This window comes from Bradyrhizobium viridifuturi, from assembly GCF_001238275.1.
Lineage (GTDB): Bacteria > Pseudomonadota > Alphaproteobacteria > Rhizobiales > Xanthobacteraceae > Bradyrhizobium > Bradyrhizobium viridifuturi.
In genome coordinates this window covers 1-57,671 of record NZ_LGTB01000001.1, presented here as the reverse complement: position 1 = coordinate 57,671, position 57,671 = coordinate 1, and the positions used below count along the sequence as shown (strand labels likewise).

The following is a 57,671-nucleotide window of genomic DNA, read 5'->3' as shown; positions in this document are numbered from 1 at the left end:
CTCGGTGGTGGCCTTGATCGACGACAGGAAGCCGAACAGCGCAAGCAGCGCGCCGAACAGCCACATGGTGAGATTGAACGTGCCGGCCACGAGCAGCAGCGCGCCGCGGCCGAGCAGTTTCATGATCGCGCGGGTCTGGCCGCCCTTCACCTCGGCGATGCGGGCCGCGCGTGCGATCTCCTGCGGGTTCTCCGCGACCTTCAGCGTGTCCCGCGCGGCGCGAACGCCGGCCGCTTCACCGATCCGCCCGACATCCTTGGCGACACGCACCAGCGCGCCGGCCTTCTCGGCGCGGAACGCCGCGCGAATGGCGGTTGCGGTTTCCGCCGGCCGCAGCACCGAGCCCGATGCGACCGCCTCGCGCAGCGCCGGCTGGTCGACCATCTCGCGGGTCGAGCGCCCGGCCCATTCGATCATCCCCTCGCTCAGCCGTCCCGCCTTGCGCGTGTCCTTGACCAGCGTCAGCCCCGCGCGCAGCGGACCGGCGCCGCCGACCGACACGTAGGTCGCCGCGGTCACGGCGAGACCGGCGGCCGCAAGGCCGAGCACCAGCTGATCGGTGTCCTCGCCCATCACGAGGTGCTTGCCCTCGCGCACGACATCCCTGACATCGCCGAACACGAACAGGTCGCCCGCAACCGTGCCGGACAGGCTCGCGACATCGTCGGCGTTGCCGGTCACGAGGCCGGTGGCGAAGCCCTTGGCGAAATGCGCGGTGGACGACTGCTCGGCGCGCGCGTCGTCGACGCGCTTTGTGAGTTCCGCACTCAGCGCGATGTTCTTCTCGCCTGCGAGCGCGACAAAGCTGGCCGCAAGATCAGCGTCCCCGGAGGCGAGCGCCGCCTCGATATTATCCTCTATCAACGCCGGGTTGTTGCGCAGCACGGAATTGATCCTGAGGTCGGCGAGATCAGCGGCATCATCCCGTGCCGACAGCACGGTACCAGCGTCGCGGGCATGCGGCCAAATAGCTGCGCCCATGGCAGCACTTACCGCCAGGCCAGCCACCGCAACGCCGAGCCGCAACCCGTTCATTCCGCTTGAAACCTCAAGTTTAATTCGCCTTGGACATAGTGTGCCGTTTTGCGACACAACGGCTCCGACCAAAGAAGGGCTTCTCTGGGACGACAAGATTGTGTCGAATTTGCATGAGCAAATGAGCCATCGGGGCTCTAGGAATCAACTGTTCCCGCCAGTATGGTGCGCGGCATTTCGCGATGCCGCATGCTGTTGATTGCGTCTGCCCATCGTTGCCACCAAGGTGAGAATATGTCCGACCACGTCGTCCCGCACTTCCATAACGATGCCGGTGTCTCGGTGATCGAAATCGGATCGCAGGAGTTCATGTGCGTGGGCGCCAACCCGCCGTTCGACCATCCTCACGTGTTCCTCGACCTCGGCAACGACAACGAGATCATCTGCCCGTACTGCTCGACGCTCTATCGCTTCGCGTCCGACCTCGCTGCCGGCGAAGCGCGGCCGCCGGAATGCGTGCTGAAAGACAAGGTCGCCTGACCGCTCCGTGGCGCTGACGCGAACCGTCATCGTTGCCGGCGCCGGAATCGGAGGACTGACGGCGTCGCTGACCCTGGCGGCACAGGGTTTTCGCGTCGTGGTGCTGGAAAAGGCCGAGCGGCTCGAGGAAGCCGGCGCCGGCATCCAGATCTCCCCCAATGCCAGCCGTATCCTGGTCGAACTCGGGCTCAAGGAGCCGCTGGCGCGGCGCGCGGTAACGCCTGAATCCGTCAACATCCTGAGCGCGCGCTCCGGCGGCGCGATCGCACGGATGCCGCTCGGCCAGGCGGCCGAGTTCCGCGCCGGTGCCCCCTATTGGGTGATCCACCGCGCCGATCTGCAGGCCGCATTGCAGGCCGCCGTCAACGACCATCCCGATATCGATCTGCGGCTCGGCTGCCAGTTCGAGGACGTGACCAAGCACGCCAAGGGCCTGACGGTCGTGCAGCGCCGCGGCAATTCACGCCAGGAGGAATTGGCCGTTGCGCTGGTCGGCGCCGACGGCATCTGGTCGTCGGTACGCGGACATTTGTTTCCGGATGTGCAGCCGCAATTCTCCGGCCTGATCGCCTGGCGCGGCACGCTGGACGCAACAGCCTTGCCCCGTGAACACACCGCGCCGCGCGTGCAACTCTGGATGGGCCCGGACGCTCATCTCGTGGCCTACCCGATCTCCGCCGGACGCCAGATCAACGTGGTGGCGATCGTGTCGGGCACCTGGAATCGGCCGGGCTGGAGCGCGCCCGGCGACAGCAACGAGATCAAGGGCGCATTCGCCACGGAGCGCTGGCCTGCCACCGCGCGGATGCTGATCGGCGCGGTCGACAGCTGGCGCAAATGGGCGCTGTTCACCCTGCCCGACATCGGCCGCTGGAGCGAAGGAGCCGTCGCGCTGATCGGCGACGCCGCGCATGCGATGTTGCCGTTTGCCGCACAGGGCGCCGGCATGGCGATCGAGGATGCGGCGGTGCTCGCCAAGGCGTTGGCCGATTGCACCGGCGAAAACACCGCAGGCATTCCCGCCGCATTGAAGCGCTACGCCAAGATGCGGCGCGGACGTGTGCTGAAGGTGCAGCGCATGGCGCGACAGCAGGGCCGCATCTATCATCTGAGCGGACCATTGGCGATCGCGCGCGATCTCGCGATCCGCGCCATCGGTCCGGAGCGCATGCTGGCGCGGCAGGACTGGATCTACGACTGGCGCGCCTGAGCCGGGCGGGCCTGCACGGCAACCGGTTGTCCTGGAAACGTTGATCTAGTGAACAAGGCCTCGCGGGGCGCGCGGCCCCTTCGCAGCCGGCGTGGGCGCTGCGGGTGCGGCGGCGGGGCTGTCCGGCGGGCTCTCATGGCACTTGTTGGCACGCCATGCCTGATCCGCAAGCCTCTGCTGGGAGTGGATCGAGATCAGCTCGTTGCGATACACCATCTCGGAGACCACGGTACCGCCGACGCCGGTTTCCGCCTTGGCCATCAGCTTTTCCTGATCCGTCGCGCGAGCCGCGAGGCTCTTGCGTTCGGTCTCGAGCTGCTTGCAATCATACAGGTCGTATTTGGCGGGATCGGCGAATGCCGACGGCACGCTGTCGCCGATCTGCGCGCAGCCAGAAACGCCGGCGGCCGAGGCGAGCAGAGCAACGAGAACTGCCGCGCGCATCAGATTCGGGCGGCGTGGGGGACGAACAGACATTCGGCTTTCTTAATCGGACAGTGTTGAGATTGCCTAAAGCAGCCGCCGGTGTCCGGATTGAGGCTCAATCGCGGCGGCGCGCTGCTTATCCCAATGCGCGGCCGCTGAGGCAAATGGAATTGCAGGCCACAGCTTAAGCCTTTGAAAGCGCACCTGTTAGCAGCGGATAATGACAATTCCACTCGGCCACCAAACGCGCTAGAAATCGGCGCGCCTTGGAGCATGATCCGGAAAGGTGGAAACCGGCTTTCCGAAAAGATCATGCTCAAACAAGAAGGTGAGATCGTGATGCGTTTCCGCGGAAACGGATCACGATCTGGCAATGCGGACGTGGCGGAACTGGTAGACGCAAGGGACTTAAAATCCCTCGACGGCAACGTCATGTGGGTTCGAGTCCCACCGCCCGCACCAACCATCTGACCCGCCACTTGCCGGCAGGCCGACGATCGTTGCAGGCACGTCCGCGCGCCGTGCGCAGCGCTACCGCTTTGATTTCCTGGCCTTCGCTTTTCTGGCCTTGGCCTTCTTTGCCGTCTTGGCCTTTGCCGGCTTCTTGGCCTTGGCCTTCTTCGCCGATTTCTTGACCGATTTCTTCGCAGATTTCTTGGCGGATTTCTTGGAAGATTTCTTGGCCGACTTCTTGACTGACGCCTTGGCGGTTCGCTTGGCGGCGGCGACTTTCTTGGGGGCCTTCTTGGCGGCCTTCTTTGCCGCCCCGCCGGCTGAGCCGGCCTGTTGCACCATGCCCCCGCCGCCACCACCGCCTGCGCGTGTCGGACGCGGCGGCACCGGCTCCTCCATCCAGAAGTCCAGTTCCTGCTCCTTGCCGCCGCCGGGCTTCCAGCCGTCGAGCGAATAGATCTGATCCGCATTGCCGCCGCTGCCGAGATAGCCGCGCCAGGAATAGTGGTCGTAGACGCCGTTGATGTGCAGCGCGTAGGCCTGCGCTAGCTTCTTGTTGCCGCGGATGATCACGAGATTCTCGTCATTCTTCTCCGAGGCGGCGACGGAGAAATTGTGCGATCCGGTGATGACGGCGCAATTGTCCGAGAACGGATCGATCACGATGGTCTTGGAGTGCACGATCGCGATCATCCCGGCGCTGCGGATTTGAGACACGCTGAACTCGACATCGGCCCATGACGGCTCGTTCGTGGCGTTGACGCCATGTGGCAACTGGACGTCGTCATGGAAGGATTGCGCCGGTGCGCCTGATTTCACGACCTGGCCGCCGACCGAGACGATGTCGCCGTTCTTGCTGGCCATCATCGTCGACACCACGCCGCGGACGTAGACGTCGTTCTGCTGTGCGCGGTCGAGCAGCGCGCTCAGCAGCGGCGATTGCCCCGGCATGAACATCAGGAAGAGAGCGCCGTCCTTGGCGTTCTTGATCAGGTCCAGCACCGGCTTGAACTCCGCCTCGCCGTTGGTCGCGGCGAAGTAGACCGAGATGTTGCTGTCGCTGGTCGGAGTGGAATTCGACGCCTTCAGGGCGGGCGGCATCGCGTTGCCGGCGGCGACCAGCTTGCCCCACTGATCGAGGTAGCGCTTGGCGATCGCCGCATTCTCGATGATCAGCACATTGTTGAGCTGCGTGCACAGCCCGGTGGTGGTCCAGTTCGTGCTGCCGGTCAGCACGCGGATGGCGTTGCCGTGCGCGTCGCTCTCGACCACGAACTTGTTGTGGACGCTGGGCGACGACCTGCCGGCATTCGACAGATCGCGATGCTTGACCGTCAGGCCGGCGCCGCTGAGCTCGCCCGCGATGTTCGGTTTGGTCGCGCTGCCGTTGCCGAGCAGGACGTTGCCGCGGCTTCCGAACGGCTTCAGCGCACCGACCAATTCCTCGTCGTTCATCTCGTAGATCGCGGCATGCACCTGGCTGCCGCGCAGGTCGGCATCGTGCAGAAACGCCAGGATCTCGTGCAGGGCGTCGCCTGACAGATAGCGCCGCGCCTGGTTTGCCGGATCGGAAAGGCCGTTGACGAAATTGCGCAGCGAGGCGTCGGACGTATCGCCATGCACGAAGCGGCTGACGATCTGGGACATCAGGGTGCCGCGATTGAAATAGGCCGACAGACCGCCGCCCGTATCGCCGGAAGCGACCGTCGGCGCGGTCCACGCCGACACCGAGGCGGGATCGGGCGTGAACGTGCCGTTCGCGCCGTTCTTCATCGCGGTGACGCGGTAGGAGACGTTCTCGGTGTCGATAACGCTGTGATCGGTCCAGATGCAGCGCCGGAACGGCGATTGGGTCGAGGAGATGCCGGCGTCCGCCACCGGCTTCTCGCCGGGCTTCGGCGGAATGCGGTTGGACAGCACGGTCGTCTGCTGCGTGATGTTGTTGCGCCGCTCGAGCTGGAAACCGACCCAGTCGTTCGACCAGGTGTCCGGCTGCCAGGCGATCAGGATATCATCGGCGTTCGCGTAGGCCTTGACATTGATTGTCATGATCATTTCCCCGAGGCTGGGTGAATCCACAGCTGCGAAACAATGGACACTGCTCACGCACGGCTGAAGCCGTATGTCTTCGGACTGCGCCGATAACGGCCCGTAGCACATTACCTCGGTAACCCAAGGTAGTTTGTGAAATAGACGACAACTGCCATGCAAATCGCCGTGGGCGCGGCGACCGGCGCAAGCATTCGCGCGAACCCTGGTTCGAGCTGCCTGTGCATCTTCCGGACGACACGGCATGCCGAATTGGTATGCCAGGCGGCGTGCTCACGGCCTGGGCAGATCGACGGGGATCGCACGGCCCCCATCACCTCATCGTGTCTTCCACCTGTGGGACGCTTCACACGCCGCGATCGCCGGCTGTGCTAATGCTGACGCGTTGGAAAATTCCGGCCGCACATTTCGCGGCCCTCGCATTCCGAGATCAATTTCTTTGGAGCTGGGCGATGACGATTGCTGATCGCAATCGGATTGCCGGTCGCAATCAGATTGTTCACACCACCGCGCCCGATCGCGGCGCTTCCACCCTCGAGCACGGCGACGACGCGGCGCATTGCAGCAACGGGCTCAATGCACAGACATTCCGCGATGCGCCGCCCGACGAACGCGCGATCTACCAGCGCTGGATCCGCGGCGCAATCACGGCCTGCGTGCTGCTGGCGCTGGCCGCCGGCGCGGCGGTCTGGATCAACGGCGGCGACACCGGACAGACGCAGCTGACGAGCCTGTCGAGCGCGAGCGGCGCGAGATCAGGCCACCTGCCCTAGCGGCCACCGGTTCGGTCCGATCACTGCTTCATTGTCGCGATGCCATAAGCGGCGCATGCCGCATGCCTCGCTGCGCGCGGCGGCGCAAACGAAAATGGCCGGGGACGAGCCCCGGCCACTCCGTTCTGCGTCAAGCCGCGCTTACTCGGACTTGTCGATATTCCAGAAGATCGGCGTCGCCGGGCCGTCGAGCACACCGGTCAGCGACTTCCGCCACGCGCTCGGTCCCTGATACTGGCCGAGCGGGATGTAGATGACCTGCTCGTAGGCTTCCTTCTGGATATCGGCTGCGATCTTCTTCTGCGCGTCGAGCGACGGCGCGCGGACGAAGGCATCCTTCAGTTGCTCGATCTTGGCATCCTCGGCCCAGCCGAACCATCCGCCATTCTTGCCCTGGCCGCCAATCGAGAGGTTGGCGATCGGGTTGGAGACGTCGGCGCTCACCCAGTTGGTGAAGAACATGTTCCAGCCGCCGTCCTTCGGCGCCTTCTGGCTGGCGCGGCGGGTCACCACGGTCTGCCAGTCGGTCGCCTGCAGATCGACCTTGAAGCCGGCGTCGCGCAGCTGCTGGGCAACGACGACCGGCTGCGCCTTCAGCGTGGTGACGTCGCCCGGCGCCATGATGACGACCGGCGTGCCGTCGTAACCTGACTCGGCGAGCGCCTTCTTGGCCGCCGCCATGTCGCCGCCCTTCGCCAGCGTCTCGCCGCCGATCTCCGACGCAAACGGCGTGTCGCAGATGAAGAAGGCGACGCAGGTCTTGTAGTACTTGGGATTGCCGACCAGCGCGTCGAGCACCTGCTTCTGGTTGATCGCCAGCAGCGCCGCCTGGCGAACCTTGATGTTGTCGAAGGGCGGATAGAGGAAGTTCATGCGGCCGAGCGTCTGGAAGCCGAACTTGTTCAGCGTCTCGACCTTCAGGTCCTTGTCGGCCTCGAGGATCGACAACGTGTCGAACGACGGGTTCTCCAAGAAATCGATATCGCCGGACTGCAGCGCGTTCATCGCGGTCTGCGCATCGGCCATCGTGACCCACTCGACGCGGTCGACCTTCACGACCTTGCCGCCCGCGGTCCAGCTCGCCGGCTCCTTGCGCGGCACGTAGTCCTTGTTCTTGACGTAGACCGCCTTCACGCCCGGCTGGAATTCCGCCTGGACGAATTTGAAGGGGCCCGAACCGATCTGTTCCGGAATCGGCTTGTCCGGCGGCGTTTCGGCGAGCCGCTTCGGCATCATGAAGGCGACGCGCGACGACGGCTTGCCGATCGAATCCAGCACCAGGCCGTAGGGCTCCTTCAGCTTCAGCGTAATCGTCTTGGCATCGGTGGCTTCGAGGCTCGCGGTGAAGTCCATCAGCTTCTGGCCCATGCCGTCGACCTTGGCCCAGCGCTTCAGCGACGCGACGCAGTCTTCGGCGGTCACCGGCGCGCCGTCATGCCACTTCAGGCCGTCGCGCAGCGTGAACGTGTAGGTGAGCTTGTCGTCGGACACCTTCCAGTCCGCCATCTGCGGCTGGATCTTGAAGTTGGAATCGGTCGCCACCAGCGTGTCGTAGACCATGTAGCCATGATCGCGCGTGATGTAGGCCGTGGTCAGGATCGGATCGATGACGCGCAGATCCGAATGCATCACCGCAGTGATGGTCTTGTCCGCGGCCATGGCCTGTTGGGTGAACGACAACTCCTGCGGCGCGAACGACAGCGCGACCGCCGCAAATGCCGCCGCTAGCGTGCGACGCTTCCAACGCGAGATAGGGAACATGGAAATCTCTCCTGACGTGTAACTGGTCAAAGCCGGCTTATTCGTTATGCATGCGGTTCGATATTTAGGCGAACTAACATGCTGTATGGCTTGTGAAATCGAGACTTGCATCAAGCGCCAAGCGCGTCAATCGGTTTCGGGCAGGATCAAACGTATACGAACGAATGAACGACAAGTTCGGCGCATTTGACTTTACAAAGTCCTCGCCCGAGCCTTTCGTATAATACGCGAACGCGTATCGGCGCGAACAAGACAACAAGCAAAACAAGAAGAGAGAGAAGTCATGAACCCCGCCAATCTTCCTTTTGATTCCGAAGCGATGTTGCAGGGACTGCGCAGCTGGGTGGAATGCGAAAGCCCGACCTGGGACGCGCGCGCGGTCGAGCGCATGCTCGATCTCGCCGCGCGCGAGATGGCGATCATGGGTGCGACGATCGAACGCATCGCGGGACGCCAGGGCTTCGCAGGCTGCGTCCGCGCCCGTTTTCCGCATCCGAAGCAAGGCCAGCCCGGCATCCTGATCGCCGGCCACCTGGACACCGTGCACCCCGTCGGCACCATCGAGAAGCTGAAATGGCGGCGCGAAGGCAACAAGTGCTTCGGGCCGGGCATCTTCGACATGAAGGGCGGCAACTATTTGTCGATCGAGGCGATCAGGCAATTGGCGCGCGCCTCCTTCACCACGCCGCTGCCGATCACCGTGCTGTTCACGCCCGATGAAGAGGTCGGCACGCCGTCGACGCGCGACATCATTGAGGCCGAAGCCGCGCGCAACAAATATGTGCTGGTGCCGGAGCCCGGCCGGCCCAACAACGGCGTCGTCACCGGCCGCTACGCGATCGCACGCTTCAATCTCGAAGCCATCGGCAAGCCGAGCCATGCCGGCGCGACGCTGTCGTCCGGCCGTTCCGCGATCCGGGAAATGGCCCGGCAGATCATTGCCATCGACGGCATGACCACCGAGGACTGCACCTTCTCGGTCGGCATCGTGCACGGCGGCCAGTGGGTCAATTGCGTCGCGACGACCTGCACCGGCGAAGCGCTCAGCATGGCCAAGCGGCAGGCCGATCTCGACCGCGGCGTCGAGCGCATGCTGGCGCTGTCGGGCACCGCCAATGACGTGACGTTCAAGGTAACGCGCGGCGTCACCCGCCCGGTGTGGGAGCCGGATGCCGGCACCATGGCGCTGTATGAAAAGGCAAAAGGCCTCGCAGCGGCGATGGGCCTCGATCTGCCGCACGGCAGCGCCGGCGGCGGATCGGACGGCAACTTCACCGGCGCGATGGGCATCCCTACCCTCGACGGCCTCGGGGTTCGCGGCGCCGATGCGCATACGCTCAACGAACATATTGAAGTCGACAGTCTCGCCGACCGCGGCCGCCTGATGGCGGCACTGCTCGCGACACTGGACTGATTTGCACTGCACAACACGTTGGCACTGCCGGACCGAAATTTAGCCTTGTCCAATTTTGAGGCTTCGCCTACGGTCCGGCCGTCCAACTCGACGATGCGGGAGAGATCGGAGCGACAACATTCGTGTTGTCAGCTTCGGCGCCGACGGAGCAACCGCCCCGGAAACTCTCAGGCAAAAGGACTGTATCGTCAGGACGATCTGGAGAGAGACGACACGACCGCACATCAAGGGCCGTGACGTCCACCGAAGGGGATAGTTCGCATCTGGCCGAGGCCCGATGCGGATCAAGCTCTCAGGTACCGTGACAGATGGGGCGCTGAAACAGCCGGTTTCACCGGCGGTTCGGCGACTCTAACAACACGGGAGCCTGAAGACCATCATGCGACACATTGCGATCATTGGCGCCGGCATCACCGGCGTAACGACGGCCTATGCCCTGCTCGAACGCGGCTACCGGGTGACTGTCCTCGACAGGCATCGCTACGCCGCCATGGAAACCTCGTTCGCCAACGGCGGACAGCTTTCCGCCAGCAATGCGGAGGTGTGGAACAGCGCCGCGACCATTCTGAAGGGGCTGCGCTGGATGCTCCGAAGCGACGCGCCGCTGCTGATGAACCCGAAGCCGAGCTGGCACAAATATTCGTGGATCGGCGAGTTCGTCGGCGGCATCACGCGCTATCGCAGCAACACCATCGAGACCACAAAGCTCGCAATCGAAGCGCGCAAGCACCTGTTCTCGATCGCACAGCGCGAGAACATCGCCTTCGATCTTGAGCGCCGCGGCATCCTTCACGTCTATCACGACAAGGCCGGCTTCGAGGCCGGCCTGCGCGTCAACACGTTGCTGCAACAGGGTGGGCTCGACCGCCGGCCGGTGACGCCGGACGAAATCCGCAGCATCGAACCCGCGCTGCAGACGGCCTGCTATGGCGGCTTCTTCACGCCCTCGGATGCGACCGGCGATATCCACAAATTCACGCGCGGCCTCGCCGACGCCTGCGCCCGCCGCGGCGCGACCTTCGTCCATGAGGCCGATGTCGACACCATCGCGCGCAGCGACGGCGGTTTCCGCATCGGCTGGAACGATGCCGCCTCCCATGATGCTGATGTCGTGACACGACATGAACTGCAAGCGGACGGAATTGTCGTTTGCGCCGGCGTGGCAAGCCGCCACTTCGCAAGCCTGCTCAACGACCGCGTCAACGTCTATCCGGTGAAGGGCTACTCGATCACCGTGCAGCTCGATGCGCCGCAAAGCCGGGATGCAGCGCCAACCGTCAGCCTGCTCGATGAAGCAGCAAAAATCGTCACCAGCCGGCTCGGCGCCGACCGCTTCCGCGTCGCCGGCACCGCCGAGTTCAACGGCTTCAACCGCGATATCAGGGCCGACCGCATCCAGCCGCTGGTGGATTGGGTGCGGCATCATTTTCCTGGTATCGACACCTCGAAGGTCATGCCATGGGCCGGCCTGCGCCCGATGATGCCGAACATGATGCCGGTGGTGCGCGCGGGGCGGATTCCTGGCGTGTTCTACAACACCGGCCACGGTCATCTCGGCTGGACGCTGTCGGCCGCGACGGCACAGATGATCGCGGGTGCGATCGATGACTGGCGCGACCTCGACACGCCTTCAATGGTGCCATCGCAGGTCGGTGCGACCGAGCCCGCCCGCGCAGCTTTCCCCTAATTATCCGACCGGAGAGGAAGAATATGTGCGTATTTGCGTGTGTCCAAGTCCGGATTCGCTGGGAATCGTCGCGTGACAACGATTAGCGTCGTAATGGGGAAAAGCGCTTCAGCGCGGGAGGGGACAATGCGCATTGGGGTCACGGGCACGCATGGCAATGCGGCCCGGCGCGGCATTCCGGTCGGCATGTGTGCCGGCGGCAATCTCTTCGATCGACCGACACGCAACCTCGCCACCGGCACGCGCGTCGGCTCACTGCGCCGCCTTTCCGAAACGCTCAACGCTCAAGGCTCCACGAAAGGCGCGACATGACAACCGGGACGTTGACCAAGCCGGATCAGATTGCCGCCGAGCTGTGCGCGGCCGTCGATCGAAACTTCGACGATCAGATCGCGTTCCTGTCGCGCATGGTGCAATTCCGCAGCCTGCGCGGACACGAAGCGCCGCAGCAGCATTGGCTGGCCGAGCAATTCGCCAAGCGCCGCTACGACGTCGACGCGTTCAGCCTTGCGGACGTCAACCTGATGAGCCATCCGAAGGCTGCACCGATGGACGGCATCGATCTGGCCGGATCGCAGCAGGTGGTTGCGACGCTCAACAGCAAAGGCAGCGGCCGCAGCCTGATCCTGCAAGGTCATATCGACGTGGTGCCGGAAGGGCCCGCTGACCTTTGGGACCAGCCGCCGTTCTCGGGCGCCGTGCAGGACGGCTGGATGTTCGGGCGCGGCGCGCAAGACATGAAGGCCGGCGTCTCGGCAATGATCTTCGCGCTCGATGCGATCCGCGACGCAGGCTATGCCCCGGCCGGGCGCATCCATCTGCAGACCGTGACCGAGGAAGAGAGCACCGGCAACGGCGCATTGTCGACGTTGATGCGCGGCTATCGCGCCGACGCCTGCCTCATTCCCGAACCGACCGGACACACGCTGACGCGCGCCCAGGTCGGCGCCGTCTGGTTCCGCCTGCGCGTCCGCGGCACGCCGGTGCATGTCGCCTATTCCGAGGCCGGGACGAGCGCCATCCTGTCGGCGATGCATCTGGTGCGCGCGTTCCAGGACTACACCAAGGCGCTCAATGCCCGGGCGCTCGACAACAGCTGGTTCCGCAACGTCAAGAACCCGATCAAGTTCAACGTCGGGATCATCAAGGGCGGCGATTGGGCCAGTTCGACCGCGGCCTGGTGCGAGCTGGATTGCCGGCTCGGTCTGCTGCCGGGCGAAACGCCGCAGCAAGCGATGCGCGGCATCGAGGAATGCCTGGCCGAGGCGCACAAGGCCGACGAGTTCCTGTCCGGCAATCCGGCCGAGCTCGTGTGGAGTGGCTTTCAGGCGGACGCGGCCGTGTGCGAGCCCGGCAGCGAAGCGGAAGCGGCTCTGTCGGCTGCCCATCTCTCCGTCTTCCAGGCTCCGATGCAGGAGCGGCTGTCGACGGCCGTCAACGACACCCGCTACTACTGTGTCGACTACGGCATCCCTGCGCTTTGCTATGGACCTTACGGTGTCGGCCCGCATGCGTTCAACGAACGTGTCGAGCTCGACAGCCTTCGCAAGACAACACAGAGCATCGCGCTGTTCGTCGCGACTGGTGCGGCGTGATGAGAGCGTGAATGAACTTGTCGCTTCAGGTCGGTGGCACATGACGACAAGTGCAATTCGAAATAGCAGCATCAGACCAAGGGAGGCCGCCAACGGCCCGAACCGCGCCTTGATATAACGTCGCCATTGGCACAGTATTTGCCTGCAAATTCATCACGTTCGCGCTGGCTTTGAGACGAGACGCAGAAGCGCATGAGACACATCACGGGGACACCATGAGTATGATGCGGCCCAGCCTTCGCTTCGCACCATCTGACCGCAGGAGATAGCAGCGATGCTCGGATATCTGCTTCGCCGCATCCTCGCCGCCATTCCCGTGATGGGCGTGGTGGCGCTGTTCGTGTTCCTGTTGCTGCGGCTGACGCCGGGCGACCCCGCCGCAATCCTCGCCGGCGACAACGCGACGCCCGAACAGCTCGATCGCATCCGCACCTCGCTCGGTCTCAACGAGCCGATCTACATCCAGTTCTACACCTGGGTCGCGAAGCTCCTGCATGGCGACCTCGGCGTTTCCCTGATCTCGAACAAGCCGATCCTCGAGATGATCGGCCCGCGCCTCGAGCCATCGATTTCGGTCGCGCTGGCCACCATCATCCTCTCGATCCTGGTCGCGGTTCCGCTCGGCGTGATCGCGGCCTGGAAGCACGGCACCTGGATCGATCGCTTCGTGATGGGACTGTCGGTGCTCGGCTTCTCGGTGCCGGTGTTCGTGATCGGCTATGTGCTGATCCAGGTGTTTGCGATCGACCTGCGCTGGGTGCCGGTGCAGGGCTTCAAGAGCATCTCGGCCGGCTTCGGTCCGTTCTTCGAGCGCATCATCCTGCCAACCTGTACCCTCTCCTTCATCTATGTCGCGTTGATCGCACGCATGACGCGGGCCTCGATGCTCGACGTGCTCGGCGAAGACTACGTGCGCACGGCACGCGCCAAGGGCATCGGCGAGGCCGGTGTGCTGCTGCGCCATGCGCTGCGCAACGCCGCGGTGCCCGTCATCACCGTGATCGGCTCCGGCTTCGCGCTGCTGATCTCCGGCGTCGTCGTCACCGAGAGCGTGTTCAACCTGCCCGGCATTGGCCGCCTCACCGTCGATGCGGTGCTGGCGCGCGACTATCCGGTGATCCAGGCCATGATCCTGTTGACGTCAGGCATCTATGTCGGCGTCAATCTGTTGATCGACGTGGCGTACACCCTGCTCGATCCTCGTATCCGGTACTGAGCAATGGCGATCGATACCCTCCCCGAATCCTCCCTCCCCGTCACCCGGCCGTTCCGCGTCAAGTTCGGCTTCCTGACGTCGACGCCGATCATCGCAGTTGCGACGATCTGCCTCGTCCTCATCATCCTGATGGCGATCTTCGCGCCGCTCCTTGCGCCTCATGATCCTCTCTTGCTGACGCCGGCGCAGCGGCTGAAGCCGGCGAGCGCGCAGTACCTGCTCGGCACTGATGCTTATGGACGCGACCTGTTGTCGCGCATCATCTACGGCGCCCGAATCTCGCTGATCATCGGGATCGGCGCCGCCGTCTGCTCGATCGCCGTCGGGCTCCTGATCGGCCTCGTCGCCGGCTTCTTCCGCTGGGTCGATGCGGTGTTGATGCGCGTGATGGACGGCCTGATGGCGATCCCCGCCATCCTGCTCGCGATCGCCGTGGTGTCGCTTTCTGGCGCCAGCATCTGGACCGTGATGGTCGCGATCACCATCCCCGAGATCCCGCGCGTGGCACGGCTGGTGCGCTCGGTGGTGCTGACCGCGCGCGAGGAACCCTATGTCGAGGCCGCGATCTCGCTCGGCTCCAGCCTGCCGAAGATCATGTGGCGGCATCTGATGCCGAACACGATCGCGCCGCTGATCGTGCAAGGCACTTACGTTTGCGCGTCCGCGATTCTGACCGAGGCGATCCTGTCGTTCCTCGGCGCCGGCATCTCGCCGGAGACGCCGACCTGGGGCAACATCATGGCCGAGGGCCGCGCGTTCTTCCAGATCAAGCCGTCGCTGATCTTCTGGCCGGGGCTTCTGCTCTCGATCGCCATTCTCAGCATCAACCTGATCGGCGACGCCGCGCGCGACGCGCTCGATCCCCGCATGAAGCAGCGTGAGGGCAAGTGACCACAGCCAACCCTTCCAACGTCGTGCTCGACATCAACAACCTCGTCGTCGGCCTCGGCCGCAAGGCGGACGCGCATCGCATCATCGACGACCTCTCCCTCCAGGTGCACGAGGGCGAGACGCTCTGCCTGGTCGGCGAAAGCGGCTCGGGCAAGTCGGTGACCTCGCTCACCGTGATGGGCCTGCAGCAGAAGGGCACGCTGGTGCCGTCCGGCGGCAGCGTCAAGCTGGTCGGCGAGGAACTGCTCACCGCGACCGACCGGCGGCTGCGCCAGTTGCGCGCAACGCGGATGGCGATGATCTTCCAGGAACCGATGACCGCGCTCAATCCTGTGGTGCCGGTCGGCCGACAGATCGACGAGGTGCTGCGCGCCCATACCGATCTCGACTCCCGCGCGCGGCGCCAGAAGATCCTGGCGATGATGGAGCATGTGCGGCTGCCCGATGTGGAGCGCATCTTCTCCTCCTACCCTCACCGCCTGTCGGGCGGACAGCGCCAGCGCATCATGATCGCGATGGCGCTGGTGCTGGAGCCAAAGCTGTTGATCGCCGACGAGCCGACCACGGCACTCGACGTCACCACCCAGAAGCAGATCCTCGCCCTGATCCGTGATCTGCAGCGCGATCACGGCACCGCGGTTCTGTTCATCACCCACGACATGGGCGTGGTGGCCGAGATCGCCGACCGCGTCGCGGTGATGCGGCACGGCCGCCTGGTCGAAGCCGGTCCGCTGCAGGACGTGCTGCGCAATCCGAAGATGGACTACACCCGCAACCTGTTGTCCTCGGTGCCGAGCCTGGTGCCGCGCGCGCCACGCCCGGAGACATCGGAGCCCGTGGTGCTGGAAGCCAACGAGCTCAGCAAGGTCTACCGGGAGCGGTCGCTCTATGGCAAAGCCCGTGAGGTCGCCGCCGCCAGCAACGTCACGCTGACGCTGCGCAAGGGCCGCACGCTCGGCATCGTCGGCGAAAGCGGCTCCGGCAAGTCGACGGTGGCGCGCTGCATCGTCCGGCTGATCGATCCGACCTCGGGCGGGGTACGGCTTGCCGGCCGCGAGATTTCCGACCTGTCGCGCCGGCTGCTGCAGCCGCATCGGCAGAAGATCCAGATCATCTTCCAGGACCCCTACCGCTCACTCAATCCGCGCGTCACCGTCGGCGAGAGCATCGCCGAGGGACCGATCAATTACGGCATGCCGCGCAAGGACGCGCTGGTGCGGGCCCGCGAGCTGCTCGAGCTGGTCCATCTGCCGCCCGACGCCATCTCGCGCTATCCGCACCAGTTCTCCGGCGGCCAGCGCCAGCGCATCGCGATCGCCCGCGCGCTGGCGCTCGATCCCGACGTGCTGGTGGCTGATGAAGCCGTATCGGCGCTCGACGTCTCGGTGCAGGCGCAGGTGCTGGATCTGCTCGACGAGATCCAGCGGCGGCTGGGCATCGCGCTGTTGTTCATCACACATGATTTGCGCGTCGCCGCACAAATCTGCGACGACGTCGCCGTGATGCAGCGTGGACGGGTCGTGGAACAGGGACCGGCCGCCGAGGTGCTGACCAATCCGCAGCAGGCCTATACCCGTGCGCTGCTCGAGGCGGCACCCGGACGCGGCTGGGACTTCGCCAACTTCCGCCCGGTTTCGGAAGGCATTGTGGCAACCGCCTAGGTCTTTAGCCTTAGCCTGAACTGTGGGCCTTTCAATACGCCCATAGGGCATGCAATTCCGGCAGTGCTCCCCGGCTTGCGCTTGGCGCGACGACACGCTTAACGTCGCGCGCCAGAGCACGATCCGGAAAGGGCGAACCGGCTTTCGAACGATCATGCTCAAACTGAAATGACGGGATGATGCGATTGCTTCCAAATCGCCTCATCATCGAAGAAACGTGTCGAGACCGACTTGATGACCCGCATCGCCGTTGGCGGCTTCCTGCACGAGACCAACACCTTCGCACCGACGAAGGCAACCTATGACGACTTCGTGCATGGCGGCGGCTGGCCGTCGATGACGCGCGGCGCCGAGGTGCTCAAGGTGATGCGCAAGATCAATGCCGGCCTCGCCGGCTTTGTCGAGGCGGCGGAGGCCTATGGCTGGGAGCTGGCGCCGACGATTGCGACCGGTGCAACGCCGTCAGCGCATGTGACGAAGGACGCCTTCGAGCGGATCGTCAAGGACATGGTCGACGGCATCGTCGCCGCCGGGCCGATCGATGCCGTCTACCTCGATCTGCACGGCGCCATGGTGACCGAGCACCATGACGACGGCGAAGGCGAAATCCTCGCGCGCGTGCGCAAGGCGATCGGCAAGGACATTCCGCTGGTTGCGAGCCTTGATCTGCATGCGAACGTCTCGGCCGAGATGATCGAACATGCCGATGCACTGATCGCCTACCGCACCTATCCGCATGTCGACATGGCCGATACTGGCCGCGCCTGCGCCAGGCATTTGGCCTTGTTGCTCAACTCCAGGCAACCTCTCGCAAAGGCGTTCCGGCAGCTGCCTTTCCTGATCGCGATCAGTTGGCAATGCACCAACGACCAGCCGGCCAAGGGCATCTATCAGAAGCTTGCGGCGCTGGAGAGCGACGCTGTTCCGACGCTTTCGTTTGCGTTCGGCTTCCCGGCCGCCGATATCAAGGACTGCGGCCCGAGCGTATTCGCCTATGGCCGGACCCAAGCCGATGCCGACGCTGCCGCCGACAGCATGGTCGCGCTGGTCGAAAGCCACGAGAACGATTTCGACGGCCCGATCTATATGCCCGACGAGGGCGTGCTGCTTGCGATGAAACTCGCGGCATCGGCGTCGAAGCCGATCGTGATCGCCGACACCCAGGACAATCCCGGCGCGGCGGCAATTCCGACACCACGGGCATGCTGCGCGCGCTGGTGCGCAACGGAGCAAGTGCGGCCACCGGCGTCATCTGCGACCCGCAATCGGCGCGCGCTGCGCACGCGGCCGGCGTCGGTGCGACAGTCACGCTCGACCTCGGCGGCAAGTCCGGTATTCCGGGCGATGCGCCTTACCGGGAAACCTTCGTCGTCGAGAAGCTCTCCGACGGCCGGTTCGTCGCGCCGGGGCCATTTTACGGCGGACGCGACATGGACATGGGACCCTCCGCCTGCCTGCGGGTCGGCGATGTTCGCGTCGTCGTCGGCTCCTACAAGGCGCAGCTCGCAGACCAGGCGATGTACCGCTATGTCGGCATCGAGCCGACCGCACAGAAGATCCTGGTCAACAAGAGTTCGGTGCACTTCCGCGCCGATTTCGAGTCGATCGCCGAGAAACTGCTGATCTGCGCCGCGCCCGGGCCGATGCCCGCCGATCCCGCCACGCTGCCGTGGAAACATTTGCGACCGGGCATTCGTATCAAGCCTAACGGCCCGACTTTCACCCCCTCCTCCCCATCACGCACAGACGGATAGACAGCCATGCCGACCATTGAGCGCATCGACAGTTTTGCCGACGAACTCACCGCCATCAGACGGGATCTGCATGCGCATCCCGAGATCGGCTTCGAGGAGGTCCGCACCTCGGGCATCGTCGCCGAGAAGCTGACGAGCTGGGGTATCGAAGTGCATCGCGGCCTCGGCGGCACCGGCGTGGTCGGCGTGCTCAAGGGCAAGGGCAGCGGCACCCGGAAGATCGGCCTGCGCGCCGACATGGACGCGCTGCCGATGGAGGAGAACACCAATCTGAAGTGGCGTTCGACGATTCCCGGCCGCTTCCACGGCTGCGGCCATGACGGCCACACCACGATGCTGCTCGGCTCGGCGCGCTATCTCGCCGAGACCCGCAATTTCGACGGCACCGTGCACTTCATCTTCCAGCCGGCCGAGGAAGGGCTCGGCGGCGCCCGTGCCATGATCAAGGACGGCCTGTTCAAGCAGTTCCCCTGCGACGAGGTCTACGGCCTGCACAACGCGCCCGACCTCAACCATGGCGAGATCGCGATCCTGCCGGGACCAGCGATGGCCGCCGCCGATTTCTTCGACATCAGGATCCAGGGCTATGGCGCCCATGGCGCGATGCCGGAGCGCTCCAAGGACGCGGTGGTGATCGCGATGACGCTCGGACAGGCGTTGCAGTCGATCGTCAGCCGCAACGTCGATCCGCTGCAGGCAGCGGTGCTCTCGATCACCCAGATCCATTCCGGTTCGGCCTACAACGTCATTCCCGGGGACGCCTGGATGTGCGGCACGGTGCGCTGCTTCTCCGAGGAGATTCGCGCGCTGATCCGCACTCGCATGCGCGAGATCTGCGCCGGCTTTGCCGCCGCGTATGGTGCCGAAATCTCGGTCGAGATCCGCGACGGCTTCAGCGTGCTGGTCAATCAGGAAGAGCAGTCCCGCGTTGTCGAGGAAGTCGCGCGCACCGTGGTCGATCCGGCCAAGGTGATCACGCGCTCGACGCCCAAGATGGGCAGCGAGGATTTCGCCGACATGATGCAGGCCATTCCCGGCGCGTATTTCTGGGTCGGTCATGACGGTTCAGTGCCCGTGCACAATCCCGGTTACGTTCTCGACGACAAGATCCTGCCGATCGGCGCCAGCATGTTCGCCCGCATCATCGAGAAACGTATGCCGGCAGGTGCGCATGCATAAGCCGAAAGCGGACGCCATCACGTCGCTGCACGATCTCTCCGCCGTCGACCTGCTCGCCGGCTATCGTGCCAAGCAGTTCTCGCCCTCGGAAGTGCTCGAGGAAATCATCTCCCAGGTCGCGACCTGGGAGCCGCACATCAAGGCGCTGTACCTGTACGACCCCGACGGGGCGCGGAAAGTCGCCAAGGCCTCGACCGAGCGCTGGCAGCAGGCCGAGCCGGCCGGCACGCTCGATGGCGTGCCCGTCACCATCAAGGACAATGTCGCGACCAAGGGCCAGCCGGTGCCGCTCGGCGCCGCCAGCGTCAAGCTCGCGCCCGCGGAAAAGGATGCCCCGCCTGCCGCGCGGCTGCGCGAAGCCGGCGGCGTGATCTTCTCCAAGACCACGATGCCGGATTACGGCATGCTGTCGTCGGGCCTGTCGTCGTTTCATCCCCTCACCCGCAATCCCTGGGATGTCAGCAAGAACCCCGGCGGCTCGAGCTCCGGCGCGGGCGCGGCCGGTGCTGCCGGCTACGGCCCGTTGCATCTCGGCACTGACATCGGCGGCTCGGTGCGGCTGCCCGCCTCCTGGTGCGGCCTCGTCGCGCTGAAGCCGAGCCTCGGCCGCGTGCCGATCGATCCGCCCTATGTCGGCCGCGTCGCGGGGCCGATGACCCGCACCGTCGACGACGCCGCGCTGATGATGAGTGTGCTGTCGCGCCCGGATCGCCGCGACGGCATGAGCCTGCCGGCGCTCGAGGTGAACTGGAAGGCGCTGGAGAAGTCGCCGCGCAAGCTGCGCATCGGTCTGATGCTCGATGCGGATCCGGCCAGAAGGTCGAGAAGGACGTTCGCGAGATCGTCGTCAAGGCGGCGAAGGCGTTCGAATCCGCCGGTGCGGTGATCACCGAGATCGACGGCATCCTGACGCCCGAGATGCTCGACGGGCTCGACAATTTCTGGCGCGCGCGGACCTGGGACGAGCTGTCGAAATTGTCTGCAGACGATCGCGGCAAGACCCTGCCCTACATCCTTAACTGGGCCGAGGCCGGCGCAAAACTCTCCGGCGTCGACGTGGTGCGCGGCTTCAACCAGACCATGGCGATCCGCGCGGCTGCTGCAAAGTTGTTCTGCGAGGTCGACTACGTGATCTCGCCGGTGTCGCCGGTGGTGAATTTCCCCGCGGAGTTCGCCGCACCGCTGAACGATCCGGCAAAGCCGTTCGAGCACATCTGCTTTACCGTGCCGTGGAATATGTCGGAGAACCCGGCGCTGTCGATCAACGGCGGCTATGACAAGAAGGGCTTTCCGATCGGCGTCCAGATCATCGGCCGCCGCTTCGACGACATCGGCGTGCTCGCCATGGGCAAGGCGTTCGAAGGCCTGCGCGGCCCGCAGAAGCCGTGGCCGACGCCGCCGAAGAAGTAGCGCCTCAACGCAAGTGGGGATGCGCGGAGCTCAGCCTGCGCATCCGACTTCTTCACAAGGGAAGATTGCCGGGTTAACTGAATGCGACGCACGTCGTTCATTCAAGAAAACCGAGAGGAAATCATCCCCATGGCGTATGAGACGATCAAGTACGAGGTCGCCGAGCAGATCCTGACCATCACGCTGAACCGGCCCGACAAGCTCAACGCCTTCAACGCCACGATGCAGCAGGAGCTGATCGACGCGTTCGACAAGGCCGACAAGGACGACGACGTCAGGGCGATCATCGTGACCGGCGAAGGCCGCGGCTTCTGCGCCGGCGCCGACCTCTCCTCCGGCGCCAACACCTTCGACCGCGATGCGCGGCGCGGCCCGGTCAAGCGCAATGCCGACGGCAGCGTCGACTACAGCGATCCGCAGGTGCGCGACGGCGGCGGCCAGGTGACGCTGCGCATCTTCAAATGCCTGAAGCCCGTGATCGCCGCGGTGAATGGTCCCGCGGTCGGCATCGGCGTCACCATGCAGCTTGCGATGGATATCCGCATCGCCTCCGAGGCCGCGCGCTTCGGTTTCGTGTTCTCCCAGCGCGGCATCGTGCCGGAGGCCGCCTCGAGCTGGTTCCTGCCGCGCATCGTCGGCATCTCGCAGGCGCTGGAATGGTGCTACTCGGGCCGCGTGTTCCCGGCGCAGGAAGCGCTCGCCGGCCGGCTCGTCAGCAAAGTGGTGCCGCCGGATGAGTTGCTGCCGACCGCGCGTGCGCTGGCCAAGGAATTCGCGGCCAAGACCGCGCCGGTGTCGGTGGCGCTGATCCGCCAGATGATGTGGCGCATGCTGGGCGCCGACGATCCGATGGAGGCGCACAAGGTCGACAGCCGCGGCATCTATGCCCGCGGCCGCTCCGAGGACGTCAAGGAAGGCGTGGTGTCGTTCCTGGAGAAGCGGCCGGCACAGTTCAAGAACAAGGTCTCGTCCGACATGCCCGACTATTTCCCGTGGTGGCAAGAGCGCGACTATAAGTGAGCGAACGACGTCAAGCGGCGTCCACATCCGACGGCGTCGTCCTGCTGCATGGCATCAGCAGGACGGCGCGTTCGTTTCGCAGGATGGAGCTGGCGCTTGGCGATGCCGGCTTTGCCACCCTCAATCTCGACTATGACAGCCGGCGCAAGGGGCTCGATGCGCTGGCCGAGGACATCCATCCCCCACTCGATCGTTTCGCGCAGAACCTCACTGGCCCCGTGCACTTCGTCTGCCATTCGATGGGCGGCCTGCTGGCCCGCGTGTACCTCGCACGACATCGCCCCGTGCGGCTCGGCCGCGTCGTGATGCTGGGTACGCCGAACGGCGGCAGCGAGATCGCCGACCGCCTGAAGAACCTCGCCGCCTATCGCGCCTACTTCGGCCCCGCCGGCCAGCAGCTCGTCACCCGCCGCGATGCCGCGACCAGCGCTCTGCTGCCCACAATCGATTATGAAGCCGGCATCATCGCCGGCAACCGCTCGGTCTATCCGATCACGTCCATGGGACTGCCCCGACCGCACGATGGCCGGGTCTCGGTCGCCAACACCAGGCTCGACGGCATGGCCGATCATATCGTGATCCGCACCTCGCATCCCTGGCTGGTGCGCAACACCGATGCGATTGCGCAGACCATCGCATTTTTGAGAGACGGGAAGTTTGCAAACGGCTAGCCGTCATTGCGAGCGAAGCAATCCCTACTACTGCATATGCGGCGCAATGGATTGCTTCGTCGCTTTGCTCCTCGCAACGACGGCTATCTGGTCAGCAGCGCCACACGCCCGATTGCCTTGCGTTCGATCAGCAATCGCATCGCCTTCGCGTAGTCTTCCAGCGGCAGCCGATGCGAGATATTTGGCCGCACCCGGCCGGCCTCGGCCCACTCGTTCAGCGCCTTGAACCTGATCTCGCCGAGCGCCGGGTCCTTCCGCACCGCCTCACCTGCGCGAACGCCGAGCACGCTTGCGCCCTTGATCATCAAGAGATTGGTGCGGGCGAGCCCGATGCCACCGGTGAATCCGACGACGAGAATCCGCGCGCCCCAGTTGATGCAGCGCATCGAGTTCTCGAACACCTCGCCGCCGACGGGATCGAACACGACGTCGGCGCCGCGGCCGTCGGTGAGGCGCTTGACCGCATCGCGGAACGGCTCACGCGCATAGAGCACGAGATGATCCGCACCCCGTTGTTTGGCGATCGCAAGCTTCTCCTCGGATGACGCCGCCGCGATCACCGTGGCGCCGAGCAGCTTGCCGATCTCGACCGCTGCAAGCCCAACGCCGCCGCCGGCGCCATGCACCAGCAGCACCTCACCCGGCTTCATCTGCCCGCGGTCGATCAGCGCGTGATAGGCGGTGCCGTGCGCGGCGAGGAAGGTCGCGCCCTCGGCATAGTCGAAAGTCGACGGCACCGGCACGAGTTGCGACGGCACGGCAACCGTCTCGTCGCAATAGGCGCCGTGGCGCATCTTGACGATCACCTTGTCGCCGACCGCGACACCGGACGCATCATTGACTTCGACGACATCGCCGGCGGCTTCCGAGCCCGGCGTGAACGGCAGCGGCGGCTTGAGCTGGTATTCACCCGCGGCCATCAGGATGTCGGGGAAATTGATCCCGGCGGCACGGATCGCCACGCGCACCTGCCCCGGCTGCAAAGGCACCGAAGCAAAATTCTCGAGCTGAAGACGCTCGGGCGGACCGAGCTCGCGGCAAACAACGGCTTTCGGCATCAGGCGGCTCGCGCCTTGAGACGTGCCAGGGCTTCGCGGATCAACGGCAGGCGATCGTTGCCGAAATACATGTCGGTCTTGTCGAGATAGATCGTCGGCGAGCCGAAGCCGCCGCGTGCCATCACCTCCTCGGTGTTGGTCTTGAGCTGATCCTTGATCGCTTGGTCACCGATACCGGCGAAGAACTGCGCCGGATCGATCCTGAGCTTGCCGCAGATCTCGGCCAGCACGGCATCCTGCGAGATATCCTTGTCGTCGCCCCAATAGGCCTCGAACACCGCGCGCGCGAACGGCACCATCTTATCGTTGCCGAGCCAGATGCAGCCGCGCATCGCCTTGACGCTGTTCACCGGAAACACGGTCGGCGGCATCTTGATCGCAAGCCCGGCCGAGCGCGCCCAGTCGGCGAGGTCTTTCTTCATGTAACGCGCCTTCAGCGGCACCGGCTTCTCGCGCTGCGCGTAAACAGACGGATTGACGGTGTTGAAGATGCCGCCGACCAGGATCGGCCGCCAGGTGATGGGAGTATCGAACTCCTTCGCCAGCGGCTGGATGTTGTGCCAGGCGAGGTAAGTCCACGGACTGGAACAGTCGAAGAAGAATTCGATCATGGCGTTTCCCTTTGTCTTTTCCGCATCCATTGTCGTCATTCCGCGATGCTCCGCAAGACGCGGGCATCGCGACCGTGTCGCGCCACGGAATAACGGACATTATTTCTTCTCGACCAGCTTTTTCGCACGCTGGCCGAACATGTTCTTGCGCGGCTCCTCGTCGAACGGCTCCTTGACGAATTTTCCGATCGCAAGTCCCGCCTGCACCTGCGGACGGGCGCGCACGGTCGCGTACCAGCGCTTGATGTTCGGATAGTCGTCGAGGGTGAAGCCCTGCGCCTTGTGGGTCATGGTCCAGGGAAAGCAGGCGACGTCGGCGATCGAATAGTCTGGGCCTGCGATATAGGCGCCGGTCTTGCCGAGCTGGTGGTCGAGCACGCCATAGAGCCGCGCCGTCTCGTCGCGGTAGCGCTCGATCGCATAGGGAATCTTCTCGGCCGCATAGAGCGCGAAATGGCCGTGCTGGCCGAGCATCGGGCCGAGGCCGCCCACCTGCCACATCACCCACTGGATGGCGATCGACCGCGCGCGGAGCTCGCGGGACAGGAAACGCCCGGTCTTGTCGGCAAGATAGATCAGGATCGCGCCGGTCTCGAACACCGAGAACGGCCCGCCGCCGTCGGCAGGGGCATGATCGACGATGGCGGGGATACGGTTGTTCGGGCTGATCGCCAGGAATTCGGGCCGAAACTGCTCGCCGGCGCGGATGTTCACCGGGATCACCGTATAGGGTAGCCCGAGTTCCTCCAGCATGATCGAGATCTTCCAGCCGTTCGGCGTCGGCGCGTAGTGCAGGTCGATCATCGGCGTCTATTCCCCGTCACAAAGACTTTTGTTGTTCTGTACCTCCAGCTTAGGACATGGCACACAGGCGCTCAATCAGAACCCATCGGGAGGCACCCATGCTGTTTCCAACCACGATCGCAGGCTCGCTGCCGAAGCCCGAATGGCTCGCCGAGCCGAACGTGCTGTGGGCGCCCTGGAAGTCTGATGGCGCCGAGCTCGCCCGCGCCAAGCGCGACGCCACGATCCTTGCGGTCAAGCTGCAGGAGGACGCCGGCGTCGACATCGTGACCGAGGGCGAGCAAGCGCGCCAGCACTTCGTGCACGGTTTCCTGGAGCGGATCGAGGGCATCGATTTCGCCCACAAGGTCGAGATGGGCATCCGCAAGGACCGCTACAAAGCCATGGTGCCGCAGGTGGTCGCGCCGCTGCAGCTCAAGGGCCGCGTCCATGAGAGCGAGGCACGTGCGGCGCGCGCCCACACCAAAAACAAACTGAAGTTCACCCTGCCCGGCCCGATGACGATCATCGACACCATCGCCGACCAATATTACGGCGACCGCGTCAAGATGGCCTTCGCCTTCGCGGAGCTATTGAACCAGGAAGCAAGGCGTTGCAGGCTGACGGCGTCGACATGATCCAGTTCGACGAACCGGCCTTCAACGTCTACATGGACCAGGTGCGCGACTGGGGCATCAAGGCGCTGGAGCGCGCCGCAGAAGGCCTCACCTGCGCCACCGCCGTGCACATCTGCTACGGCTACGGCATCAAGGCCAACACCGACTGGAAAGAGACGCTCGGCGGCGAATGGCGGCAGTATGAAGAGACCTTCCCCGTCATCGACAAGAGCACGATCCAGCAGGTCGCGATCGAGTGCCGCAACTCGAAGGTGCCGATCGAGCTGCTCGCCGCGCTCCCTGGCAAGATCGTGCAGGCCGGCGTGATCGACGTCGCCAGCGACGAGGTCGAGACTCCTGAGGATGTCGTCAAGGTGATCGAGGCGGTCGCCAAGCACGTCCCGAAGGGCAACATCATCGCGACCACCAATTGCGGCATGGCGCCGATGCGGCGGGATATCGCCGAAGCCAAGCTGAGCGCACTCGGCGCGGGCGCAAAGCTGGCGCGGCAGCGGCTGGCGTAAGGATGCCGGCGGCTCAGCTGAGCGCGGCTGCTGCGCTCGGATGCAGCACCGGCCGATAGCCGGCCTGAAATGCACGGACGGTCGACGGCGGTGTCAGCAGCATCGCGGGCGCGGTGACCTCGGCGCGCTCGTAACCGGCAAAAGACCACCGCAAGGTTTTCCCGTTCGCGACCAGATAGCTTTCCCCGCTTGCCTGCACCATCGTCCCGTCGGGCAACGCATCCATCGACAGTGGCAGGGGATGCAGCCGCTTCTTGCCGTGGTCCATCCGCTCGGCGTGCAGCACCGCGTCCATCGCCTTGGCGCTGAGATCGCTCGCCCCGTTGCCTTGCTCCCAGGCGGCGCGAAACCGGTTGGCGTCGTCGCGGCGGCAGTAGAAGCAGGGCCGGTGTCCGGCCGCGAAGGCGGTTGCCTCATCGAGGAAGAACAGTTCGGTCCAGCTCTGCCGGCGCATCACCTCGCGCCGCCGTCCCCTGAACTCGCAGACGCAGGTGAGCCACGCCGGCGACGACCAGCGCTTGTTCAGCAGCGTGCGGGTCGCCGGATCGTGGATGATGCCGCGATTGCCGGTGAAGGTGCCGCGGTGGTCCGTGGCAACGATCTCGCCTGTCGGTGTGACGCGGTTTTGCAGGGGCATTGCGCGCCTCTAACCAATGCGTCATTGCGAGGAGCGAAGCGACGAAGCAATCCACGCTACCGCATATGCGGAGCCGTGGATTGCTTCGCTTCGCTCGCAATGACGGGTCAACTCAAGCCGCCCCGTCGCGGATCGGCGGCTGGAACGACAGCGCGGTGTCCCAAGGAAAGAAGATCCAGGTGTCCTGCGACACCTCGGTGATGTAGGTGTCGACCAGCGGCCGGCCCTTCGGCTTGGCATAGACCGTTGCGAAATGCGCGTCGGGCAGCATCTCGCGCACCAGCTTGCCGGTCTTGCCGGTGTCGACGAGGTCGTCGACGATCAAGAGTCCTTTGCCGGTGCCGCCGCCGAGCTTGGCGGTCTGCTCCGAAATGCCCTTGAGCACCTTCAGGTCGCCCTGCTTGTCGTGGTCGTAGCTGGCGATGCAGACGGTATCGATGACCCGCAAGCCGAGCTCGCGCGCCACGATCGCCGCCGGCACCAGCCCGCCGCGGGTGATCGCGACCACCGCATGGAATGGACCGACTTCATTGAGCCGCCAGGTCAGCGCCCGGCAATCCCGGTGGAATTGATCCCACGAGACCGGGAACGGCCTGCCCGCCCGATCCTGCACATTCGGTTCAGAATTTTTCTCGACCATATCGTCTCAACCCGCCGGCTTCTTCTGCGCGGCCTGCACCTGCTTCAACATCTCTTTCACTGCGGCCATCGCGGCGGCAAGCTTCTCCGGATCGCGCGAGCGGACCACCAGATTGGTGTTCGGCTTCTGGTTCTCGTCCTGGAACGGATAGCTGCCGATGATGGTGTCGGGATTGGCTTCCGCGATCGCCCGCAGCGGGCCGCCGATGTCACCCTCCCGCGCGTCGGCGCGGACCGAATCCGACAGCATCCGCACGCCGGACTTCAGGGTCGGCGCCACGATGTCCATCATCGCCTGCATGATGGTGGGGATGCCGGCCATCACGATGACATTGCCGAGCTTGAAGCCCGGCGCCAGGATGGTCGCGCTCTGGATCAGCTCGGCGCCGTCGGGCACCCGGGCCATCCGCAGCCGCGCCTCGTTGAGGTCCTGCTCGCTCCAGCGCTCCCTGAACCGCGCCACCACGTCAGGGTGATGGTGAATATCGACCCCGAACGCCTTCGCCACGCTGTCGGCGGTGATGTCGTCATGGGTCGGCCCGATGCCGCCTGTCGTGAACACGTAGGTGTATCTATGCCGCAGCGCATCAAGGGCGGAGATGATGTCGGCCTCGTCGTCGGCGACGACACGGACCTCCTTCAGGTCGATGCCGATATTGGTCAGGTATTCGGCGATGAAGCCGATGTTCTTGTCCTTGGTCCGGCCGGACAGGATCTCGTCGCCGATCACCAATATCCCCGCCGTGACGATCTCGCTCATGGTCTCATTCCCTAACTTGATCCCCTGACATTGCCGATCCAATGCCTTGATGTCACGGGGTTTTGCCGCCGAATTAAGCAGACCTCAGCCGGTTTTTCGGGCAGGCCTTCCTGGCTATCCCTAGCAAATGCCGCACGCCAATGCATATCGCGCTGGCCCGCCCCTTGCTACCATCCCATCAAGTCATGCACTGTGTCACATGGCTTGGGAGGGCAGTCGGGATATATGGCAGTCGCGTTCGATGAGATGAATGGCCTCGGCGAGGATCTCCGCCCGGCCTACCAGGAGCTCTCCCGCTGGCTCAAAGAGACGCCGCCGGACGCGCTCGAATATCGACGCCAGGAAGCGGAGCTGCTGTTCCGCCGGATCGGCATCACATTCGCGGTCTATGGCGATTCCGAAGCCCAGGAGCGGCTGATCCCGTTCGACGTCATCCCGCGCATCATGTCCGCGACCGAGTGGACGCTGCTGGAGAAGGGCCTGAAGCAGCGCGTGCTCGCGCTCAACATGTTTCTGAAGGACATCTACCACGGCCGCGACATCCTGCGTGCCAACGTCATCCCCGAAGACCTGATCTTCCAGAACCCGGTGTTCCGGCCGGAGATGAACGGCCAGGACGTGCCGCACGACATCTACGTCCATATCGCCGGCATCGACATCATCCGCACCGACCCCGACAATTTCATCGTGCTGGAGGACAATGCGCGCACGCCGTCCGGCGTGTCCTACATGCTGGAAAACCGCGAGATCATGATGCGGCTGTTTCCGGACCTGTTCGCACGGCATCGCGTCGCGCCGGTCGAGCGCTATCCCGACGAACTGCTTTCGGCGCTGCGCTCGGTCGCCCCGCACAGCGCCTCCGCAGAACCCACGGTCGCGCTGATGACGCCCGGCGTCTACAACTCGGCCTATTACGAGCACTCGTTCCTGGCCGACAAGCTCGGCATCGAGCTGGTCGAGGGGCGCGACCTCATCGTCAAGAACGACGAGGTGTTCATGCGCACCACCGAGGGGCTGAAACGGGTCGACGTGATCTACCGCCGCGTCGACGACGATTTCCTCGATCCCCTTACCTTCCGGCCGGATTCCGCGCTCGGCGTGCCCGGACTGATGTCGGCCTATGCCGCCGGCAACATCACGCTCGCCAACGCAGTCGGCACCGGCATCGCCGACGACAAGGCGATTTACTCCTACATGCCTGACATCGTGAAGTTCTATCTCAGCGAGGAGCCGATCCTGAAGAACGTGCAGACCTGGCGCTGCCGTGAACCGCAGGATCTGTCCTACGTGCTCGACAACCTCGCCGACCTAGTCGTCAAGGAGGTGCACGGCTCGGGCGGCTACGGCATGCTGATCGGCCCGGCCGCCACCAAGGCGACCATCGAGGCGTTCCGCGACAAGCTCAAGCGCGAGCCGGAAGGCTTCATCGCCCAGCCGACGCTCGCGCTGTCGACCTGCCCGACCTGCACCGACAAGGGCCTGGCGCCGCGCCATGTCGACCTCCGCCCGTTCGTGCTGACCGGCTCCAGCCACACCACCATCGTGCCCGGCGGGCTGACGCGGGTGGCGCTGAAGGAGGGCTCGCTCGTGGTCAATTCGAGCCAGGGCGGCGGCACCAAGGACACCTGGATACTGAGCGAGTAGTTGAAAGCATGCTGTCGCGCACCGCTGAAAACCTGTTCTGGCTGGCCCGCTACGTCGAACGCGCCGAATATCTCGCGCGCACGATCGACGCCACGCTCCGCGTCACCGCGCTGCCCGCGCCTATATCGGCAAGACCAACGAGTGGGACTCCGCACTGCTTACCGCCGGCGTCGGCGCGAGCTTCTACGATCACTATCAGGAAGCCAACCAGCAGAACGTCATCGAATATCTCTCCTTCTCCTCGGAAAATCCGTCGTCGATCAAGAACTGCATTGAGGCGGCCCGGCTCAATTCGCGCTCGGTGCGAACGGCGCTGACGTCGGAGATGTGGGACACCATCAATTCAGCGTGGATCGAGCTGCAAGCCGTCTGGAACAAGGGTCCCGCCAACCGCGAGGAGCTGGCCAAATTCCTGCGCTTCGTGCAGGAGACCTCGCTGCGGTTCGACGGCTCGGCCTACCGGACCATGCTGCGCAACGACGCATACTGGTTCTCGCGGCTTGGCGTGCATCTCGAGCGCGCCGACAACACCGCGCGGATCCTCGACGTGAAGTACCATATGCTGCTGCCCGAGGCAGAACATGTCGGCGGCCCGCTGGATTACTACCAGTGGACCTCGATCCTGCGCTCAGTATCGGCGACGACCGCCTATCATTGGGTTTACCGCGAAACCCTGAAACCCTGGCTGATCGCCGACCTCCTCATCCTCAACGACACGCTGCCGCGCTCGCTCGCCAGCTGCTACAGCAATCTGGTGCGCAATCTGGACCAGATCGGCGTCGCCTATGGCCGCCAGGGCGCCTCCCAGCGCCACGCCCGCGGCATCAGGAACCGGCTCGAGCACAGCCATATGGACGATATCTTCCAGCACGGCGTGCACGAATTCATCCAGGAATTCATCGCTGACAACTCGCGGCTGGGTGAGATCATCACCAAGCAGTATCTGATCTGACCGATACGGCCCAAAATCGCTCAAATTGTCGTCATGGCGGACCTCATCCCGGCCATCGACATCTTGCTTTCGCGGCCGATTAGGAAGAAAGACGTGATGCCCGGGAACGGTCCGGGCATGATGCTTCTGCCCCGAAAAAACCGACTGAACTCCGGTTGAGCCATGCGCCTGCGGATAGCCCACACCACCACCTATCGCTACGAGCCGGCGGCCTCGGGCGTGATCCAGATTCTGCGGATGACGCCGGGCAGTCATGACGGCCAGTATGTCGCGGATTGGCAGATCGACGTCTCGACCGATTCCAGGCTCGATACCCACGAGGACGCCTTCGGCAACGTCACCCACGTGCTGACGCATGGCTCGATCAGCGACCTCACCATCCATTGCGAGGGCCTGGTCGAGACCCAGGACACCGGCGGGGTGCTCAAGGGCAGCGACGAGCGGTTTCCGCCGAGCCTGTTCCTGCGTGCCACGCCGCTGACCGACCTCAGCCCGGCGATGACGAGCATCGTGCGTGAGCTGCGCGCCGAGGCCGGCACCGACGTGCTCGGCTTCCTGCATGCGCTGATGGTGCGGATCTACGAACACATGACCTTCGACGAGGACCCGACCAACAGCGCCACCTCGGCCTCCGAGGCGTTCACGCTGAAGCGCGGCGTCTGCCAGGACTACGCCCATATCCTGATCGCCTGCGCGCGCGCCGGCGGGGTTCCGGCGCGGTTCGTCTCCGGCCACTTCCTGCGCTCCGACGGCATGGTCAACCAGCAGGCCGGCCACGCCTGGGCCGAGGCCTTCGTGCCGGACCTGGGCTGGGTCGGCTTCGACGCCGCCAACGGCATCTGCACCACCGACGCCCATGCTCGCGTCGCGATCGGCCTCGACTATCTCGGCGCCGCCCCCGTCCGCGGCACCCGCTATGGCGGTGGCAACGAGACGCTGACCGTCGCGGTCAAGGTCGACCAGGCCGGACGTCCCGGCCAGTGGCAGAGCCAGACGCAGTCGTAGGCCGACGTCTCACGTCATTCCGGGGCGCGTCTCCTGGCGCGGGTGTCATCATGGACCGACGTCTCTTTCTCGCAACCGCCCTGTTCGGCCTGGCGCGCATCCCGGGTGCCGACGCGCTCGAGCGCTGGCAGACGCTGCCGGCAACACCGGCGCCGATCGCAGGGCGCAGCGCGCACGCCGAGGTCAACGGCATCAGTCTGTTCCATGTCGAGACCGGCGAAGGCAGCCCGGTGGTGTTTCTGCACGGCGGGCTGTCCAATTCCGATTACTTCGGCCTGCAGGTGCCGGAGGTCGCGCGGAAGCACCGCGTGATCTGCGTCGACAGCCGCGGCCATGGCCGCAGCAGCCGCAATGCGCAGCCGTTCGGATACGATTTGATGACCGACGACGTCGTGGCGTTGCTCGATCTTCTGAAGATTCCGCGCGCGGCGATCGTCGGCTGGAGCGACGGCGCCATCATCGGCCTCGATATGGCAATGCGCCATCCCGATCGGGTGAGCCGGGTATTCGCGTTCGGCGCCAACACCCAGACATCGGGCCTCAAGCCCGACATCGACAAGAACCCGACCTTCGCGCAGTTCATCGCGCGGGCGAAGACCGAGTATGAGCGCCTGTCGCCGACGCCGGGCGAATATGACCAGTTCCTGCAACAGATCGAGAAGATGTGGGACAGCCAGCCGAACTGGACCGACGACCAGCTGCGCACGATCCGCGCGCCGGTGCTGATCGCGGACGGCCAATACGACGAGGGCATCAGGCGCGAGCATACCGAGTACATAGCCGCGACCATTCCCGGCGCCGGCCTGCTCATCCTGCCCAATGCCAGCCATTTCGCGTTCCTGCAGGATCCTGCGTTGTTCAACGCCGCGTTGTTTGATTTTCTCGACGCCTGACCGCGGACGCAGCAGCGCCGGCCGCCTTCTGCTATGATCGTCGCGCAATCTGATGAAATGAGAGAAGCCATGGCGACCGTAAAACTGCTTTCCGACGACGAACTCTCGGCCGAGGCGCGCGCCGTCTTCGAGGACATCCGTTCGACGCGGAAGTCGGACTTCATCAACAATTTCTGGCGCGCGCTCGCGCATGATCCGAAGACCCTGCGGCGGACCTGGGAAAGCATCAAGGAGGTGATGGCGCCGGGCGCGCTGGATCCGAAGGTCAAGGAAATGCTCTACGTCGCGGTCTCGGTGGCCCATGGTTGCAGCTACTGCATCCATTCGCACACCGCAGCCGCCCGCGCCAAGGGCATGACCGACGCCGAGTATCAGGAAATGCTGGCGATCGTCGGCATGGCGGCCGAGACCAACCGGCTGGTCACCGCGCTCGGCGTGCCGGTGGATGAAGCGTTCCTTGTCGGTGCACCGGCCGGACGAAGCCAGGAGCCGTAACGGCCCAGCACTGCGTCACTTGTCCAGCCAAACGTCTTCGAACCGCAGATTGTTGTACTGGCTGTTGTCGTGCGGATGAAAGTTCTTCACGTAAGGCTGCCAGCAATTGCCGGCCGATGAGTGCAGGATGACCGGCCGCGCGGCGTCGTCGACCAGCAGGCGCTCGATGTCGAACACGATCTTGCGGCGCTTGTCCTTGTCGACCTCGCGCGACTGCGCGGCGAGCAATTTATCGACCTCGGCGTTGCAATACTGGGTGTAGTTGCGCTCCGAATTGCAGGAGTAGTTCTCGACAAGATTGCCGTCGGGATCGTCGACGCTGACGCCGGTGACATTGAGGCCGATGGTGTAATCCTTGCGCTGCAACCGCGAGTACCAGCGCGGCGTGTCGAGGATATCGAGTTCGGCCACGATGTAGATCTTCTTGAGCTGGTCGGCGAGGATCACTGCCGGGTCGCGATAGGTCGGAAGGTTGCGGGTCTGGATCTTGATCGACAGCGGCTTGGCGTCGCTGTAGCCGAGTTTCTGCATGATCGCCTGCGCGTCGGCGAGGTTCTTCTCGGTATCGGGGCCATAGCCCATCAGCGTCGACAACATCTCCGGCGGCATGCCCCATTCGCCCTCGGGCTTGGCCTGCATCGCGCCGCCGAGCCGCCCGGTACCTTCGAACAGGATCGAGTTGAAGGCCTTGCGATCGAGCGCCAGCGACATCGCCTTGCGGATCTCCGGATTGTCGAACGGCGGATTGACGCGGTTGACCAGGAGATTGATCTGCAGGTTGGTCGACGTCATCTCGCAGATCGCATTCGGCGCGCGCGCCTTGACGTCCTTCATCAGGGGAATGCTGACGTCGGACGGAAACGTGATGTCATAGTCGCCGGTCGCAAACGCCAGCATGCGGGTGGCGCGGCTGTCGATCGAGCGCACCGTGATCTCGTCGAGATACGGCCGGTCCTTCTTGAAATAGTCGGGGTTGCGGACGAGACGGATCGAATCGCCGCGCCCGAACTCGACGAATTTGAACGGGCCGGTGCCGATCGGTTTGGTGCGCATCACCTGCTGCGGCACGTGGCAGGGATAGACCACCGAGAAGGCGCTGGCGAGCAGCGCCAGGAGGCCGGGCTGCGGCTCGGTCAGCTCGAAGGTCGCCTCATCGTCGCCATTGACGCTGACGTCCTTCAGTTTGGAGTACCAGACCTTGCGCGGATTGCGCTTGAAGTCCGTGGCCTTGGAGTCCTGGGTCTCGCTCTTGCCGATCAGCATCCGCCAGGTGCATTGCACGTCCTTGGCGGTGAACGGCTGGCCGTCATGCCATTTCACGCCGTGATGCAGCTTGAAAGTGAGCTTCGTGTTGGTGGAATCCCACGACCAGCTCTCGGCGAGATCGGGGATCACGGTGTCGATGCTTTCATGCACCTTGGCCGGATCGAACACCACGAGGTTGTTGAAGACCGCCGCGAACGGCATCACCGAGGCGATGGTGGATTCCTCGAGCAGCGAGGTCGAGGGCGGGTTGTCATTGTGATAGAGCCGCAGCGTGCCGCCCTTCTTCTGCGCCGATGCAGGGCCCGCAGCGATTGCAGCGACGCCCAACGCCATGATGCACGCGGCCAATCTCAACGACATTCTCGCCTCCCGGAATTCTTGTTGTTTTTGTCGATTGCAGGCAGTCGATCACAATGCCCGGTGCCTCGCAATGACAGCGAACCCGGATCATTGCCGGCTGCGCGCAGCGCAGAGCGAGACCGCCCAAACTCCGAAAAGTGGGCGGCAGGAACAGGCCCATGCGGGTCGTCTCGGCGATCCGACCCGCCGTTTCGACCGGCCACCGCAGTGTCCCGTCACGGGGAATTGGGGTTGGATGCGACCTCGAAATTGGCTACACGTTTCTCCGCCGAGAACCTCGGACCGTTTGAGGACTGGAAATGACCTATTGCTGCGGAATTCTGGTGCGCGACGGCCTCGTCATGATCGCCGACACCCGCACCAATGCCGGCCTCGACAACGTCTCGACCTTCCGCAAGCTGCACATCTTCGAGAAGCCCGGCGAGCGCATCATGGCGATCGCCAGCGCCGGCAATCTCGCGATCAGCCAGTCGGTGCTGTCGACCCTGACCGAGGGTATGGAAGACCCGCACACCGGCGAGCTCGAGACGCTGATGAATGCGCCGACCATGTTCCAGGCGGCGCAGCGGATCGGCCGCGCCATCCGCTCAGTGCACGCCACCGAGGGCGAGGCGCTGCGTTCGGAGGATATCTCGTTCGACGTGTCGTTCCTGTTCGGCGGTCAGATCAAGGGCTCGCGGATGCGCCTGTTCATGGTCTACACCGCGGGCAACTTCATCGAATGCACCACGGACACGCCCTATTTGCAGATCGGCGAGCACAAATACGGCAAGCCGGTGCTCGATCGCGCCATGCACTACGACGTCGAGCTCTATGAGGCGCTCAAGACCGGCCTGATCTCGATGGATTCGACGATGCGCTCCAACCTCGGCGTCGGCCTGCCGATCGACGTGCTGGTGGTGCGCACCGACGTCTGCGAGGCAGACCTCAACCACCGCATCGAGGCCGGCGAGCCCTATTTCCACGATCTGCGCTCGCGCTGGTCGGCGGCGCTGCGCGCGGCGCACCAGAACATTCCACGCCCGCCCTACAAGAACGAAACCGAAGCAAAACCAAGTAAGAGGGAACTGAGAGATGACCGAGGCAACCCGCAAGATCGCACTCGTGACCGGCGCCGGCACCGGCGTCGGCCGCGCCGCATCGCTCGCCTTGATGGACAAGGGCTACACCGTGGTGCTCGCCGGCCGCCGCATGGAGATGCTGGAGGAGACCGCCAAGCTCGGCCCCGCCGGCAAGAGCCTGTGCGTCTCGGCCGACATGGCCAACCCCGCCGCGATCGCCGCGCTGTTCGACAAGGTGAAGGCGACCTATGGCCGGCTCGACGTGCTGTTCAACAACGCCGGCATGGGCGCGCCGCCGGTCAATTTCGAGGATCTGCCGCTCGAGCAGTGGCAGGCCGTGGTCAACACCAACCTCACCGCGCCGTTCCTGTGCACCCAGCACGCCTTCCGCATCATGAAGGACCAGACCCCGCGCGGCGGCCGCATCATCAACAACGGCTCGATCTCGGCGCATGCGCCGCGGCCGTTCTCGGCGGCCTACACCTCGACCAAGCACGCCATCACCGGCCTGACAAAAGCCTCCAACCTCGACGGCCGGATGTATGACATCGCGGTCGGCCAGGTCGATATCGGCAACGCCGCGACCCCGATGACCGATCGCATGGTCAACGGCCCCGGCGTGCTGCAGCCGGACGGCACCACCAAGCACGAGCCGCGCATGGATGCGAAGGCGGTCGGCGATGCCGTCGCCTACATGGCCGGCCTGCCGCTCGATGCCAACGTGCTGTTCATGACAGTCATGGCGACCAAGATGCCGTTCGTGGGACGGGGCTGATCTTCCCCAGCTGCCCGCGTGCGGCAGGGCTATCACGATCGCATGGCCGGGCTTGTCCCGGCCATCGCGCTGCAGGGGCACGGTCAAAATATCGAAAACAACCCCATGCAAAGTGCCGGCGGCTGCCGGCGTCCGATCGGACGACTTGACACGTCGGGCAAATCAGCCTTATATTTCTATTATTCCGAAAATCGCAGCCGAATCTCCACCGGAGACGGTGAGAGGACAGCTCGCGGAGAGTCCCCCTCGCCCGGATCGCATTCTGCTTCGCTCCATGCGATCCGACCTCTCCCCGCAAGCGGGGCGAGGTGGAGATCCAGAGCTTTCATCACCGTCATTGCGAGCGAAGCGAAGCAATCCATCCAATCCCACGGGGAAAAATGGATTGCTTCGTCGCTTCGCTCCTTGCAATGACGGTGGGTAGAACCCGCCCTACTCCAGCTTCTCGACATCCCGCAGCGTCGGGAACAGCTTCATCCAGAGCAACGCGACGGCGACGGTGGCGACGCCGCCGAGCACGGCTGACGGTACGGCGCCGAGCAGCGCCGCGGTGACGCCGCTCTCGAACTGGCCGAGCTGGTTCGAGGCGTTGATGAACAGGAAATTGACCGCGCCGACCCGGCCGCGCATCTCGTCGGGGGTCGCGAGCTGCACCAGCGAGAAGCGGATCACGACACTGATCGTATCGGCCGCGCCGAGCACCGCGAGCGCCAGCGCCGACAGCCACATCCAGTGCGACAACGCGAACACCACCGTCGCCACGCCGAACACGATCACCGCCTGGAACATGCGTAATCCCACGCGGCGGTTGATGGTGTGCCGCGCTAGCACCATCGTCATCAACAGCGCGCCGACCGCGGGCGCCGCGCGCAAGATGCCGAGGCCGAGCGGGCCGGTCTGCAGGATGTCGCGCGCATAGATCGGCAGCAGCGCAGTGACGCCGCCGAACAGCACCGCGAACAGATCGAGCGAGATGGTGCCGAGGATCGCCGGATTACTGCGCACGAAAGTGACGCCGGCAAACAGATCATCCGACACCTCGCCGTTCTTCGCCGCCGCCCGCTGCAGCCGGCCGATGCCGCCGGTCAAGAGCGCGCCGAACAGCCAGAACACCATCATGATGCCGTAGGGCGCGCTCGGCATCAGCGCGTAGGCAAAGCCGCCGAGCGCGGGGCCGGTGATGGTCGCGACCTGCGCTGCGCCGCTCGAGATCGCAGTCGCCCGCTGCAGCGAACCTTGCGGGGCGATCAGCGGCAACAGCGCAGCGGTCGCCGGGCTCTCGAACGCGCCGGCGATGCCGAGCACGAAGGTCGCAATGAAGATCTGGATCTCGGAGATGGTGCCGGCAAACGTGCTTCCTGCGAGAAACAATGCGGTCAGCGCCTCCGCGACCTGGCAGGCCTGCACCACGCGCTTGCGCTCGAAGCGGTCGGCAGCGTGGCCTGCGACGAACACCAATAGCGCCGTCGGCAGGAACTGGACCAGCCCGACCATGCCGAGGTCGAAGGCGCTGCCGGTCAGGTCATAGATCTGCCAGCCGATCGCCACCGCGCCGATCTGGCTGGAGAAGCGCGACAGGCTGCGCGACGACAGGAAGAACAGGAACGGTCTGTGGCCGAGCAGGTCGCGGGCGCCGACCGAGGTGACGGAGGACATGGGTGATTGCGTGGCCGAGCGCCTGCAACTTGTCAATGGAGAGGACGCGAACGCGCAACAGCATTGCGCTGCGCGGGGCCCCCACCCATAATCGCCTGAGAGTTCTTGGGGGCGTGATGCTGCAGTTGCAATCGGCGTTCGGCGTGGTGGCGTTGCTCGTGATCGCCTGGGTGTTGAGCGAAAATCGCAGCATGGTGTCGCTGCGGCAGGCGGCGATCGGGCTCGCGGTCACCATCGCGACCGCGCTGGTGCTGATCAAGGTGCCGCTCGTGACGCAGGCCTTCGGCGTGATCAACGATGCCGTCGGCACCATCGCCGCTGCGACGCGGGCCGGCACCGCTTTCGTGTTCGGTTACGTCGGCGGCGGCCCGGCGCCGTTCGATCCGAAGGCGCCCGGCTCCGATTTCATCCTCGCCTTCCAGGCGCTGCCGATCGTGCTGGTCATGAGCGTGCTGACGACGCTGCTGTTCTATTGGCGCGTGCTGCCGCCCATCGTGCGCGGCATGGCCTGGCTGCTCGAGCGTACGCTTGGCGTCGGCGGCGCGGTCGGGCTCTCGACTGCGGCCAACATCTTCCTCGGCATGGTGGAGGCGCCGCTGTTCATCCGCCCCTATCTGGCGCAGCTCAGCCGCAGCGAATTGTTTCTGGTGATGACCGGCGGCATGGCCGGGATTGCCGGCACCGTGCTGGTGCTGTACGCGACCTTGCTTGCGCCGCTGATCCCCGACGCCGCCGCTCATTTCGTCATCGCCTCGGTGCTCGGCGCGCCGGCCGCCATCCTGGTCAGCCTGATCATGGTGCCGGAAACCTCCGATAAACGCACCGGCGGATCGCTCGACGACCCCGATATCCAGGTCTCGTCGACGATGGACGCGATCGTGAAGGGCACCGCCGCGGGGCTCGAGCTCCTGATGAACATCATCGCGATGCTGCTGGTGCTGGTCGCGCTGGTCTATCTTGCCAACAAGATCGTCGGCCTGCTGCCGGAAATCGGCGGCGCGAAGATCTCGCTGCAACGCCTGCTCGGCTATGTCATGGCGCCGGTGTGCTGGCTGATGGGCCTCCCTTGGCCGCAGGCGATCACGGCCGGCAGCCTGATGGGCACCAAGACCGTGCTGAATGAGCTGATCGCCTATGTCGATTTGTCGAAGCTCGGCCCCGACGCGCTCGATCCGCGCTCGCGCCTGATCATGCTCTACGCGATGTGCGGCTTCGCCAACTTCGCGAGCTCGGCATCATGATCGGCGGCCTCGGCATCATGGCGCCGACGCGGCGCGACGAGATCAACGCGCTCGGACTGAAGTCGATCGTCTCGGGCACGCTGACGACCTGCCTGATGGGCGCGATCGTGGGGGCGATGACGTGACTTTCCGTCATTCCGGGGCGGCGCAAAGCGCCGAGCCCGGAATCCATCAGGCCGCAACACGCGTGGGGAAATGGATTCCGGGCTCGCGCTGCGCGCGCCCTCAGGTGCACAATTGCGCACCGGGGAATGCCAGGGCCTACGCCTTCAATTCCACCGTCTTGAACTCGGCCGGCAGGATCACCTCGAGCAGCTCGACGTCGTCGGAATAGTCCAGGATCATGTGCCGGATGCGCGGCGGCTGGGTCCAGGCGCTGCCTTCCTTCATCAGCGTCTCGCCCTCGCCTTCCATGTAGGTCTTCACCCAGCCCTTGAGCACATAGACCATCTGGAAGTCGACGTCGTGGAAGTGCAGCTTCGACACTTCGTCCGGATTGCACGGGCCCTGCAATCGGATCACATGCGCCTGGGCGAGGCCATGCGAGGCGGCCGATATGCCGAGGTCGCGGTACTTGGCGTAGGCGCGCAGGCCGTCGGCCTTGAAGTCCTCCTCGCGGTGATGGCTGATGGCGACGCGCTGCTTGGGCCGCGCCTTGCTTGCCGCTTTCGGTGCGCTCTTCTTCGCCGCCGAGACACGGCCCTTGGACTTGATGGTCTTGCGCGCGGACAATTTGGCGGGCGCCTTCTTGGCGCCGCCGCCAAGTCCCGACCATTTCTTCTTCACCGCGGTCTTGGCTGCGGATCTCGATGCCGTCTTCTTGGCCATTGTTCGCCTCCCGTCTTTTCTGGCAGACGGAGGCTAACACAAGTCGCGCCGCGCGAGGTGGGCAAAGGCGCATCGCCGCGCCTTGCCCCCTTGCCTTGCCCCTCAGCGGATCAATGCAGCCGGAACACGCCGTCGACGCGCGCAGCTCGGCCGGCTTGACCAGCTTGGAATGCGCCACCGTCACCGAGAACAGCGGGCCCTCGAGCTTCTGCTGCCAGAAGGCGAGGAAATCCTGCAGCGCCGGAAATTTCGGAAACAGGTCGTAGTTCTGCCAGACATAGGTTTGCAGCAACGAGGGGTGATCCGGCATCCGATAGAGGATTTGCGCCGTCGTCAGCCCATACCCCAGCAATTGCTTCCTGAAATCGTCGGAAACAACCCCACCAACTCGCGAGACCATGCCAACCTCCTGTGACGGAGCGCATTCACGTGGTGGCCGACCTCCCCGCCGGACCACCGGCAATGGATACGCTCACATGAGAGAAATGTGACGCACGCGACTAACCCATCTCAAGCCTAAATGTTTAAAAGGTTGTTGAAATTTCGTGCGTTGGCAGCAGCTTACCGCATCTGCTAATAGCTGCGGCGCGCCCAAAAGGAGCTACGGGAGCGGCATTAAGCATGCCGAAATGATCCCGATATCCTTCTGGCAACCGACACTTACGAGTGCCAATTTTTCTGCTAGAGGCACTTGCCCGCCGCCAAGGCTTGGCCTATCTCCTGCCCAACCAGTCTGGCACTCGCTGGATTGGACTGCTAAAACTCCAAAAATCTACAGCATCCGCAAATGTTTAGGAGGACTGCATGAAATTCCGTCCGCTTCACGACCGCGTCGTGGTTAAGCGTATCGACGCCGAAGAGAAGACCGCTGGCGGCATCATCATTCCGGACAGTGCCAAGGAAAAGCCCTCGCAGGGCGAAGTCATCGCCGTTGGCCCAGGCGGCCGCGATGAAGCCGGCAAGCTGATCCCCATCGACGTCAAGGTCGGCGACCGCGTCCTGTTCGGCAAGTGGTCGGGCACCGAGGTCAAGATCGACGGCGAAGACCTGCTGATCATGAAGGAAAGCGACATCATGGGCGTGCTCGACGTCCCCGCTTCCAAGAAGAAGGCGGCCTAAGCGCCTCCCTCCCTCCCAGTAATTCTCTCAAGGAAAAACTCAGATGGCAGCTAAAGAAGTCAAATTCTCCGTCGAGGCGCGCGACAAGATGCTGCGCGGCGTCGACGTTCTCGCCAACGCGGTGAAGGTCACGCTCGGTCCGAAGGGCCGCAACGTGGTGCTCGAGAAGTCGTTCGGCGCTCCCCGCATCACCAAGGACGGCGTCACCGTCGCCAAGGAGATCGAGCTCGAGGACAAGTTCGAGAACATGGGCGCCCAGATGGTGCGCGAAGTCGCCTCCAAGTCCGCTGACGCGGCCGGCGACGGCACTACCACGGCGACCGTGCTCGCCCAGGCGATCGTGAAGGAAGGCGCCAAGTCGGTCGCCGCCGGCATGAACCCGATGGACCTGAAGCGCGGTATCGACCTCGCAGTCGAAGCCGTCGTTGCGGACCTCCAGAAGAACTCGAAGAAGGTCACCTCGAACGAGGAGATCGCCCAGGTCGGCACCATTTCGGCCAACGGCGATGCCGAGATCGGCAAGTTCCTCGCCGACGCCATGAAGAAGGTCGGCAATGAGGGCGTGATCACGGTCGAAGAAGCCAAGTCGCTCGAGACCGAACTCGACGTCGTCGAGGGCATGCAGTTCGACCGCGGCTACATCTCGCCCTACTTCGTCACCAACGCCGACAAGATGCGCGTTGAGATGGACGACGCCTACATCCTGATCAACGAGAAGAAGCTCTCCTCGCTGAACGAGCTGCTGCCGCTGCTCGAGGCCGTGGTGCAGACCGGCAAGCCGCTGGTCATCGTCGCTGAAGACGTCGAAGGCGAAGCCCTCGCCACCCTCGTCGTCAACCGCCTGCGTGGCGGCCTGAAGGTCGCGGCCGTCAAGGCTCCGGGCTTCGGCGATCGCCGCAAGGCCATGCTGCAGGACATCGCGATCCTGACCGGCGGCCAGGCCATCTCGGAAGACCTCGGCATCAAGCTCGAGAACGTCACGCTGCAGATGCTCGGTCGCGCCAAGAAGGTGATGATCGACAAGGAAAACACCACGATCGTCAACGGCGCCGGCAAGAAGGCCGACATCGACGCCCGCGTTGCCCAGATCAAGGCGCAGATCGAGGAGACCACCTCGGACTACGACCGTGAGAAGCTGCAGGAGCGTCTCGCCAAGCTCGCGGGCGGCGTCGCGGTGATCCGCGTCGGCGGCGCGACCGAAGTCGAGGTGAAGGAGCGCAAGGATCGCGTTGATGACGCGATGCACGCGACCCGCGCGGCTGTCGAGGAAGGCATCGTCCCGGGCGGCGGCGTCGCCCTGCTCCGTGCCTCCGAGCAGCTCAAGGGCCTGCGCACCAAGAACGACGACCAGAAGACCGGCGTCGAGATCGTGCGCAAGGCGCTGTCGGCTCCGGCTCGCCAGATCGCGATCAACGCCGGTGAAGACGGCTCGGTCATCGTCGGCAAGATCCTGGAGAACAAGGCCTACAACTACGGCTTCGACTCCCAGACCGGCGACTACGCCGACCTCGTCAAGAAGGGCATCATCGACCCGACCAAGGTCGTCCGTACCGCGATCCAGAACGCTGCCTCGGTTGCCGCGCTGCTGATCACGACGGAAGCGATGGTTGCCGAGCTGCCGAAGAAGAACGCCGGCGGCCCCGCGATGCCTCCGGGCGGCGGCATGGGCGGCATGGACTTCTAAGTCCAGCCACCCAAGGCAATCCACGAAATGCAAAACCCCGGCAGCGATGCCGGGGTTTTTGTTTTGGGGGGGTCATCATTCCCAGGCACGCGAAACGTGAGCCCCGGAGTGACGAGTGCCCGCTCACTCCGTGCGCGCCGCGACCGGTCCCTTGTCGGTCCAGTCAGGCGGCACGCCCGCGCTGTCGCCGACCATGCCGATGAGACCGGGCGCGCGTCCGAACGCTTCGCATGCCGGATATTTCGGGGCGCCGCCGAGCAGGAAGCCGAGCCGCTGCATCGAGGGCATCGAGGGCACGCCGCCGAACGGCGTCACGCCGGTGACCAGCATCTGGCTGAAGTCACCGCCGAATGATGCCGCAAGGCCGTACGCATCGCCCTCCTCCGACATCCGCCCGGTGTCGAACGCATTGGCAGCACGGCCCCAGACCATCGCCGCCTTCTGCTGTCCGGACGTATCGCGCGCCTCGGCTTCAAGCGACAGGCTGCCGAGCCCGACCGGAATGCGCGGAACCGGCACCGGCACGCCGGGCAGCAGAATCGTCTTCGCGACCGACACCCCCTTGGAGACGCCAACCGCGGTCGGGTCGGTCGGCACCACGTGGGTAATGACGGCCTGGACAGTCAGGTCGGCCGGCTCCGACGCAACCACGTAGAAGCGTTCGCTCAGGCCCGCACACAAGGCGCGGTCCGCGGCGTTGGTGACGAGCTTGCGCTGCGCGGCCGTGAACGGCGCCGGCGTCTTCTCGGAGAACACGGTGGGGATGATCCGGATCGTCTTCGCTGCCAGCACCTCGTCCTTGCTCACGCGCAGCTGCGACCGGGTCAGCATTCCGTCCGATTGCACCATGTTGTCGTAGGAGCGAAGCGAGCCGGCCTGATCCAGCGTGGCCGTCGCGCAGCCCGAGACCAACAGCCCGAGCAGGCTCGCCGCCGCCCAGCTGCGGAGCTGCATCCTCCGCCCGCTCACGAATCCGTTTGCCGCCGGAATCCGTTTGATCCAGCATACGCGCGAGCAGGTTGTCATTGAGGCACCACGGACTTACACTTGGTGTAATTATTACACTCGGTGTAATTATCGTGTTGGGCGGTTTTATGGCGCGACCGCCGGCTGCGACCGGAAGACGCATGTCCGACCGCGCTGCCATGTGCGTTGACGCCGACGGCCAGACGAACCCGAGGCCGCGACGTGCTTTTGCCCCGATTGCCTGTTCGTGAGAGAAGCGGCCGATGCCCGATACACTGACGAAAACCCGGACGCCTGCAAAGGAAGGCCTGCGCGAGCGCAATCGCCGCCAGACGCTGCAACGCATCGCCGATGCCGGCATGGAGCTGTTTCTGGCCAACGGCTTCGAGGCGACGACGCTGGATGAGATCGCGGCGGCGGCCGGCATCTCGCGCCGGACCTTCTTCTATTATTTCAAGAGCAAGGACGACATCCTGCTCGCGCATATCGCCACCTATGACGACGCGCTCAGGGCATCGATCCGCGACCATGCCGCCGTCGCGCGCCGATCGACGTCGTCCGTGAGGCCCTGCTGGAGGTGTCCGCCCGCTTCCAGACCGCGCGAACCGTCGCGATCTCACGCCTGATCCGCGAGAGCGACGTGCTCAGCTCCCGCAGACACCGGAACGACCTGCACCGCGAGCAGGTCATCTACGACATGCTGTGCGAATTGTGGCCGGCCAAGGATCGCCGCGACCGCCTTCGCCTGGTCGCGATGGCTTCGAGCGGCGCACTGCGCATTGCGGTCGACGCCTGGCTCGAGCAGGGCGGCAAACGCCAGCTCACCAAATTCGTCCAGGACGCATTCGCCAATCTGAAGGCCGCGATCTGAGCGGCCCTCCCGTCATTCCCCGGTGCGCAATTGCGTACCGGAGAATGACGCAAGGTAAGTCCGTCTTCCCGTCCCCACCTCACCCGCTGCGCGCGACATCCTGAAAGCAGCCGCGCAGCCAGTCGATGGTGACGCGCGTTGCCGCATCGCGCTTGAGATGGTTCTGCACCAGCAGCCAGACGTCGCGCCGCTTCGGCAGCAGCGTGGCGCGCAGACGGCGGTCGGTCAGCAGGTCCACACAGCTATGTTCCGGTAGCACGCCGACCGCGTGATGCGACTGGATCAGCTTGTGGATGATACGGACATTGTCGGTGACGCAGCGCGCGCGAAGCCGTCTGGCGCGCAGGAACTGCATCTCGGGAATTGCTCCGAGCTCGTCCGGATAGGCGCAGGTCACCGCCTCTCCCGTTGTCGTCGCGGTCGGCTCGAAGAAATACAGCCTGACCTCGGCGAGCTTCGAGATCGCAAAGTCGCCCTTGTCGGGCTTGCGCAGGCGGATCGCGAGGTCGGCTTCCCAGCGCGAGAATTTGACGTTGTCGCTCGAGGTGAGGAATTGCAGCGTGAGGCCCGGATTGGCGCGCAGCAATGCGCCGGTGCGCGGCGCCAGCACTTCCTCGGCGATCGCGTTGGTGGAGGCAATGCGCAGCCGGCCGACCGGCCCGGGCAGGCTTTCGCCGACCCGGCCGATCTCCTCGGCATGCGCGGCCATCGCCTGGACATGTGCGAGCACCACGTCGCACTGCCGGGTCGGCTTGCGGACGCCGTCGGCGGCCTCGAACAGCCGCAGCCCAAGCGCGCGTTCGATCCGCGCCAGGCGGCGGCCGACCGTGGTCTCGTCGATGCGCAGCCGCGCGCTGGCGCCGGCATAGGTGCCCTCGTCCCTGACCGCGGCGATGATGCGAAGGTCGTCCCAGTTCATGGCGGCAGGCTACATCCGAGTTGGCCTGCCTGCAATAACGCAGCCACCGGCTGCAATATCCCTGCATATCGGCAGGCCGCTCCGCGGCTATATTTCAGCCACCCCATCTCGTGGAGACCAGGACCATGTCGTCAGCCAAAACCTTGATGCAGCTTGCCGGTATCGATACCACCCCGCCGCGCCTCGGCGATGCCTGCCTGGTGCTGATCGACATCCAGAACGAATATCTCGCGGGTCCCCTGGCCCTGCCCGATGCCAGCCCCGCGATCGCCCGCGCCACCGCATTGCTCGGTCGCGCACGGGAAAGCGGCGCCAAGATCATCCACATCGCGCACAAGGGAGCGCCGGGCAGCCTGTTCGATCGCGACGCGGAGCGCGGCGCGATCGTCGCACCGCTCAAGCCGCGGCCCGGCGAGATCGTGATCGAGAAGCAGTTGCCGAACGCCTTCGCCGGCACCGACCTCAATGCGCAGCTTGCCGCGACCGGCCGCAAGGAGCTGGTGCTGGCCGGCTTCATGACGCATATGTGCGTCAGCTCGACCGCGCGTGCCGCGCTCGATCTCGGCTTCCGCACCACCATCGACGCCGAGAGCTGCGCCACCCGCGACCTGCCCGACGGCAAGGGCGGCACGATTGCAGCAAGGCTCGTTCACGACGTCGCGCTCGCCGAGCTGTCCGACCGCTTCGCAATCATCGCCCGCGGCAACGCGCTCGCCTGAGATCACCATCATGCTTGAACTTTATTTCTCGCCGATGGCCTGCTCGCTCGCCAGCCGCATCGCATTGATGGAGGCCGGAATCGAGGCGCGCTACCACCTCGTGCAGCTCTGGACCAAGAAGCTGCTGGAGGACGATGGCGACTTCCGCGCGGTCGCACCGAAGGGCGCGGTGCCGGTGCTGGTGCTCGAGAACGGCGAGCGCCTGACCGAGAGCGCGGCGGTGCTGCAATACATCGCGGACCGCAAACCCGAGCTCGGCCTGACGCCGCCGCCCGGCGATCCGGATCGCTACCGCCTGCAGGAATGGCTGAGCTTCATCGGCACCGAGATCCACAAGGGCTTTCTGTTTCCGACCTTCTGGTACAAGGACGACGCATCGCTTGCCAAGCCGCGTGCCAGGATCGGCCAGACCTTGTCGGTGCCGTCGGCGCATCTGGCGGACCGTGAATTCCTGGTCGGCGACCGCTTCACGGTCGCGGATGCGCACCTCGCCTGGGCCCTGCTGCTGCTCCGCGCCGCCGGCGTCGACGTCGCGCAATGGCCGTCGCTGGCGGCCTATCTCGCGCGCATCCAGGCACGGCCGCAGGTCAAGGCCGCGGTCGGCATCGAGACGCAATTGTGGAAATCGCTCGCCGCGTGAGCGAGGCGCGCGTCATCCGGGGCTACTGGAACGCGACCTCGGCGAAGCTGCGCAGCTTGCGCGAATGCAGCCGCTCGGATTCCTGCTGCTTGAGCCGCTCCAGCGCTTCAGGCCGATCTGAAGGTGCTGGCCGACGCGCTGGCGATAGAACTCGCTCGCCATGCCCGCCAGCTTGATCTCGCCATGCAGCGGCTTGTCGGAGACGCACAGCAGCGTGCCGTAGGGCACGCGGAAGCGGTAGCCGTTGGCGGCGATCGTCGCCGATTCCATGTCGAGCGCGATGGAGCGCGACTGCGACATCCGCCGGATCACCTGCGGCCCGCTGATCTCCCAATTGCGATTGTCGACGCTGGCGACCGTGCCGGTCCGCATCAGCCGCTTGAGCTCGAACCCGGTGAGCCCGGTCACCTCGCCGACCGCCTCCTCCAGCGCGACCTGCATCTCCGCCAGCGCGGGGATCGGCACCCACAGCGGCAGCTCGTGATCGAGTACGTGATCCTCGCGGACATAGCCATGGGCCAGCACGTAGTCGCCGAGCCGCTGCGTGTTGCGGAGGCCCGCGCAATGCCCGATCATCAGCCAGGCATGCGGCCGCAGCACCGCGACGTGATCGGTGATGTTGCGCGCATTCGACGGGCCGATCCCGATATTGACCAGCGTGATGCCGCGGTAGCCGGGCTCGACGAGATGAAACGCCGGCATCTGCGGCACGCGCTCCGATGCGGTGCCCATGGTGCCGCCGCCTGCCAGCGCGCTGCGCGTGATCAGATTGCCGGGCGCGACGAACGCCTCGAGGCCTTCCTCGCCCGCCGCGAGGCGCTGCAGGCTCGATTGTGCGAAGGCGTCGACATAGAACTGGTAGTTGGTGAAGATCACGAAATTCTGGAAATGCTCGGGGTCGGTGCCGGTGTAGTGATAGAGCCGGCGCAGCGAGTAATCGACCCGCGCGGCGCGGAACAGCGCCAACGGCTCCGGCGTGCCCGGCGTCAGTTCGAACGTGCCGTCGGCAATCGCGTCGTCCATTGCCGCGAGATCGGGCGTATCGAACACGTCGCGCAGCGACCTTGTGAACGCCGAACTGTCGGCGATGGTCAGCGCCGCCTCGATGTTGATGTCGCGCCGGTAGGCGAAATGGATCGGAATCGGCTCGCTGGACTCCCCGATCTCGACCGCCACGCCGTGGTTCTTGATCAAGAGCCCGATCTGCTCGGTCAGATAGGTCCGGAAGATGTCCGGCCGCGTGATGCTGGTCTCGTGGATGCCTGGTCCCGCGACGAAGCCGTAGGCCAGCCGCGAATCGAGCCGCGCATGCGACGAGGTCGTGATGCGGACGAAAGGATAGTGCGCCCGCACCCGCGTCGTGATCACGGCGCCGTTGACATAGGCCTCGAAGCGATTGCGCAGGAAGCCGGTGTTGCGCTCGTAGATTTCTTCGAGGCGAGCAACGGCGGCTGCGGCATCGGTGAAGGCTTCCGTCGTTATCGGCGGTGGGGTTTCGATGAGGGGCGTGGGAGACATGTTCGCTTTGCACCAGATCCGTTGCCGAGCCGGGACTCGCTTGGGATCACCGCAGTATAGCGACAATAGTCTCGAGTTCCAGATCGGCGCTGGTCGCGCCCGGCCGCCCTATTCGGCCTCGCGCGGCGGCAGCGCGCAGAGTTCGGACCGGGTCAGGAACCTGCGTTCGCGCCCGTTGTCGAGCGAGAACATCCCGCCGCGGCCAGGAATGACGTCGATGATCAGGTCGGTATGCTTCCAGACCTCGTACTGCGAACCGCTGATGTAGAACGGCGCGCCGCCGATCTCGCCGAGCTTGACGTCGTGCATGCCGATCAGGAATTCACCTTGCGGGTAGCACATCGGCGACGAGCCGTCGCAGCAGCCGCCCGATTGATGAAACAGCACCGGCCCATGGTCGGCGACGATCTCGGCAAGCAGTTCGAGCGCAGCTGGCGTCGCCGTTACCTTGTCAGCCATCCCGGCCTCCGTGATGGGAGCTCCGGCGGGGCATCGGCCCGCCGGAGGTCGTCGTGTCGGTCCACAGCGCGTGAGCTATGGCCTCAGAAGAAGCCGAGCTTCTTCGGGCTGTAGCTGACCAGGATGTTCTTGGTCTGCTGGTAGTGGTCGAGCATCATCTTGTGCGTCTCGCGGCCGATGCCCGATTGCTTGTAGCCGCCGAACGCCGCATGCGCGGGATAGGCGTGATAGCAATTGGTCCAGACCCGGCCGGCCTGGATGGCGCGGCCGAACCGGTAGCAGCGGTTGGCATCGCGGCTCCAGACGCCGGCACCGAGACCGTAGAGCGTGTCATTGGCGATCGACAGCGCTTCCTCGTCGTCCTTGAAGGTGGTCACCGACACTACCGGCCCGAATATCTCCTCCTGGAAGATGCGCATCTTGTTGGTACCCTTGAAGACGGTCGGCTTGACGTAGTAGCCGCCCGAGAGCCCGCCGCCGAGATTGTTGCGCTCGCCGCCGGTCAGGACCTGCGCGCCCTCCTTCTTGCCGATGTCGATGTAGGAAAGGATCTTCTCGAGCTGCTCGGAGGACGCCTGCGCGCCGATCATCGTGGTCGGATCGAGCGGGCTGCCCTGCGTGATCGCCTCGACGCGCTTGAGCGCACGGTCCATGAACTTGTCGTAGATCGATTCCTGGATCAGCGCACGGCTCGGACAGGTGCAAACCTCGCCCTGGTTGAGCGCGAACATCACGAAGCCTTCGATCGCCTTGTCGAAGAAGTCGTCGTCTTCGGCGCAGACGTCCTTGAAGAAGATGTTGGGCGACTTGCCGCCGAGTTCGAGCGTCACCGGGATCAGGTTCTGCGACGCATATTGCATGATCAGCCGGCCCGTCGTGGTCTCGCCGGTGAAGGCGATCTTGGCGATCCGGTTCGACGATGCCAGCGGCTTGCCGGCCTCGAGGCCGAAGCCGTTGACGACGTTCAGCACGCCCTTCGGCAAGAGATCGCCGACCAGTTCGAGCCAGACCAGGATCGAGGCCGGCGTCTGCTCGGCGGGCTTCAGCACGACGCAGTTTCCGGCAGCAAGCGCGGGCGCCAGCTTCCAGGTCGCCATCAGGATCGGGAAATTCCAGGGGATGATCTGGCCGACCACGCCGAGCGGCTCGTGGAAATGATAGGCCACCGTGTCGTGGTCGATCTCGGAGAGCGAGCCTTCCTGCCCGCGGACCACGCCGGCAAAGTAGCGGAAGTGGTCGATCGCCAGCGGAATGTCGGCGGCCGTCGTCTCGCGGATCGGCTTGCCGTTGTCCCAGGTCTCGGCGGTCGCGAGCTTGTCGAGATTGGCCTCCATCCGGTCGGCGATCCTGTTGAGGATCAGCGCGCGCTCGGCCGGGCTGGTCTTGCCCCAGGCATCCTTGGCCGCATGCGCGGCATCAAGCGCCGCCTCGATATCCGCGGCATCAGAGCGCGGAACTTCGCAGACCGGCAACCCGGTCACCGGCGAGATGTTGTCGAAATACTTGCCGGAGCGAGGCTCGCGCCATTCGCCGCCGATGAAATTGCCGTAGCGCTTGGCGAACGGCGCCTTGAGCACGGACTGCATGTCCATCCTGTTCATGTGTTCCTCCGTTGGCACGCCGATGCACACGGCGTTGGCCGAAACGGTCGGTCAAATCGGGCAAACAGAACAGGTGCCCGCGTCAGGTGCAGGCGGGAACTGTCGCAAATCTGAGACAGGATGCACCGCAAATCGCCATCGGCGCGTCTCGCCCCGGGCGGCCGGACCCTGCTCTTGCAAGATTACCTAGCGGTGCAGACCGAGCAGCTTCAGCTTGCGATGCAATGTCGCGCGGGACATGTCGAGATCCTTGGCGGCCCTGGATACGTTGCCGCCGGCCCGCGCCAGCGCACGCTGCAACACCGCGCGTTCTGCGGCAACGAGGTCGCCATTGTCGCGCGTCTCGCCGATCAGATCGGCAGCCGGCAGCGGCCGCGCCAGCGATGCCGCGGTGAGGCCCAACGCACGGCGCGCCGCACGCGTCGCACCGATCACGAGGTCGTCGCGATCGACCGCCAGCAGCGAGTTGACCGCGCGCTCGCTTTGCGGCGTCAGCAGAATTCGGGCGTCGGGAAACGCCCGCCGAAAATTCTCGGCCTCGATCGCACGTGCGGCGTCGATCGCCGTGGTCGCTATCAGCCGGGAGAATCCTCGCGTCAGGTCGGCGCGGCAGGAGGAGACGTCAAGCGCGGCAGCCAGTTCGCCGTGCTCGTCGAAGATCGGCGCGGTGGTGCAGAACAGGCCGGAATTCCGCGTGAAGAAGTGCTGCTCGCGATCGATCGACAGCGGCCGCTTTTCGACGATGCAGGTGCCGATGCCGTTGGTCCCCTCGTATTTCTCGCTCCAGACCGCGCCGGTCCACAGACCCCACGTGTTGAACGTCGCATCATCGGCGTCTGCGCCGCGTCGGTCGACCACGACGCCGTCGCGGTCCGCGAGCAACACGGAACACCCCACCCCGCCGACGGCAAGAAACAACCGGTCGAGCGTGGCCTGGGCGACCGTCAGCAGTTCACCGAGACGCTGCTGCGCAGCGGCGACCTCGACCTCGTTGAGACGATGAGACGGCAGACGGGATGCGGGATCGAGTGCATGCAGATGGCCGGAGCGACGCCACGACGCCGACAAGTCGGATGGCGCTCCGCCTCCGGAAAGCACGTCGAGAACCTTGTCCGTGTGCACGATATCCGTCGAGCGGCTCATGCTTTCCTCCATGCTCCCAAGGTTCTGCGAACCCGCGGGAGCGCGGCGCTGTTGGCTCAGGCACCCCTATATTTGGTAGACTATAACGTGCCCCAAGCCCTTTCAAGCGACCCCGTCATTGCGATACCAAGGCTAGTATATCCCGCTAGCCACAATGCATTTTGCGCAAGGTCAATCGCCACATCGGCGCCGGGCGCCGCGGCACGACGGCGGGGCAGTCCAAAGGGGCTCGGGGACTCGGCGTCCCTCCGGGACAATGCGCTTACTGGATCCGCGCGAGCACCGCTAGGCGGCGGATGCCCTTGTTGCGGTAGGCATCGAGGAACGCGTAATAGTCCTTGAACGAGACGCAGCCGTTGGAATCGCCGTTCGGGCCGAGCATGAAGGTGTGCGCGAGCAGGCCGACGCGGTTGAAGATCTTGCCCTCGCCGCCGATCGGATTGAGCCGCAGCGCCGGCACGCCGTGGAACAGCGCCTCGCGCGGCTTCAGCTCGTAAATGTGCGGCGGCGTCACGCCGACCATCTTCAGATGCGACGACCTGGGATCGTCGAGCCTCGAGCCGAGACCCGAATGCGCTTCGAGGCGCGTGCCGTCGGGCAGATACACGGTCCTGGCCGAGATGTCGTACACCGCGGTCTGGCGGTCATAGGGCGGCGAGCCGCCGAGCATCGGGTTCTGGTCCAGCGTCGACGGAATGCTGCCGGTGACGTTGGCATCGGCGGAGGCAAACGACAGCAGCCCGCCGCTCGACTCGCGCTTGCCCCACAGCTTCTCGACCATGGTCTGCCGCTCGCTCGATGCGATCGACATCACCGCGGCCTTGGCGCGCGCGGCCATGTCGCGGACGCCGCCGGATTTCGCGGCCTGCTTGGCCTCGGCCGGCTTCGCTTCAGCGCCCTTCTCGGTTGCCTTGGGCTGAACGTTGGCGGTGGGATCGTTGAGCGCCACCTGCAGATTGGCGGCGGCTTGCTTCTTGGCGGTTTCGACCGATTTCGGCGCCGGCAGCGGCTTCGTTGTCTCGGCGAGCTCCGCCGTGGCCACCGCCCTCGCCGTCGCAACGACCTTGGGTGCGGCGGCCTGCTTGATCGGGTCGATCTGCGGTGCGGCGTCGGCCACGACGCTGGACGCGACGCCCTCGGGCGAGGCGGCTGCAAACCGATCGTTAAACATAAGCGAAGGCGCCGCGGCTTCCGACTTCGCGACCTCGGTCTTTGCCGGAGCCACCGGCGCCGGCGTCACGGACGCGAACACCTCGTTGAACGCGGGTGCCGGGCGGGTCGCGACCGCCACGGGCCGCTTGACCACCGGCGCATCGAACGACGCATTGCCGACCGACGGATAGACATTCGCCGCGAAGATGTTGGCGTAGACGGTCCAGGCGCAGCCAAGGACCAACGCAGCAACGGCGGCGCTGCCAAAGAAATGCTGCGGAAGAATCTTTCGGGAGGATTTCTTGCGGACCGGCGCCCCAAGAACATACGCACTCGCACTCGTACCCATACGCCCGACGCTCAAAACAGGTCCACCTTTGTCCCCACACTGGATCTGCCGAACGATGTCTCGGCGTAACCGTAGCGCAGGGGGCACAGACGGCCATTAAGGCGACTTTTAGTTAAATGCCGCTTAACTGGGCGCATCCCCTGCAGCGCAGGGAAGTGCCTGTGGCGTAGGGCTTTTTTAAGATGACATTGGACCGCCAAAACGGCTTTTTTGTCCCATGATGGGACATCCCGCAGGCTGCTCCGCCACCGCCTGCCGGGATGAATCCTAGGGAGAATTTCCTTGCCGATCGCCCCGTAATCGCGCGGGGATCGAGCAAAAACCATCTCTCAATAGGCGAGCTTCGGATACCAGTCCGCGCCGCGCCCCTCGCGCGTGGTGTCGAGCAAAGTCCACAGCGGATCCAGGTCCGGCGCACCACGCGGGTCCTGGCCGGGGTCCATCGTGCCGGCACCCATTTCGCCGGCCCAGAAATGCCGGATCGTGCCGCCATCGCGCGTGAAGACGTTGTAGCCGGGTAGGTCGTCGTCATCCCTGCTGACATAGTCGCGGGTGTAATCGCCCGACGCATCCGAATAGACCTTGTGGCGGGTCCAGCCGCGCGCCCGCTTCGCCTCGATCAGCCGTGCGATCGGCGAGCGCGCCACGAACACCAGCGACACGCGCTGCTCGATATCAGGCAGCTTCTCCTCCCATGTGCCCATGAACGATGTGCACATCGGACACGGCTTCTCGCGCTGCGGGCCGAACATGTAGCTGTAGATGATGAGGGTCTGCTTGTTGCCGAACAGGTCGGTGAGCGACGCCGCGCCGGACTCGCCGGTGAATGCATAGGTCCTCGTCACCTCGCCGCCCGGCGGCAAGGCACGGCGCAGCTCGGCGACGCGCGCGATGTGCCGGCGCAGCTCGATCTCTTCGACAAGCAGCGCCTGGCGCGCCCGGCGATACTCGGCACTCTCGTTGGGAAAGCGCCTGGTGTTGGTGCTGGCGAGCTCGGCGGCCGGCTTGAGGACGGAACTGGTCATGGTTGGAACCTCGCGTGGTTGACGGGCTCCCTGGAAGACGACCCGGACCCGGACGATCCGACACTCAACGGCGACGATCTTATTGCAGTTCCGGCGGCGGCGAGCGGTCCAGGACGTCGCCCTTTGCGCCCTCAAGCAGATCGAACGCGTAGGTCTCGATGACCAACGGCCCACGCATGCGTTTGGCCTCGCCCACTGTCTCGACGCGGGCGAAATTGTCGCGCATCGCGGCCGGGATCTCCTGCTCGACCTCATGCACATACAGCAGCTTGCCTGACAGCTGCGCCGGGCTCGGCTCTGACATGTTGACCCAGCGAATGCGCTGGCCCTGCTGGGCGACGCAGGTACCCTTGGGGAGATAGAAGGCCAGCCAGCCGGTGGTGCCGTAGTCCGGCGCCAGCACGCAGCTCGCACCGGACCGCACCCGCGCCGCCTCGATCTCATCAGCGAGTTCCTGCCAGCCGACACCGACGCTGCGCACGGTGGCGTCGCGGCGGTAACCCGAGAGCATGCCGGTATTGGCCTGCACGATCAGCAGCGCGAACAGCACGACGCCGGTGGGCGCGGCCCAGCGGCGGCAGAAATCGATCGTGCGCTGCTCGCGCGGCGCCCACTGCACCTGGATCGCGGCGACCGCAGCCGCCACGGCGAAGGCCGGATAGACCGGCGCGAACCAGTTGGCCTCGACCCGCGCATGCAGCGCGTGCCAGGTGAAGTAGACCACGATGGTCCAGAACATGGTGTTGACCAGCACCCGTGCCGGCATCGCGCCGGCGCGGCGCCGGTACAGCGCATAGAGGCCCATCACGCCGAGGATGAAAACCAGCGGCGTTGCGAACGCAAACTGCGTCGGGATCAGCTCGGCGATGTAGTTCGGCCGGAAATCCTCGATCCGGGCGCGGCCCATCTGCTTGATGAACGACACCCATTGGTGATCGGCATTCCAGAGGATGACCGGCGCAAACAGGCCGGCCGCAACCAGACCGCCGAGATAGAGCCAAGGCGAGAGATACCAGCGCCGCAGCTTCGGCACGACAGAAAGCCAGATCAGGATCGCGGGACCGAAAAACAGTGCCGTGTATTTCGACAGCAGCGCCGCACCGGCGCTGACGCCGACCGCGAGCCACCAGGCGCCGCGGCCGCTCTCCAGCACCTTCGCCAGCGCGTACAGCAGGAAGCTGGACGCAACCAGCAGCGGCGCATCCGGCGTCACGATCAGCGTGCCGACGGCGGCCATCAGCGTGACGTTGAGCAGGATGGTCGCGCTAGCGGCGATGCGCCGGCCGCCGAACAGGATCTCGGCCGCGCGGTAGATCGCCCAGCTCATCGGCAGCGCGAGCAGGATCGAGACGAGGCGCACGCCAAACGGCGTATCGCCGGCGATCATGGTGCCGAGCCGGATCACCACCGCCACCATCGGCGGATGATCGTAATAGCCGCCGGCGAGCGACTTCGACCACATCCAGTAATAGGCTTCGTCGAAGGTCAGCGGCGTCCATGCGGCGGCGGCCAGCCGCAACACGACCAGCGCGCACACCGCAAGGGCGGTGTTCCGGGCCAGCCGCGCCTCAGTTGCGTTCATGCCACCGTCATCGCTTGCGCCAGACGAACAGCCCGGACATCGCGTAGTTCCACACCACGCCCATCAGCGCGCCGGCCGCGCCCGCAAGCCACCAGATCGGTTCCTGATCGTAGACCGAGAACGCGACGCCGACATTGGCCAGCAGGCCGACGCTGCAGACCAGATAGAACAGCAGCAGGCCGCGCAGGATGCCAAAACCTTTCAACCGCTGATCGCGATAGGTCAGGAAATTGTTGAGGATGAAGTTGCTGGTCATCGCAACGATCGCGCCGGCGGCCTGGGCCTCCGGGAATGGCGCCTTGAACAGTTCCAGCGCGATGAACAATACTGTGAGATGCACCAGCAGGCCGAGCCCGCCGACCGCTGCGAACAGGATGAAGCGCAGCGAGATCAGGTCGTTGGTCAGCTTCGCCAGCACCAGGCCGAGGAAGTCCAGCGCGACCATCGAGTCGAGCTTGCTCTCGCCATGCTGGCGGGCACCGAATGTGTAGGGAATCTCGACCGTGCGCAGCTTGCCCTCTGCCGTGGCCACCACGTCGAGCAGGATCTTGAAGCCCTGGGTCGAGAGCTGCGGCGCGAGCTGCTCGAAACGGTCGCGGCGGATCATGAAGAAGCCGCTCATGGGATCGGCGACCTCGACCTTCAGCGTGCGGCGCGCGATCTCGGTGGCGAAGGCGCTGGCGCCGGCGCGCTGCTTGTTGAAGCCGTCGGCCTTGTAGCCCTCGATGTAGCGGCTGCCGACCACGAGCTCGGCCTCGCCGCTCTGCAGCAGCCCCAGCATCTTCGGGAGCTGGCTCTCGTCATGCTGCAGGTCGGCGTCCATGACAGCGGCAAAGGGCGCGCTCGAGGCCAGGATGCCCTCGATGCAGGCGCCGGACAGGCCGCGCCGGCCGATTCGGCGGATGCAGCGCACGCGGGAGTCCTTCCGCGCCAGCGCGCGCACCACGTCCCAGGTTCCGTCGGGCGAATTGTCATCGACGAAGATGACTTCCCACGGCACGTCCTTCAGGGTCGCGTCGAGCCGGCGGTACAGCACCGTGACATTGTCGCGTTCGTTGAAGGTCGGGACCACCACCGAAAGCTGCGGCAGACCTGCTGCCTGCGACGCGGTTTCGGGGCTGAGCTTGATGGCGTCATTCATGAGCGCCAGCGTATAGCCGCAGCCTCCCCCGCTGCCAAGGCGGGCCGACCCAAACGCGGTCTCGGGAAGCGGGAAAACGGGGCAAAACACCCCTGAAAATGCCAACGACCACGAACAAGGGGCGCGCGTACATCCGGCGCAGCCGACATTGCCGTGGTCGTCCCAGCGCCGGAGCCCTTAAGCTGCAACGTCGCCGTTATGAGCCAGATAGGAAGTCCCCATGCGGTTCGCAAGGGGCAATCTGCACAACGGGCGCTAGTTGTTCGGGACTTCCCGGATCACCGGGCCGCGCG

At 65.0% G+C, this 57,671-nt stretch carries 45 protein-coding genes, 1 tRNA gene, 9 pseudogenes and 2 riboswitches (1 of these 57 running past the window's edge); of the genes and pseudogenes, 31 read left to right on the top strand and 24 right to left on the bottom strand.

Going from position 1 to position 57,671, the window contains the following annotated elements; translation table 11 throughout:
- Positions 1 to 1,035, bottom strand: partial view of a hypothetical protein gene (locus ALC15_RS00270; protein ID WP_050625567.1) — the 5' portion only. 99 nt of this gene lie to the left of the window's left edge; 1,035 of the gene's 1,134 nt are visible here — the first part of the coding sequence; its start codon is at positions 1,033 to 1,035; its stop codon lies off the left edge, out of view.
- A 234-nt stretch (positions 1,036 to 1,269) separates the two neighbouring features.
- On the opposite strand from ALC15_RS00270, the gene ALC15_RS00265 reads away from it, so the two are divergent.
- Both ALC15_RS00265 and ALC15_RS00260 read left to right on the top strand, forming a co-directional pair.
- The gene (locus tag ALC15_RS00265; protein ID WP_018272338.1) at positions 1,270 to 1,515 is read left to right on the top strand and encodes a zinc-finger domain-containing protein; all 246 of its coding nucleotides are present in this window, start codon (positions 1,270 to 1,272) and stop codon (positions 1,513 to 1,515) included.
- 7 nt (positions 1,516 to 1,522) lie between these two features.
- The gene (locus tag ALC15_RS00260; protein ID WP_050625566.1) at positions 1,523 to 2,725 is read left to right on the top strand and encodes an FAD-dependent monooxygenase; all 1,203 of its coding nucleotides are present in this window, start codon (positions 1,523 to 1,525) and stop codon (positions 2,723 to 2,725) included.
- A gap of 45 nt (positions 2,726 to 2,770) precedes the next feature.
- Here ALC15_RS00260 and ALC15_RS00255 read toward each other — a convergent pair whose 3' ends face one another.
- Positions 2,771 to 3,169, bottom strand: coding sequence for a twin-arginine translocation pathway signal (locus tag ALC15_RS00255; protein ID WP_244485855.1), 399 nt, complete (start codon positions 3,167 to 3,169; stop codon positions 2,771 to 2,773).
- A 357-nt stretch (positions 3,170 to 3,526) separates the two neighbouring features.
- Between ALC15_RS00255 and ALC15_RS00250 the strand changes: the two genes are divergently transcribed.
- Positions 3,527 to 3,613 (top strand) — tRNA-Leu (locus ALC15_RS00250).
- A gap of 69 nt (positions 3,614 to 3,682) precedes the next feature.
- Here the strand turns inward: ALC15_RS00250 and ALC15_RS00245 are convergent.
- Complete coding sequence (locus ALC15_RS00245) at positions 3,683 to 5,653, bottom strand: phospholipase D-like domain-containing protein (RefSeq protein ID WP_200914626.1); 1,971 nt, start codon at positions 5,651 to 5,653, stop codon at positions 3,683 to 3,685.
- A gap of 452 nt (positions 5,654 to 6,105) precedes the next feature.
- On the opposite strand from ALC15_RS00245, the gene ALC15_RS00240 reads away from it, so the two are divergent.
- Positions 6,106 to 6,426, top strand: coding sequence for a hypothetical protein (locus ALC15_RS00240; RefSeq protein ID WP_128089384.1), 321 nt, complete (start codon positions 6,106 to 6,108; stop codon positions 6,424 to 6,426).
- A 141-nt stretch (positions 6,427 to 6,567) separates the two neighbouring features.
- Here ALC15_RS00240 and ALC15_RS00235 read toward each other — a convergent pair whose 3' ends face one another.
- On the bottom strand, positions 6,568 to 8,187 hold the full coding sequence (locus ALC15_RS00235) for an ABC transporter substrate-binding protein (protein WP_050625563.1): 1,620 nt from the start codon (positions 8,185 to 8,187) through the stop codon (positions 6,568 to 6,570).
- Between the two features lie 283 nt (positions 8,188 to 8,470).
- On the opposite strand from ALC15_RS00235, the gene ALC15_RS00230 reads away from it, so the two are divergent.
- From ALC15_RS00230 to ALC15_RS00175, 12 genes and pseudogenes are all read left to right on the top strand, one after another.
- A complete protein-coding gene (locus tag ALC15_RS00230) occupies positions 8,471 to 9,601 on the top strand; it encodes a M20/M25/M40 family metallo-hydrolase (RefSeq protein ID WP_050625562.1) in 1,131 nt (376 codons plus the stop codon).
- An 86-nt stretch (positions 9,602 to 9,687) separates the two neighbouring features.
- Positions 9,688 to 9,794, top strand: a riboswitch (glycine riboswitch).
- 3 nt (positions 9,795 to 9,797) lie between these two features.
- Positions 9,798 to 9,911: riboswitch (glycine riboswitch) on the top strand.
- 69 nt (positions 9,912 to 9,980) lie between these two features.
- A complete protein-coding gene (locus ALC15_RS00225) occupies positions 9,981 to 11,288 on the top strand; it encodes a D-amino acid dehydrogenase (RefSeq protein WP_050625561.1) in 1,308 nt (435 codons plus the stop codon).
- 126 nt (positions 11,289 to 11,414) lie between these two features.
- Positions 11,415 to 11,600 carry a hypothetical protein gene (locus ALC15_RS00220; protein ID WP_050625560.1) on the top strand — a complete coding sequence of 62 codons (186 nt, stop codon included), beginning with the start codon at positions 11,415 to 11,417 and terminating at the stop codon, positions 11,598 to 11,600.
- Positions 11,597 to 12,894, top strand: a pseudogene (locus tag ALC15_RS00215) (ArgE/DapE family deacylase). The gene ALC15_RS00220 and the pseudogene ALC15_RS00215 overlap by 4 nt, the downstream one beginning before the upstream one ends.
- Before the next feature lie 263 nt (positions 12,895 to 13,157).
- On the top strand, positions 13,158 to 14,099 hold the full coding sequence (locus ALC15_RS00210) for an ABC transporter permease (protein WP_050625559.1): 942 nt from the start codon (positions 13,158 to 13,160) through the stop codon (positions 14,097 to 14,099).
- A gap of 3 nt (positions 14,100 to 14,102) precedes the next feature.
- Entirely contained in the window at positions 14,103 to 14,990 is an 888-nt protein-coding gene (locus ALC15_RS00205) for an ABC transporter permease (RefSeq protein WP_050625558.1), read from the top strand.
- On the top strand, positions 14,987 to 16,651 hold the full coding sequence (locus tag ALC15_RS00200) for an ABC transporter ATP-binding protein (protein ID WP_050625557.1): 1,665 nt from the start codon (positions 14,987 to 14,989) through the stop codon (positions 16,649 to 16,651). Before ALC15_RS00205 ends, ALC15_RS00200 begins: the two co-directional genes overlap by 4 nt.
- Before the next feature lie 234 nt (positions 16,652 to 16,885).
- Positions 16,886 to 18,405 (top strand): annotated as a pseudogene (locus ALC15_RS00195) (M81 family metallopeptidase).
- 6 nt (positions 18,406 to 18,411) lie between these two features.
- On the top strand, positions 18,412 to 19,584 hold the full coding sequence (locus tag ALC15_RS00190) for a M20 aminoacylase family protein (RefSeq protein ID WP_050625556.1): 1,173 nt from the start codon (positions 18,412 to 18,414) through the stop codon (positions 19,582 to 19,584).
- Positions 19,577 to 20,994 (top strand): annotated as a pseudogene (locus ALC15_RS00185) (amidase). Before ALC15_RS00190 ends, ALC15_RS00185 begins: the two are co-directional and overlap by 8 nt.
- Before the next feature lie 129 nt (positions 20,995 to 21,123).
- Positions 21,124 to 22,014: a crotonase/enoyl-CoA hydratase family protein gene (locus ALC15_RS00180; protein WP_050625555.1), complete on the top strand. Its 891-nt coding sequence runs from the start codon at positions 21,124 to 21,126 to the stop codon at positions 22,012 to 22,014.
- Entirely contained in the window at positions 22,011 to 22,685 is a 675-nt protein-coding gene (locus ALC15_RS00175) for an alpha/beta hydrolase (RefSeq protein WP_050625554.1), read from the top strand. The genes ALC15_RS00180 and ALC15_RS00175 overlap by 4 nt, the downstream gene beginning before the upstream one ends.
- A gap of 83 nt (positions 22,686 to 22,768) precedes the next feature.
- Here the strand turns inward: ALC15_RS00175 and ALC15_RS00170 are convergent, their stop codons facing one another.
- The 3 genes from ALC15_RS00170 to ALC15_RS00160 all read right to left on the bottom strand — a co-directional run bounded on the left by ALC15_RS00170 (position 22,769) and on the right by ALC15_RS00160 (position 25,158).
- Positions 22,769 to 23,743: an NADPH:quinone oxidoreductase family protein gene (locus tag ALC15_RS00170; RefSeq protein WP_050625553.1), complete on the bottom strand. Its 975-nt coding sequence runs from the start codon at positions 23,741 to 23,743 to the stop codon at positions 22,769 to 22,771.
- Positions 23,743 to 24,354 (bottom strand): 2-hydroxychromene-2-carboxylate isomerase, encoded by a 612-nt coding sequence (locus ALC15_RS00165; protein WP_050625810.1) that lies wholly within the window; start codon positions 24,352 to 24,354, stop codon positions 23,743 to 23,745. The genes ALC15_RS00170 and ALC15_RS00165 overlap by 1 nt, the downstream gene beginning before the upstream one ends.
- Before the next feature lie 99 nt (positions 24,355 to 24,453).
- Positions 24,454 to 25,158, bottom strand: a complete 705-nt coding sequence (locus tag ALC15_RS00160; protein ID WP_050625552.1) for a glutathione binding-like protein — start codon at positions 25,156 to 25,158, stop codon at positions 24,454 to 24,456.
- A 98-nt stretch (positions 25,159 to 25,256) separates the two neighbouring features.
- On the opposite strand from ALC15_RS00160, the pseudogene ALC15_RS00155 reads away from it, so the two are divergent.
- A pseudogene (locus tag ALC15_RS00155) lies at positions 25,257 to 26,278 on the top strand (methionine synthase).
- Between the two features lie 13 nt (positions 26,279 to 26,291).
- Here the strand turns inward: ALC15_RS00155 and ALC15_RS00150 are convergent.
- The 3 genes from ALC15_RS00150 to ALC15_RS00140 form a co-directional block, all read right to left on the bottom strand.
- Positions 26,292 to 26,915, bottom strand: a complete 624-nt coding sequence (locus ALC15_RS00150) for a hypothetical protein (protein ID WP_050625551.1) — start codon at positions 26,913 to 26,915, stop codon at positions 26,292 to 26,294.
- 112 nt (positions 26,916 to 27,027) lie between these two features.
- Positions 27,028 to 27,555 carry a xanthine phosphoribosyltransferase gene (gene gpt / locus ALC15_RS00145; RefSeq protein ID WP_050625550.1) on the bottom strand — a complete coding sequence of 176 codons (528 nt, stop codon included), beginning with the start codon at positions 27,553 to 27,555 and terminating at the stop codon, positions 27,028 to 27,030.
- A gap of 6 nt (positions 27,556 to 27,561) precedes the next feature.
- Positions 27,562 to 28,314 (bottom strand): competence/damage-inducible protein A, encoded by a 753-nt coding sequence (locus ALC15_RS00140; RefSeq protein WP_050625549.1) that lies wholly within the window; start codon positions 28,312 to 28,314, stop codon positions 27,562 to 27,564.
- A 225-nt stretch (positions 28,315 to 28,539) separates the two neighbouring features.
- Here ALC15_RS00140 and ALC15_RS00135 point away from each other — a divergent pair, with 225 nt between their 5' ends.
- From ALC15_RS00135 to ALC15_RS00115, 5 genes and pseudogenes are all read left to right on the top strand, one after another.
- A complete protein-coding gene (locus tag ALC15_RS00135; protein WP_050625548.1) occupies positions 28,540 to 29,958 on the top strand; it encodes a circularly permuted type 2 ATP-grasp protein in 1,419 nt (472 codons plus the stop codon).
- Positions 29,959 to 29,966: 8 nt separating this feature from the next.
- A pseudogene (locus ALC15_RS00130) lies at positions 29,967 to 30,910 on the top strand (alpha-E domain-containing protein).
- Positions 30,911 to 31,072: 162 nt separating this feature from the next.
- A complete protein-coding gene (locus ALC15_RS00125; RefSeq protein WP_050625547.1) occupies positions 31,073 to 31,915 on the top strand; it encodes a transglutaminase family protein in 843 nt (280 codons plus the stop codon).
- Positions 31,916 to 31,965: 50 nt separating this feature from the next.
- A complete protein-coding gene (locus tag ALC15_RS00120) occupies positions 31,966 to 32,808 on the top strand; it encodes an alpha/beta fold hydrolase (RefSeq protein ID WP_050625546.1) in 843 nt (280 codons plus the stop codon).
- Between the two features lie 69 nt (positions 32,809 to 32,877).
- The gene (locus ALC15_RS00115) at positions 32,878 to 33,303 is read left to right on the top strand and encodes a carboxymuconolactone decarboxylase family protein (RefSeq protein WP_050625545.1); all 426 of its coding nucleotides are present in this window, start codon (positions 32,878 to 32,880) and stop codon (positions 33,301 to 33,303) included.
- A gap of 15 nt (positions 33,304 to 33,318) precedes the next feature.
- Here the strand turns inward: ALC15_RS00115 and ALC15_RS00110 are convergent, their stop codons facing one another.
- Positions 33,319 to 34,929 carry an ABC transporter substrate-binding protein gene (locus tag ALC15_RS00110; RefSeq protein ID WP_050625544.1) on the bottom strand — a complete coding sequence of 537 codons (1,611 nt, stop codon included), beginning with the start codon at positions 34,927 to 34,929 and terminating at the stop codon, positions 33,319 to 33,321.
- 299 nt (positions 34,930 to 35,228) lie between these two features.
- Here ALC15_RS00110 and ALC15_RS45760 point away from each other — a divergent pair.
- Both ALC15_RS45760 and ALC15_RS00095 read left to right on the top strand, forming a co-directional pair.
- Positions 35,229 to 35,981 (top strand): annotated as a pseudogene (locus ALC15_RS45760) (proteasome-type protease); the annotation flags it as partial.
- Positions 35,982 to 36,003: 22 nt separating this feature from the next.
- Positions 36,004 to 36,765: an SDR family oxidoreductase gene (locus tag ALC15_RS00095; RefSeq protein ID WP_050625541.1), complete on the top strand. Its 762-nt coding sequence runs from the start codon at positions 36,004 to 36,006 to the stop codon at positions 36,763 to 36,765.
- 432 nt (positions 36,766 to 37,197) lie between these two features.
- On the opposite strand, the gene ALC15_RS00090 is transcribed toward ALC15_RS00095, so the two are convergent.
- Positions 37,198 to 38,421 carry an MFS transporter gene (locus ALC15_RS00090; RefSeq protein WP_050625540.1) on the bottom strand — a complete coding sequence of 408 codons (1,224 nt, stop codon included), beginning with the start codon at positions 38,419 to 38,421 and terminating at the stop codon, positions 37,198 to 37,200.
- A gap of 116 nt (positions 38,422 to 38,537) precedes the next feature.
- Here ALC15_RS00090 and ALC15_RS00085 point away from each other — a divergent pair.
- Positions 38,538 to 39,787, top strand: a pseudogene (locus ALC15_RS00085) (NupC/NupG family nucleoside CNT transporter).
- Between the two features lie 136 nt (positions 39,788 to 39,923).
- Here ALC15_RS00085 and ALC15_RS00080 read toward each other — a convergent pair.
- Entirely contained in the window at positions 39,924 to 40,490 is a 567-nt protein-coding gene (locus tag ALC15_RS00080; RefSeq protein ID WP_050625539.1) for a cupin domain-containing protein, read from the bottom strand.
- Positions 40,491 to 40,600: 110 nt separating this feature from the next.
- Positions 40,601 to 40,890: pseudogene (locus ALC15_RS41240) on the bottom strand (usg protein).
- Positions 40,891 to 41,294: 404 nt separating this feature from the next.
- On the opposite strand from ALC15_RS41240, the gene groES reads away from it, so the two are divergent.
- Entirely contained in the window at positions 41,295 to 41,609 is a 315-nt protein-coding gene (gene groES / locus ALC15_RS00075) for a co-chaperone GroES (protein ID WP_021077770.1), read from the top strand.
- A 43-nt stretch (positions 41,610 to 41,652) separates the two neighbouring features.
- Positions 41,653 to 43,293: a chaperonin GroEL gene (gene groL, locus ALC15_RS00070; RefSeq protein ID WP_050625538.1), complete on the top strand. Its 1,641-nt coding sequence runs from the start codon at positions 41,653 to 41,655 to the stop codon at positions 43,291 to 43,293.
- Positions 43,294 to 43,416: 123 nt separating this feature from the next.
- Here groL and ALC15_RS00065 read toward each other — a convergent pair whose 3' ends face one another.
- Positions 43,417 to 44,247 carry a DUF3313 domain-containing protein gene (locus tag ALC15_RS00065; protein WP_050625537.1) on the bottom strand — a complete coding sequence of 277 codons (831 nt, stop codon included), beginning with the start codon at positions 44,245 to 44,247 and terminating at the stop codon, positions 43,417 to 43,419.
- Between the two features lie 275 nt (positions 44,248 to 44,522).
- On the opposite strand from ALC15_RS00065, the gene ALC15_RS45755 reads away from it, so the two are divergent.
- Both ALC15_RS45755 and ALC15_RS45750 read left to right on the top strand, forming a co-directional pair.
- Complete coding sequence (locus ALC15_RS45755; protein WP_167350122.1) at positions 44,523 to 44,885, top strand: TetR/AcrR family transcriptional regulator; 363 nt, start codon at positions 44,523 to 44,525, stop codon at positions 44,883 to 44,885.
- Positions 44,837 to 45,130: a hypothetical protein gene (locus ALC15_RS45750; protein ID WP_244485888.1), complete on the top strand. Its 294-nt coding sequence runs from the start codon at positions 44,837 to 44,839 to the stop codon at positions 45,128 to 45,130. The genes ALC15_RS45755 and ALC15_RS45750 overlap by 49 nt, the downstream gene beginning before the upstream one ends.
- Positions 45,131 to 45,209: 79 nt before the next feature.
- Here the strand turns inward: ALC15_RS45750 and ALC15_RS00055 are convergent, their stop codons facing one another.
- Positions 45,210 to 46,049, bottom strand: a complete 840-nt coding sequence (locus tag ALC15_RS00055) for a LysR family transcriptional regulator (RefSeq protein ID WP_050625536.1) — start codon at positions 46,047 to 46,049, stop codon at positions 45,210 to 45,212.
- Between the two features lie 125 nt (positions 46,050 to 46,174).
- Here ALC15_RS00055 and ALC15_RS00050 point away from each other — a divergent pair, with 125 nt between their 5' ends.
- Positions 46,175 to 46,768: a cysteine hydrolase family protein gene (locus tag ALC15_RS00050; RefSeq protein WP_050625535.1), complete on the top strand. Its 594-nt coding sequence runs from the start codon at positions 46,175 to 46,177 to the stop codon at positions 46,766 to 46,768.
- Positions 46,769 to 46,778: 10 nt separating this feature from the next.
- Positions 46,779 to 47,408 (top strand): glutathione binding-like protein, encoded by a 630-nt coding sequence (locus ALC15_RS00045; protein WP_050625534.1) that lies wholly within the window; start codon positions 46,779 to 46,781, stop codon positions 47,406 to 47,408.
- Positions 47,409 to 47,430: 22 nt separating this feature from the next.
- Here ALC15_RS00045 and ALC15_RS00040 read toward each other — a convergent pair.
- The 8 genes and pseudogenes from ALC15_RS00040 to ALC15_RS00005 form a co-directional block, all read right to left on the bottom strand.
- Positions 47,431 to 48,926, bottom strand: a pseudogene (locus ALC15_RS00040) (AMP nucleosidase).
- Between the two features lie 108 nt (positions 48,927 to 49,034).
- Entirely contained in the window at positions 49,035 to 49,385 is a 351-nt protein-coding gene (locus ALC15_RS00035; protein WP_050625533.1) for a DUF779 domain-containing protein, read from the bottom strand.
- A gap of 83 nt (positions 49,386 to 49,468) precedes the next feature.
- Entirely contained in the window at positions 49,469 to 50,977 is a 1,509-nt protein-coding gene (adh, locus tag ALC15_RS00030; protein ID WP_430649127.1) for an aldehyde dehydrogenase, read from the bottom strand.
- 195 nt (positions 50,978 to 51,172) lie between these two features.
- Entirely contained in the window at positions 51,173 to 52,129 is a 957-nt protein-coding gene (locus ALC15_RS00025; protein ID WP_050625809.1) for a GAF domain-containing protein, read from the bottom strand.
- A gap of 262 nt (positions 52,130 to 52,391) precedes the next feature.
- Positions 52,392 to 53,525, bottom strand: coding sequence for a DUF2778 domain-containing protein (locus ALC15_RS00020; RefSeq protein WP_347336261.1), 1,134 nt, complete (start codon positions 53,523 to 53,525; stop codon positions 52,392 to 52,394).
- A 434-nt stretch (positions 53,526 to 53,959) separates the two neighbouring features.
- Positions 53,960 to 54,655 carry a DUF899 family protein gene (locus tag ALC15_RS00015; RefSeq protein WP_050625531.1) on the bottom strand — a complete coding sequence of 232 codons (696 nt, stop codon included), beginning with the start codon at positions 54,653 to 54,655 and terminating at the stop codon, positions 53,960 to 53,962.
- Between the two features lie 79 nt (positions 54,656 to 54,734).
- Positions 54,735 to 56,237, bottom strand: coding sequence for a glycosyltransferase family 39 protein (locus ALC15_RS00010; RefSeq protein ID WP_050625530.1), 1,503 nt, complete (start codon positions 56,235 to 56,237; stop codon positions 54,735 to 54,737).
- Between the two features lie 7 nt (positions 56,238 to 56,244).
- On the bottom strand, positions 56,245 to 57,378 hold the full coding sequence (locus tag ALC15_RS00005; RefSeq protein ID WP_050625529.1) for a glycosyltransferase: 1,134 nt from the start codon (positions 57,376 to 57,378) through the stop codon (positions 56,245 to 56,247).
- Between the last annotated feature and the right edge of the window lie 293 nt (positions 57,379 to 57,671).

Coding starts and splice junctions, on each gene's coding strand:
- ALC15_RS45755 (WP_167350122.1), top strand. CDS start 44,523: ATGCCCGATACACTGACGAAAACCCGGACGCCTGCAAAGGAAGGCCTG.
- ALC15_RS00240 (WP_128089384.1), top strand. CDS start 6,106: ATGACGATTGCTGATCGCAATCGGATTGCCGGTCGCAATCAGATTGTT.
- ALC15_RS00140 (WP_050625549.1), bottom strand. CDS start 28,314: ATGAGCGAGATCGTCACGGCGGGGATATTGGTGATCGGCGACGAGATC.
- ALC15_RS00065 (WP_050625537.1), bottom strand. CDS start 44,247: ATGCAGCTCCGCAGCTGGGCGGCGGCGAGCCTGCTCGGGCTGTTGGTC.
- ALC15_RS00090 (WP_050625540.1), bottom strand. CDS start 38,421: ATGTCCTCCGTCACCTCGGTCGGCGCCCGCGACCTGCTCGGCCACAGA.
- groES (WP_021077770.1), top strand. CDS start 41,295: ATGAAATTCCGTCCGCTTCACGACCGCGTCGTGGTTAAGCGTATCGAC.
- ALC15_RS00190 (WP_050625556.1), top strand. CDS start 18,412: ATGCCGACCATTGAGCGCATCGACAGTTTTGCCGACGAACTCACCGCC.
- ALC15_RS00095 (WP_050625541.1), top strand. CDS start 36,004: ATGACCGAGGCAACCCGCAAGATCGCACTCGTGACCGGCGCCGGCACC.
- ALC15_RS00170 (WP_050625553.1), bottom strand. CDS start 23,743: ATGCCGAAAGCCGTTGTTTGCCGCGAGCTCGGTCCGCCCGAGCGTCTT.
- ALC15_RS00115 (WP_050625545.1), top strand. CDS start 32,878: ATGGCGACCGTAAAACTGCTTTCCGACGACGAACTCTCGGCCGAGGCG.
- ALC15_RS00205 (WP_050625558.1), top strand. CDS start 14,103: ATGGCGATCGATACCCTCCCCGAATCCTCCCTCCCCGTCACCCGGCCG.
- ALC15_RS00160 (WP_050625552.1), bottom strand. CDS start 25,158: ATGATCGACCTGCACTACGCGCCGACGCCGAACGGCTGGAAGATCTCG.
- ALC15_RS00255 (WP_244485855.1), bottom strand. CDS start 3,169: ATGCGCGCGGCAGTTCTCGTTGCTCTGCTCGCCTCGGCCGCCGGCGTT.
- ALC15_RS00230 (WP_050625562.1), top strand. CDS start 8,471: ATGAACCCCGCCAATCTTCCTTTTGATTCCGAAGCGATGTTGCAGGGA.
- ALC15_RS00135 (WP_050625548.1), top strand. CDS start 28,540: ATGGCAGTCGCGTTCGATGAGATGAATGGCCTCGGCGAGGATCTCCGC.
- ALC15_RS00220 (WP_050625560.1), top strand. CDS start 11,415: ATGCGCATTGGGGTCACGGGCACGCATGGCAATGCGGCCCGGCGCGGC.
- ALC15_RS00245 (WP_200914626.1), bottom strand. CDS start 5,653: ATGACAATCAATGTCAAGGCCTACGCGAACGCCGATGATATCCTGATC.
- ALC15_RS00150 (WP_050625551.1), bottom strand. CDS start 26,915: ATGCCCCTGCAAAACCGCGTCACACCGACAGGCGAGATCGTTGCCACG.
- ALC15_RS00015 (WP_050625531.1), bottom strand. CDS start 54,655: ATGACCAGTTCCGTCCTCAAGCCGGCCGCCGAGCTCGCCAGCACCAAC.
- ALC15_RS00120 (WP_050625546.1), top strand. CDS start 31,966: ATGGACCGACGTCTCTTTCTCGCAACCGCCCTGTTCGGCCTGGCGCGC.
- ALC15_RS00055 (WP_050625536.1), bottom strand. CDS start 46,049: ATGAACTGGGACGACCTTCGCATCATCGCCGCGGTCAGGGACGAGGGC.
- ALC15_RS00005 (WP_050625529.1), bottom strand. CDS start 57,378: ATGAATGACGCCATCAAGCTCAGCCCCGAAACCGCGTCGCAGGCAGCA.
- ALC15_RS00010 (WP_050625530.1), bottom strand. CDS start 56,237: ATGAACGCAACTGAGGCGCGGCTGGCCCGGAACACCGCCCTTGCGGTG.
- ALC15_RS00035 (WP_050625533.1), bottom strand. CDS start 49,385: ATGGCTGACAAGGTAACGGCGACGCCAGCTGCGCTCGAACTGCTTGCC.
- ALC15_RS00110 (WP_050625544.1), bottom strand. CDS start 34,929: ATGTCGTTGAGATTGGCCGCGTGCATCATGGCGTTGGGCGTCGCTGCA.
- ALC15_RS00180 (WP_050625555.1), top strand. CDS start 21,124: ATGGCGTATGAGACGATCAAGTACGAGGTCGCCGAGCAGATCCTGACC.
- ALC15_RS00165 (WP_050625810.1), bottom strand. CDS start 24,354: ATGATCGAATTCTTCTTCGACTGTTCCAGTCCGTGGACTTACCTCGCC.
- ALC15_RS00210 (WP_050625559.1), top strand. CDS start 13,158: ATGCTCGGATATCTGCTTCGCCGCATCCTCGCCGCCATTCCCGTGATG.
- ALC15_RS00025 (WP_050625809.1), bottom strand. CDS start 52,129: ATGAGCCGCTCGACGGATATCGTGCACACGGACAAGGTTCTCGACGTG.
- ALC15_RS00265 (WP_018272338.1), top strand. CDS start 1,270: ATGTCCGACCACGTCGTCCCGCACTTCCATAACGATGCCGGTGTCTCG.
- gpt (WP_050625550.1), bottom strand. CDS start 27,555: ATGGTCGAGAAAAATTCTGAACCGAATGTGCAGGATCGGGCGGGCAGG.
- ALC15_RS00080 (WP_050625539.1), bottom strand. CDS start 40,490: ATGGCCAAGAAGACGGCATCGAGATCCGCAGCCAAGACCGCGGTGAAG.
- ALC15_RS00235 (WP_050625563.1), bottom strand. CDS start 8,187: ATGTTCCCTATCTCGCGTTGGAAGCGTCGCACGCTAGCGGCGGCATTT.
- adh (WP_430649127.1), bottom strand. CDS start 50,977: ATGGACATGCAGTCCGTGCTCAAGGCGCCGTTCGCCAAGCGCTACGGC.
- ALC15_RS00125 (WP_050625547.1), top strand. CDS start 31,073: ATGCGCCTGCGGATAGCCCACACCACCACCTATCGCTACGAGCCGGCG.
- groL (WP_050625538.1), top strand. CDS start 41,653: ATGGCAGCTAAAGAAGTCAAATTCTCCGTCGAGGCGCGCGACAAGATG.
- ALC15_RS00050 (WP_050625535.1), top strand. CDS start 46,175: ATGTCGTCAGCCAAAACCTTGATGCAGCTTGCCGGTATCGATACCACC.
- ALC15_RS00045 (WP_050625534.1), top strand. CDS start 46,779: ATGCTTGAACTTTATTTCTCGCCGATGGCCTGCTCGCTCGCCAGCCGC.
- ALC15_RS00225 (WP_050625561.1), top strand. CDS start 9,981: ATGCGACACATTGCGATCATTGGCGCCGGCATCACCGGCGTAACGACG.